Below are 57,671 nucleotides of genomic sequence, written 5' to 3' on the forward strand. Positions count from 1 at the left end.
AACTGCCCTTGCACCATCAACAGCTGCGCGCCTACCAATACCTTGCGCTGACGCTCGGCCAGGTCGCGCCAGACAATCACGTTGATCATGCCGAACTCGTCCTCCAGGGTGACAAAAGTTACTCCGGTTGCCGTACCTGGCCGTTGCCGCCCCACCACCAGGCCCGCTACGCTGATCGGGCGGTCCGGCGACAACTGCAGCAGATCCTGTGAGCTGCGGCAGCCCCGACGATTCAACTCGGCACGCAGCAGACAAAGCGGGTGCGGCCCCAAGGTTGTACCTACACTGGCATAATCGGCCTGCATGTCCTCGGCAACACTGGGTGTGGGAATCATGGCTGGCGCCTCAGGTGCCGCTGCTGCACCGGCAAACAGCGCCAGCTGCGGCTCAATGCCCGCGACCGCCCAGCGCGCTCGAAAGCGCCCACCTGCGAGCCCGCGCAGGGCACCGGCATCAGCCAACTGCGCGCGGGCGCGGCTGGCCAGGCCGCTTCGTTGCACCAGATCTGCCACATCGCCGAAGGGCTGCTGCGCGCGCGCCGCCACAAGCCGCTGCGCATCTGCCTCGCTGAAACCTTTCACCTGCCGCATCCCCAGGCGAATCGCATGCTGCTTGCCAGCAACCGGCTCCAGAGTGCAATCCCAGTCACTGCAGCACACGTCCACCGGCCGCGTTTCAATACCGTGTCGGCGGGCGTCCTGCAGCAGCTGGTCCGGGCTGTAAAAACCCATTGGCCAACTGTTGATCAGCGCGCAGGTGAATGCCGCCGGCTCATGACATTTCAGCCAGCAGCTGGCGTAGGTCAACAGGGCAAAGCTGGCGGCGTGGGATTCAGGAAAACCGTAACTGCCGAAGCCTTTGATCTGCTCAAAGATGCGCTCGGCAAACTCCGGCGTATACCCCCGCTCGAGCATGCCTTCGGTCAACCGTTGGCGATGCGGCTCCAAGCCACCGCTGCGCTTCCAGGCCGCCATGGAGCGGCGCAGTTGATCAGCTTCGCCCGGTGTGTACCCGGCCGCAACCACCGCCAGCTCCATCACCTGCTCCTGAAACAGTGGTACGCCCAGGGTGCGCTCGAAGACCTTCTCCAGCTCGGGCGATGGATAAACCACGGCTTCTTCCTTGTTACGCCTGCGCAAATAAGGGTGCACCATGTCACCCTGAATAGGACCTGGACGCACGATGGATACCTCGATCACCAGATCGTAAAAAGTGCGCGGTTTTAACCGCGGCAGCATAGCCATTTGCGCGCGTGATTCAATCTGGAATACGCCTACGGTGTCGGCGCGACTGATCATCTCGTAAGTCTGCTTATCCTCTGCCGGAATGCTGGCCAGTGTCAGATCCAGGTTGCGGTAGTGACGCAGCAGATCAAAACAACGGCGCAGCGCGCTGAGCATGCCCAGAGCCAGAATATCTACCTTGAGCAGGCCTACTGCATCCAGATCGTCCTTATCCCACTGCACCACGGTGCGCTCGGCCATACTGGCGTTCTCTACCGGCACCAGGGTATGCAGCGGTGCCTGCGAGATCACAAAGCCGCCCGGGTGCTGCGACAGGTGGCGGGGGAAGCCGATCAGCTCACCGGCGAGCGTTAGTATCCGGTGCAGCGCCTGATTGTCAGCAGCAAAGCCGGCCTCAGCCAGACGCTGGGCGTCGGGTATTCGGTTACTCCAGCGCCCGCAACAACGCGCCAGTTGGTCAATCTGATCTGCCGGCAACCCCAGCGCCCGAGCGACATCGCGCACGGCGCCAGCAGCATGGTAGGTGTTGGCAACAGCGGTGAGGGCCGCACGCTCACGACCATAGCGGCGAAACACATACTGGATCACCTCCTCGCGGCGCTCATGCTCAAAGTCCACATCAATATCCGGCGGCTCATCGCGCTCACGGGAAATGAACCGCTCAAACAGCAGGTTGCTCTGCGCCGGATTGATCTCAGTAATACCCAAGGCGTAACACACCGCCGAGTTGGCGGCCGAGCCACGCCCCTGGCAGAGAATCCGTTGGCGCCGAGCGTAATCAACGATGTCGTGCACGGTCAGGAAGTAACTGTCGTAGCCCTTCTCCGCGATCAGCTGCAGCTCACGCTCAATCTGCTCTGTGATTTTGTCCGAAACGCCTTGCGGCCAGCGCCAGCGCATACCGCGCCGCGTCAGCTCGCGCAACCAGCTGGACGGCGAGTGTCCAGCCGGGACCACTTCATGGGGATACTGATAGCGCAGCTGGCCAAGATCAAACTGGCAGCGGTCAGCGATACGCCGGGTTTCTGCCAGCAACGCTGGCGGATAAATGGCCTGCAGTACCGGCAGGCTGCGCAGGTGCCGCTCGCCGTTGGCAAACAGCCGGTGACCAGCCGCCATTACCGTGCAGTGATGGCGAATCGCGGTGATGGTGTCCTGCAGGGCACGCCGGCTGCGGGCATGCATGTGCACATCGCCGCTGGCGACGCAGGGTAGCCCCAAACGCGCAGCCAGTCCCTGTAACTGATCCAGCCGCTGCGCGTCATCAGGCCCACGGTGTAGCTCTACCGCCAGCCAGAGCACACCGGCAAAGCGTTCGGCGAGCCAGCGGCCCTGCACCTCGGTGGCAGAGGCATCCGGCAGCCAGAGCGCCAGCAGACCGCCCAGCTCCGCGTCCAGATCCTCAGCCAACAACCGGTAGCGGCCCTTTTCTGCACGCCGCCGCGCCAGCGTCAGCAGCCGACACAGGTTCTGATAGCCATTCAGGTTCTCTACCAGCAGCACCACTCTGGGGTTGCCGATTGCCGAGTCGGTCAGGGCACTGTTATCAATCTGCACCTCGCTGCCGACAATCAACTTGAGCCCGGTGGCCTGTGCAGCCTGCCAGGCCCTGACGATACCGGCCAAGGAGCACTCGTCGGTGATCGCCAGCGCGTGGTAACCATGCCGTTGAGCACGCTCGAACAGCTCCTGCGCACTGGAAGCACCGCGCTGGAAACTGAAGTTGGACAGGCAGTGCAATTCGGCATAACGGATGCTCATGCAAACCAGCCATGAATCCATAACGGACCTGCCCCACCGGCAGCCTGAAAAGCCCAGGCGCGGCGGCCATCGCGCGTTTCGACCAGGTAGTAATCGCGGCGTACATCACCGCCATCCCACCAGCCCGACTCGATCCGCTCGGGACCACAAAGAATGCGCGGAAACAGGTCGTCCAGCGGCTGCGGTTGCGCCAGCAACCAGCCGGGGCGCGGCAACTCGCGCACTCGTTGATTGCCGGGCTGCGGCTGCGCACTCCAGGCCTGTTCCGGCCGGTGATCGGCGCACAGTGCCAGGCCTTGCACCGCATCATCCCCCAGCCTTGCGCGAAGCCGTTCGCGCAGCTGTTCCCAGGCCAGTGACTGTTGCGGACGCTCAACAAACAACTCGCTCGCGGCCGGCACAAAACGCGGCAACTCCTGCGCCCGCAGGGCGAAGGCCTGAACTGGCGCGCGCAGCTGCACCACTTCCAGCCGGCCGCGGGCCAACTCGAACAGCATGCCTGGGTCGCGCTCGGCACTCAGCAACCCCACCGATACCTGGGTCGGCTCGCCCTCGCGGTGCTCGAGGTGCAACACAAAACGCTGCACGCCGCAGTCCCGTCCGGCCAGAAACACCGCGAGATCCCCCGTCAGCCGGCGCAGCGGAAACAGGAGGGAGGCAATGGATTCGACATCAAAATTGAATTCTACCCGCCCGACGAAATCATCTGGCGGCTGGTAAGCCCCCAGCGCCAGGGGGTGCAAGCCCTGCAGGGTATCCAGGTGATCCAGCAGGCTACGCGGAAAGCGTCGCGCCAGGCTAGCGCGTGGCAATGCCAATACCTGATGCAGCTTGCGCAACCCCATGCGCGTCAACGCGTCGGCGGCTTCGGGCGCAAAACCGCAGCGGCTCACCGGCAACTCACGCAGGCAAGTCGGCAACTGCAGTTCATCCACCGCCAAGCCGTCAGCTACATTCACCAGCACCCGTGCGGCCAGGGCATTGGGCGCCACGGCAATACGATGAGAAAACCCCAGCTGCGTTAGCTCTCGGCGCAGACGCTGCTCAAAGCGCGGCCAAGGGCCGAACAACCCCAGACTGGTCTGTACCTCCACCAACAAGGCACGAGGATAATCAAGGCTCACATGGGAGCTGAACCGGTAAGCCCAGGCGGCCAGAAAAGTCTGCCAGTACTGAATGTGCTCGGGGTCGTGCTCAACGCAGACAAAGTCGTCACTCAGCGCACGCGCGGCGGTCAGCGTTTGTCCGCGACGTATACCCATTTCACGGGCCGCCGGGTTGACCGCCTGCACCAGCCTGCGCTGCACCGGCCCCTGCACTAATACCAAGGGTTGCAACGGGTCTTCGCGCGTGCGCAATACCGCATCCAGTGCTAACTGCGGTAACAGAATACAGGCCCAACGCATGAGCGCTCAGTGCCCCAGCGTGAGCGCGTGACTGGGCGCCAGCCCGCCACGGCATTTCAGTACCCGCAATTGATGGGGGCGCAGTTCCAGCATCAGCCGCAACGCGGCGGGCGAGGCGTTTATCGCTTCACGTTGCGGGCGCAGGACAAAGGCCAACGTATCCCCCGTTTCAGCCGCCACCTGTAGCCGCCGCAGAGCGCGATCATCGGCGCGCTCCGGCCAGCAGAGCACGGCGCCACAGCTACCGGAACGCAGGCATTGTTCAGCGGCCCAAAGTGCATCGCTGCCGCTGGCCTGGATGACCGACAGCCGTGGCAAGGCGACCCCAGCCTGCACCCAGGCAGGCGCGAAGGGAATCGCCGGCGGCGCGACCAGTACCACTCGCTCCCCTTCGGCAGACAGGCGGGACAGGGTGGGCCACAGCAGTTGCAGCTCACCGCTGCCCAGCGCGGGCAACAGGATCTCGTTTAGGGCACCGGCCTGCCAGCCACCGCTGGGCAGCGCAGCGTCCAGTACCGCATGGCCCGTAGGCTGCAGCTTGGCTGGCGGCACTTCCTGCCGGCCACGCCAAACGCGCCGCTGCTGCAGCAGACTATCGAGCGCAACCACCGAACCCATCGCTCACCCTCCTGATAAAAAACCAAATAAACTGTATATGTATACAGCATATTTACTCTCTTATGTCGGGTCAATCGTTAAACCGCAGGCACGACGAATGGGCCAGCAACAGTGTGCTGAAGGCTATATAAAGAAACAGGAAGTTCGGTGAGTACCGGTTAGAGGGGGCGCTGCGCCAGCCACTCAAGATCCTCGGGACGAGTGACCTTGATATTGTCAGCACGCCCTTCCACCAGCAGCGGTGCCAGGCCGGCCCACTCCATGGCGGAGGCTTCATCGGTGATGGTGACGCCGGCCGCCAAGGCACCGGATAGCGCTTGCTGCAATGCTCCAAGACGAAACATCTGCGGTGTGTAGGCCTGCCAAAACACGCTGCGATCCGGCGTACTGGCAACCCGGCCATCGCTGCCGATCTGTTTAAGCGTATCGCGCACAGGTACAGCCAACAGCCCGCCGACCGGATCCTCTGCAAGCGTGTGCAGCAGCCGCTGCAGATCAGCTTCAGCCAGGTTAGGGCGCGCGGCATCGTGCACCAGCACCCAGTCGCTGTCTGCTGCGCCCAGTTCGCGCAGCGCCGACAGACCATTGAGTACCGAATCCGCACGCTCATGACCCCCGGCCGCGCAGGTGATACGCGGGTCATGGGCGCAGGGCAACGCCGGCCACCAGGCGTCAGTAGACGACAACGAGACCACCAGACCACGCAAGCCAGGCTGACCGAGAAAGCAGTCAAGGGTATGTTCGATCAGGGTGCGCTCACCCCAGAGAAGGTATTGCTTGGGACGGTCTGCCTGCATGCGCGAGCCCACGCCGGCCGCCGGCACCACTACCCAGAAAGGAAGCGTCACAGCACTTATTCGCCGCTCAGCTGAAACAGGGTTTCACCCTGCTTAACCATGCCCAATTCATGCCGGGCACGCTCTTCTACGGTTTCTACGCCTTGCTTGAGTTCGATCACTTCAGCGGCCAGCACCCGGTTGCGTTCCAGCAACTGCTCGTTCTCGCGCTCTTGGCTGGCAATCTGTTGTTTGAGCTGCGCCACATGCGCCAGACTGCCTTCGCCCACCCACAGACGATATTGCAGGCCAGCCAGCAACAGGATCACACTCAGCCACAGCCATTTCACAATATCGATACTCCTGCAGGGCAAGCCGGAAGGCTATCAGGTTGTTGAAAAACCACCTAGCTTCTCAACAACCTGATGCCGCCCCCGGCCGGACATCAACCGCGGAATTCAGCGCGGCCCTTGTAAGGCGCTTGACCAGCCAGTTGCTCTTCAATACGCAGCAACTGGTTGTACTTGGACACGCGGTCGGAACGGCACAGTGAACCGGTCTTGATCTGACCCGCAGCAGTACCTACTGCCAAGTCGGCAATGGTGCTGTCTTCGGTTTCACCAGAACGGTGCGAGATAACCGCAGTGAAGCCGGCAGCCTTGGCCATCTGAATGGCTTCCAGGGTCTCGGTCAGCGAACCGATCTGGTTGAACTTGATCAGAATCGAGTTGCCGATTTTTTCATCGATACCGCGCTTGAGAATCTTGGTGTTGGTCACGAACAGATCATCACCCACCAGCTGTACCTTCTCGCCAATCTTGTCGGTCAGCACTTTCCAGCCAGCCCAGTCGGACTCGTCCATACCGTCTTCAATGGAGATGATCGGGTAACGCTGGGCCAAGCCGGCAAGGTAGTCGGCAAACCCGGCTGCATCAAATACCTGACCTTCGCCAGCCAAGTCGTACTTGCCGTCCTTGTAGAACTCGCTGGAAGCGCAGTCCAGTGCCAGGGTAACGTCGTCACCCAGGGTATAGCCGGCGTTGGCAACGGCTTCGGCGATAGCCGCCAGCGCGTCTTCATTGGATGCCAGGTTCGGCGCAAAACCGCCTTCGTCACCCACAGCAGTGTTCAGGCCACGGGCCTTCAGAACCGCTTTAAGGTGGTGGAAAATTTCCGCACCCATGCGCAGCGCATCGGCAAAGTTCTTGGCACCAACCGGCTGAACCATGAACTCCTGAATGTCGACGTTATTGTCGGCATGCTCACCGCCGTTGATGATGTTCATCATCGGAACGGGCATGGAGTAAACGCCGGGGGTGCCGTTCAGATCAGCGATGTGCGCGTACAACGGCACACCCTTGGCCTGCGCAGCAGCCTTGGCGGCAGCCAGCGAAACAGCCAGGATGGCATTGGCGCCCAGTGTTGCCTTGTTCTCGGTGCCGTCCAATTCGATCATCGCCCGGTCAAGCTCAACCTGCGCGGTGGCCTCACGGCCAACCAGCAATTCGCGGATGGGGCCATTGATATTGGCAACCGCCTTGAGCACGCCCTTGCCCAGGTAACGGCTCTTGTCGCCATCCCGCAGCTCCAGCGCTTCACGCGAACCGGTCGAGGCACCAGAAGGAGCGCAGGCACTGCCCACAATGCCGCCTTCCAGAATCACATCCGCTTCAACAGTGGGGTTACCGCGCGAGTCGAGGACTTCGCGGCCTTTGATATCAATGATTTTTGCCATCTTTACTTGCTAGCTCCATGTAATGGGGTAATCGGATAAAGGCGCAGATCAAGCGGTTTCCAGTTCCGGGAAGCCCTTGATCAGGTCATCAAGCTGTTTCAGCTGGGTCAGGAAAGGCTCCAGCTTGGCCAGACGCAGGGCACAGGGGCCGTCACATTTGGCATTGTCAGGATCGGGGTGCGCTTCAAGAAACAGCCCCGCCAAGCCCTGGCTGATACCGGCCTTGGCCAGGTCAGTGACCTGAGCACGGCGGCCACCGGCGGAATCACTGCGTCCACCGGGCTGCTGCAAGGCATGGGTCACATCAAAGAATACCGGGTATTCAAATTGCTTCATGATGCCGAAGCCCAGCATGTCGACAATCAAGTTGTTGTAGCCGAAACTGGAGCCGCGTTCGCAGAGCACCAAGTTGCTGTTACCCGCTTCTTCGCACTTGGTAAGGATGTGCTTCATTTCCTGCGGTGCCAGAAACTGGGCTTTCTTGATGTTGATCACCGCATTGGTCTTGGCCATGGCCACCACAAGATCGGTCTGGCGGGAGAGGAAAGCGGGCAACTGGATAATGTCGCAAACCTCGGCCACCGGCGCCGCTTGGTGCGGCTCGTGCACATCGGTAATCACCGGCACGTTGAAGGTACGCTTGATCTCCTCGAAGATCTTCAGCCCCTCTTCCATGCCGGGACCACGGTAGGAGTTGATTGAGGAACGATTGGCCTTGTCGAAGCTCGCCTTGAATACGTAAGGAATGCCGAGCTTCTCGGTCACCCTCACATATTCTTCGCAAATCTGCATGGCCAGGTCACGGGACTCCAGCACGTTCATGCCGCCAAACAGGACGAACGGCTTGTCGTTCGCCATCTCGATGTTGCCAACCCGCACGATTTTCTGTGCCATAGCTTTGTCGCTTCCTCAGGATTTGCTTGCGTGCTGCTTCAGTGCCGCTCCAACGAAACCGCTGAACAGCGGGTGACCATAACGCGGTGTAGAGGTGAACTCGGGGTGGAATTGGCAAGCCACAAACCACGGATGATCAGCCACCTCAACAACCTCCACCAGCGCGCCGTCAACCGAGCGGCCAGAGATATTCAAGCCGCCAGCCTGCAACTCGGGCAGCAGGTTGTTGTTGACTTCATAACGGTGGCGATGGCGCTCGACAATCACATCCTTGCCGTAGCAGTCATAAGCCTTGGAGCCTGCCTCCAGAGCACATTCCTGGCCACCCAGACGCATGGTGCCGCCCAGGTCGGAGGCTTCGGTGCGGGTCTGCATTTCACCAGTAGCGGTTTGCCACTCGGTAATCAGACCGACAACAGGATGCTTGGAGGTCTTGTCGAACTCGGTGGAGTTGGCATCATCCCAACCCAGTACGTTGCGCGCGTATTCGATCACCGCTACCTGCATACCCAGGCAGATACCCAGATAGGGAATCTTGTTTTCACGGGCATAACGTACCGCAGCGATCTTGCCTTCTACGCCCCGTGAGCCGAAGCCGCCCGGCACCAGAATGGCATCGACGTCTTCCAGCAACGCGGTGCCCTGCTGCTCGATGTTCTCGGAGTCGATATAGCGCAGATTGACCTTAGTGCGGCTCTGGATACCAGCATGGCTCAGTGCTTCAATCAGCGACTTGTAGGCATCCAGCAGCTCCATGTATTTGCCGACCATAGCGATGGTGACTTCATGCTCGGGGTTGAGCTTGGCATCGACCACGCGCTCCCACTCGGACAGATCTGCTCCGCCGCACTCCAGACCAAAACGCTCGACGACAAAATCATCCAACCCCTGCGCATGCAGAACGGAAGGAATCTTGAAGATAGTGTCGACATCTTCCAGGCCAATGACTGCACGCTCTTCGACGTTGGTGAACAGGGCAATCTTGCGGCGCGACGACAGGTCGATTGGGTGATCGGAGCGGCAGATCAGCACATCAGGCTGCAAGCCGATGGAGCGCAGCTCCTTTACCGAGTGCTGGGTTGGCTTGGTCTTGGTTTCGCCGGCAGTGGCGATGTACGGCACCAACGTCAGGTGCATCAGCATGGCGCGCTTGGCACCCACTTCTACGCGCAACTGACGAATGGCTTCCAGAAATGGCTGCGATTCGATATCGCCAACGGTGCCGCCGATCTCAACCAGGGCTACATCAGCGTCGCCGGCACCCTTGATGATGCGGCTCTTGATCTCGTCGGTGATGTGCGGGATGACCTGAATGGTCGCGCCCAGATAATCACCGCGGCGCTCCTTGCGCAGTACGTCCTCATAAACCCGGCCGGTAGTGAAGTTGTTGGCGCGGCTCATGGTGGCGTTGACGAAACGCTCGTAATGGCCAAGATCCAGATCAGTTTCGGCACCATCGTGGGTGACGAAAACTTCACCGTGCTGGAACGGACTCATGGTACCGGGATCCACGTTGATGTACGGATCCAGTTTGAGCATGGTGACCTTGAGGCCGCGTGCCTCAAGGATCGCCGCCAGGGAGGCCGAGGCGATACCCTTACCCAAAGAAGATACAACACCACCCGTGACGAAGATGTAGCGCGTCATGAAAAACCCATAGATTGAACTGTTAAGCGGCCAATGCCGCGGGGAATCGAAGGGAGTCCGCAGAAGCAGGAGGCGCTTCCAAAGTCTCGTCAAGATGGGAAGTCAGGATACCAGACAGCCCCGACTTGCTCAATCCGAAACAGGCTCCCAACTGACCGTAAAACCGCTTTGCACAGCATCCATCAAAGCCACCTCGGCGTTCCAGCGACCGGCCACCGATACCAGCTCATTGCCGCAGTATAGCAAGGGCACGCAGGGGCGCAGCCAGGCAGGCACATGCGCCTCTTGCAGCAACTGCTTTACCGAGTGTGTGCCGCGCCCAGGCAGACGAATCTGCTCGCCGCCAGAGCGGTAGGCTATATGCCAAGGGGCACTGGTCGCGGGCAAAGCACTCAGACGCAGGCAGCCATTGCCTGCCGCCAACCTGTACGAGCCACCATTGGTAACGGGTTCAGGGGTGCCGGTACGTGGCCAGGAGCCCGGCACATACCAGATACGACCCGACGAACGGTAAAGGCGCCATTCACCCAGGTCGAGCTGCGGCTGGGTATCACTGGCCGCAGCCATCTGGCCCAGCCAAGCATCCAATCGGCGCGCACTGGGCAGCAGTGCGTCCTGCGCGGCCAGCCAATAGCGCAGCAGGTTGCGCTGACGCGGCAGCGACAGGCTACACAAAGTGCCCAGGTCCAGGCTGCGCCAGCGCACCAGCCACTCATCTGCCAGCGGCGCTGCTACTACCGCCAAATCCTGCTCTGCACGCTCATCCAACAGTTCATTCGCTTCGCTGGCGTGGGCCGCCAGGCGCAGCAGGTTCTGATCGGCTTTTGGCCACTCTGCACGCAGTAAAGGCAGCAACTGATGACGCAAGGCGGTACGCGCAAAGCGTTCATCATGATTGGCCGGATCTTCGATCCAGCGCAATCCGTGAATCTGCGCCCATGCGTGCAGCTGCGCGCGCGACCAGGACAACAACGGGCGACACAGGGAGCCGGCCGCCAACTGGCGTTGCTGCGGCATGCCCGCCAAGCCGCGCAACCCCGTACCCCGCAGCATGCGAAATAACAGGGTTTCCAATTGATCATCCGCGTGGTGGGCCAGTAGCAGCACTGCCTTTGGCGACAGCGCCTTGGCGAACGCTTCATAACGCGCCTGTCGAGCTGCTTCTTCGATACTCGCACCGGCAGGCAGCTGTACACGAACGACTGTCAGAGGCACACCGCGAGCCGCGCATTCATCTGCACAGAACTGCGCCCATGCATCAGCCTCGACGCTCAGGCCGTGATGTACATGGATGGCTGAAAGAGAGGGAATAGCGTGATGCTGGCGCAACCGTGTCAGGGCTTCCAGCAGCACCATGGAATCAAGGCCACCGGACAGGCCTACAACCCAGGCGGGAGCACCCATGCAGGGACCGAGCTGCTGCTGCAGCCCCTGCAGGGTCAACATCTTACTTGATACCGAAAGCCATCAAACGCTCGTAGCGGCTTTCCAGCAGCTCTTCTTCGGACAGCGCCTGCAGCTTATCGAGCTGAGCCAGCAGCTGCGTCTTGATGCGCTCTGCGGTTTCCTGCGGGGCACGCTGGGCACCACCAAGCGGCTCAGGGATCAGACTATCAACCAGGCCCAGTTCCTTCAGACGCGCGGCGGTAATACCCATGGCTTCAGCGGCATCGGAAGCACGTTCGGCGCTCTTCCACAGAATAGAAGCACAACCTTCCGGCGAAATAACAGCATAGGTTGAGTACTGCAGCATCATCAGATGATCACACACGCCAATGGCCAGTGCCCCACCAGAGCCGCCTTCGCCAATAACGGTGGCGATAATCGGCGTTTTTAGCCGTGCCATGACCTGCAGATTCCAGGCGATGGCTTCGCTCTGGCCGCGCTCTTCAGCGTCAATACCTGGATAGGCACCGGGGGTGTCGATGAAGGTAACGATTGGCATTTTGAAGCGCTCGGCCATCTCCATCAATCGGCAAGCCTTGCGGTAGCCCTCAGGCTTGGGCATGCCGAAGTTGCGGCGGACCTTTTCTTTTACGTCACGGCCTTTCTGGTGACCGATAACCATCACCGGGCGGCCATCAAGCCGGGCAATACCGCCCACGATGGCAGCATCATCCGCAAAGTGACGGTCGCCGTGCAGCTCTTCAAAGTCGGTGAAGATCGCCTTGACGTAGTCCAGCGTATAGGGGCGCTGCGGATGGCGGGCCATCTGCGCAATCTGCCAGCTGTTCAGGTTGCCGAAAATACTTTCGGTAAGCGATTTGCTCTTGTCCTGAAGTTTGGCGATTTCTTCAGTGATATTCAGCGAATTGTCACTACCGACCAGGCGCAATTCTTCGATCTTGGCCTGCAGATCCGCGATTGGCTGTTCAAACTCCAGGTATTTCTGGCTGTTGCTCATAGGCATCCATCATCCGCTTTCGCCCGGCTCGGGCATCCAAATTTTGTTTTTTACCTTACGGGATTGGCAAGCGCTCGTCGAGCACCGCCCTACTCCCATCATCTATAGTGCAGAGAGACGCTGTCTTTGCCCAATTGGTCACGCAGGCCCTGCACCAGGTCATCCGCCGGCTCCACCCGCCACTGCTCCCCCAAGCGTAACAAGGCCGATGCATCCGGACGCTGCAGCTCGACGGTAACCGCACAACCGCCACGATACTGCTGCAACAGACCAGCCATCTTGCCTAGCGCCGCTTCACCATGACGCTCGGTATCCAGTCGCACACGGACGCTGTCGAGCAGACTGGTACGCGCCTCCTCCAGGCTCATTACCCGCTTGGCGCGCATGCGCAAACCGCCGGAAAAGTCATCCTGGGCGACCTCTCCTTCTACTACCAGCAAAGCATCTTTTTGCAGTAACGTCTGGGCACTCTGATAGGCCTCGGCAAACAGCGATACTTCAATGCGTGCCGAGCGGTCATCCAGAGTGACAAAGCCGACCTTGTCGCCGCGCTTGCTCTTCATCACCCGCAGATCAAATACCAGGCCGGCAATGGTCTGGCTTTCCCGCGAAGGCTTGAGATCCAGGATACGCTGACGAGCAAAGCGACGAATCTCGCGCTCATATTCATCAATCGGGTGGCCGGTCAGATACAGCCCCAGGGTGTCCTTTTCGCCACGCAGACGCTCCTTGAAGGTCCACTCCCGCGCCCTGCGGTAGGGCTCGTAAACGTCACGCGCGGTAGATGGCCCCAGAAGATCGCCAAACAGGTCATCATGGCCGCTATCAGCGCTCTTGGCCGTCTGCTCTGCCGAAGCCATGGCCTCTTCCATCGCAGCCATCAGGGCGGCACGATTACGGTCAACCTGCTTGAGATAAACTGCCTCATCGGTGTCGTAGAAAGGCCCCAGCGTGTCGACAGCGCCGGAACGAATCAGTGCTTCCATGACCCGCTTGTTGATCCGCTTGTGATCGACCTTGGCACAAAAGTCGAACAGGTCCACAAAAGGCTCACCCTGCGCACGGGTCTGCACTATGGTTTCTACCGGGCCCTCACCTACACCTTTGATGGCGCCCAACCCGTAGACCACATCACCGGCCTCATCGACGGTGAACTTGTACTCCGACACATTCACATTCGGCGGCTGAATGCGCAGCTTCATGCTGCGGCACTCTTCGATCAGCGTCACCACCTTGTCGGTGTTGTGCATATCTGCGGACAGTACCGCGGCCATAAACGGCGCCGGATAATGCGCCTTCAGCCAGGCCGTCTGGTAAGACACCAGACCATAGGCGGCCGAGTGCGACTTGTTGAAACCGTAGCCGGCAAACTTTTCCACCAGATCGAAGATATTGCCAGCCAGATCGCCATCAATGCCGTTGTTGGCACAGCCCTCGATGAAGCCGCCGCGCTGCTTGGCCATTTCCTCTGGCTTTTTCTTACCCATGGCGCGGCGCAGCATGTCGGCACCGCCCAGGGTGTAGCCAGCCATGACCTGGGCAATCTGCATCACCTGTTCCTGATACAGAATAATGCCGTAGGTCGGCTTCAGCACCGACTCAAGCCCCGGATACTGGTAATTGGGGTGCGGGTAGGAAATCTCTTCGCGGCCGTGCTTGCGGTTGATGAAGTCGTCCACCATGCCCGATTGCAGGGGGCCAGGTCGGAACAGGGCCACCAGTGCAATCATGTCTTCCAGGCAGTCCGGCTTGAGCTTTTTGATCAGCTCCTTCATACCGCGTGATTCGAGCTGGAAAACCGCCGTGGTCTCGGCCTTTTGCAGCATATGATAGGTTTGCGCATCATCCAGCGGGATGAAGTCGATGTTGACCGGCTCCAGCCCCTGCTTCGCCTGCTCGCGATTGATGGTTTCCATCGCCCACTTGATGATGGTCAGGGTTCGCAGTCCGAGGAAGTCGAACTTCACCAGGCCGGCTGCCTCGACATCATCCTTATCGAATTGGGTAACCAGGCCGCCACCGGCCTCATCGCAGTACAGCGGCGAAAAATCGGTCAGCTTGGTGGGCGCAATCACCACGCCCCCGGCGTGCTTACCGACGTTACGGGTAATGCCCTCGAGCTTGAGCGCCATATCCCAGATTTCCTGGGCTTCCTCATCGCCGGCAAGAAAGTCACGCAGGATCTCTTCCTGCTCAAACGCCTTAGTCAGCGTCATGCCCACTTCAAAGGGAATCATCTTCGACAGCTTGTCGGCCAGGCCGTAAGACTTGCCCTGCACCCGCGCCACATCGCGCACTACGGCCTTGGCGGCCATGGTGCCGAAGGTGATGATCTGCGATACCGCGTTACGGCCGTACATGTCGGCCACGTACTCGATGACCCGGTCGCGACCCTCCATACAGAAGTCGACGTCAAAGTCGGGCATGGATACCCGTTCCGGGTTGAGGAAGCGTTCGAACAGCAGATCGTACGCCAGGGGGTCCAGATCGGTAATCAGCAAGCAGTAGGCGACCAGCGAGCCCGCCCCGGAACCACGCCCCGGCCCTACCGGCACACCATTACCCTTGGCCCACTTGATAAAGTCCATCACGATCAGGAAGTAACCGGGAAAGCCCATCTGATTGATGATATCCAGCTCGAAGTTCAGGCGGTCAACATAGACCTGTCGCTTGGCGTCGTAATCCTCGGTACCTGACGGCAAGATCACCTTGAGACGCTCTTCCAGCCCCTCGAAGGAGACCTTCTTGAAGAACTCTTCAATGGTCAGCCCATCCGGAATGGGAAAGTCCGGCAGAAAGTGCGTACCCAGCTGCACATCGATATTGCAGCGCTTGGCGATCTCGACGCTATTTTCCAGCGCTTCGGGGATATCGGCAAACAGCTCGGCCATCTCTGCCGGGGTCTTCAGATACTGCTCTTCGCTATACTGACGCGCGCGGCGCGGGTCGCCCAGAACCCGGCCTTCACCAATACAGACGCGCGTCTCGTGCGCTTCAAAGTCTTCGCGGCGAATGAATCGCACATCATTGGTCGCCACCACGGGGCAACCCTTGCGGATACCCAACGCCACCGCCGCATGCAGGTGCTCTTCATCATTTACCCGGCTGGTACGCTGCAGTTCCAGGTAAAAGCGACCAGGAAAGACCCCCATCCAGTAATCCAGCAGCTCATCTGCCATCTGCGGTGAGTTGGACAGCAGGGCCAGGCCAATCTCCCCTTCCTTAGCCCCGGACAGCGCAATCACCCCTTCGCTGGCCTCTGCGACCCATTCGCGTCGAATGGTGACCAGCCCGTTGCGTTGACCTTCGGTATAACCGCGCGAAATCAGTTCAGTGAGATTGCGATAGCCCTGCTTGTTCATCGACAACAGCGTCAGCCTAGTCAGTTGGCTGTCATCTTCACCACCCAGGACCCAAAGATCGACGCCGGAAATTGGCTTGATGCCAGCGCCCATCGCAGCCCGGTAAAACTTGACCAGACTGCACATGTTGTTCTGATCCGTTACCGCCACCGCCGGCATACCCGCTTCCGCTACTGACTTGATCAGCGGCTTGACCTTGACCAGGCCATCAACCAGTGAGTATTCGCTATGGACGCGCAGATGGACGAAGGAAAAGCTCATATGAATCCTGTTTCAGAGGGCAGACGGCAAGACCGCTGATTGTAACGAGGGGGCAAGCCCGCGACCAGTCGCAGGCGACCCAACTGCGAGGCAGGCCAGCATTTAGCTGCGCGAGGGCTTAGCTGGAGGCTATGCGGGCCGCCAGCGCTGCGCGCACTGGCGCGAAGGAGCGCCGATGAACAGGCGTAGCCCCCAGCTCACGCAGCGCTTGCAGATGCGACGGCGTGGGATAACCCTTGTGTCCCGCGATTCCGTAACCAGGATACTGGCTGTCCAGCACCTGCATTTCTCGATCACGGGATACCTTGGCCAGGATCGACGCCGCAGCGATTGCCGGAACGCGACTATCGCCCTTGATCACTGGTTCGCTGCGCATGGGCAACGCCGGGCAACGATTACCATCGACCAGGACCAGGTCAGGCCGCACCGACAAACCTGCAACCGCGCGCTGCATTGCCAGCATAGTGGCGTGCAGAATATTCAACTCGTCAATTTCTTCGACTTCCGCGCGGCCGATACACCAGGCCAGCGCACGCTCCTGGATTAGCGGAAAGAGTGCCTCGCGGCGAGCTTCGGTCAGTTTCTTGGAATCGTTGAGCCCGACAATCGGGCGCGCTGGATCAAGAATCACCGCGGCGGTGACCACTGCACCACACAACGGCCCACGACCCACTTCGTCGACGCCGGCGATCAGCTCACCCGACTGCACCGCAGCCCAATCCATGGTCAACTGATTCACTCGAGCCGCCCCTTGGCTTGCATCAGTTCAGCGACTGCGTCGGCCGACGCCTGATCAGCATCGCGCCGCAACAGCTGATGCAACTCAATAAACACCTGCTGCGTCTCTTCCCGCTCAGGGGTCGGCAGCAAACGTTCCAGCAGCGCATCGCCCATTGCCGGTGGCGTTGCGGCATCCTGCAGAAACTCGGGAGCCACCTCCCGGCCAGCCAACAGATTGGGCAGCGACACATGGCCTACCTTGACCAGCCGCTTGAGAATGCGGAACGTCAGCCCGGCCATACGATAGGCCACTACCATGGGGCGCTTGAACAGCATCGCCTCAAGCGTCGCAGTGCCAGAGGCAATCAGCACCGCATCACTGGCGGCCAGTACCTGGTGCGCCTGGCCATCAAATAGCGTCAGTGGCAACTGCAAACCGCTTTCGCGCAGAATCTCGTCCATCTGCTGCCGCCGGTCTGAGTTGGCACAGGGCATGATGAACTGCAGCTCGGGCTGACGCTCCAGACACCAGGCCGCTGTCTCTAGAAACAGCTTGCCCAGCTTGCGCAGCTCACCATTACGGCTACCCGGCAACAAGGCCACTATACGTTTATCTTGGGGCAGAGAGAGCGCAGTGCGCGCCGCTTGGCGGTCAGGCACCAACGGAATCTGGTCCGCCAGGGTATGCCCGACGCAGCGCACACCTACGCCGTGCCGCCGATAAACCTCTTCTTCAAAGGGGAAAAGCGTCAACACCAGGTCGGTCGACTCACGAATGCCTAGCACCCGCTTCTCGCGCCACGCCCACACCGATGGACTCACATAATGTACGGTGGGAATGCCGGCCTTCCGCAACTGCAGCTCGACATTGAGGGTGAAATCAGGCGCATCAATACCGATAAACACATCGGGCTGCTGAGACTTTAGAAAGGCCACCAGCTCACGACGAACACGCAGCAGCTCGCGCAGGCGTCCCAACACCTCAACCAGCCCCATGACCGACAGACGCTCCATGGGCACCTGGCTCTGCATGCCTTCAGCCAGCATGCGCGGACCACCGATGCCGATAAAGCGTGCATTGGGAAAACGTTGTTTGAGCGCCTTGATCAGGCCAGCCCCCAGCGTATCGCCCGAAGCCTCACCGGCCACCAGGGCAATACACAGGGGTTTATCAGAGTGCAGCATCGAGGAACCCGTTCAGGTTATCGGGTGATGCCCCGCGTGGAGGCGATGATGGAGTCGCGATAAAGCGCTACTTCAGGGAACTGCGTGGCACTTTCTTCCAACTCCACAAGCGCTTCCTTGAGAGTCAGGCCCTGGCGGTAGACGGTCTTGTAGGCCCGGCGCAGTGCCGTCACCAGCTCGGCGGCGTAACCGCGACGTCGCATGCCCTCGAAGTTCATGCCATGGGCACTGGCCGGGTTCCCCCCGACCATAACGAAGGCCGGAATATCCTTGAACACCGCCGTATTGGCCGCACTCATCGACCAAGGGCCAAGTCGGCAGAATTGGTGCACCGTGGTATAGCCACCCAAAATGGCGCCATCACCTACCTGCACATGGCCAGCGATGGTGGCGTTGTTGGCCATGATGATGTTGTCGCCCACCACGCAGTCATGCGCCACGTGCACGTAGGCCATCAGCAGGTTGTTGCTGCCAATACGCGTAATACCCTGATCCTGCACCGTGCCGCGGTGGAGCGTACAGCCTTCGCGAATGACATTGTTGTCACCGATAACCAGACGCGTAGGTTCTCCAGCGTACTTCTTGTCCTGGCACTCTTCACCGACCGAGGCAAACTGAAAAATTCGATTGCCCTTGCCGATACTGGTAGGCCCCTTGATGACGACGTGTGAGGCGATGACGCAGCCAGCAGCAATCTCGACGTCCGGACCGATATAACTCCAGGGCCCAACCTCAACGTCATCAGCCAGGCGCGCAGCCGGGTCAACAATCGCCTGAGGATGAATACGTGTCATATATGACGTTCCGCACAGATAATTTCACCCGAGCAAGCCTCTTTACCATCGACCACCGCGCGGCAGGCGAATTTCCAGATACCTCGCTTGTGGCTCAGGTAGCGCGCCTCCAGTTGCAGTTGGTCTCCTGGCACCACGGGCTGACGAAAACGCAACTTATCGGAACCGACAAAGTAGTACAGGGTTCCGTCCGACGGCTTTACACCCATCATCTTGAAACCAAGCAAGCCTGCAGCCTGGGCCATGGCCTCAATGATCAGAACGCCAGGCATAATGGGGTGCTGCGGGAAGTGACCATTGAAGAAAGGCTCGTTGACCGAGACGTTCTTGTAGGCGCGAATATGTTTGCCCTCGAGATCCAACTCCACTACCCGATCAACCAGAAGAAAGGGGTAGCGGTGAGGCAAGTATTCTTTTATTTCGTTGATATCCATGTATTCGCAGGCCTTGCTTGAAAAAGTAGAAGCACCTCAAAGGTGCAGATCAGGATTTGGATGAGTCCTGCGGTCCTTGAGTCACGACCTCGAGCTGCTTCTCCAGCTGCTGAACCCGTTTGGCCAGCGCATCGAGTTGTCGAATGCGCGCGGCACTCTTCTTCCATTCAGCGGCTGGCTGCATAGCCGTACCAGAGGAGTAGGCACCAGGCTCAGTGATAGAGCGAGTCACCATGGTCATGCCGCTAACGAAGACATTATCACAGACCTCGATATGCCCGACCATACCGACGCCACCCGCGATCATGCAGTGTTTGCCGATCCGCGTGCTGCCGGAAATCCCCACACAGGCCGCCATTGCCGTGTGGTCACCAATTTGCACGTTGTGAGCGATCTGAATCTGGTTGTCGAGCTTCACGCCGTTACCGATCAGGGTGTTAGCTAAAGCTCCACGGTCGATCGTGGTATTGGCACCGATTTCCACGTCATCGCCAATGTGCACACCACCGATCTGGGCGATTTTCTGCCAGCTTCCGGCGTCATTGGCAAAGCCGAAGCCTTCGGAGCCGATCACCGCGCCGGACTGGACTACCACGCGCTCGCCAATGATCACATCATGATAAAGCGTAACTCGGGGCGCCAGCCAGCCGCCCGCCCCAATCCGTGAGCGCGCACCAACAAAGCAGTGAGCCCCCAGGGACACGCCAGCACCGATGCACGCACCGGCAGCGATCACAGCGCCAGGACCGATGCTGGCGCTGGGATCAACCTGCGCATCCTCGGCCACAACAGCGGTAGGGTGGATACCGGCCTCAGCCTGGGGCTTGGGATCAAACTGGTGTGACAGACTGGCATAGCTCAGGTAGGGGTCACGCACAATCAGAGCGTTGCCGGAGAAGCCATCAGCGTCAGCTTCAGTGAGAAGCACTGCGCCAGCGCTACTGCCAGCCAGAAACTTTCGGTACTGGCTGTTGGCAAGGAACGCCAGCTGACCTGGCTCCGCGTCCTGCAGCGTAGCCAACCCCGTAATGACAAGGTCGGGATCACCAAGCAAACGCGCGCCAAGCTGTTCCGCCAGGCGCGCGAGTGTGAAGCGGTTATTGCCGGTCATGGCAACAGATCAGCGAGAGCTGTTCAGGCGTTCGATCACCTGACGGGTGATGTCGAACTCCGGCTTGACTTCAACCACGCCGCCACGGTCCAGCACCAGATCATAGTTGCCGCTCTTGAGGATGGTCTCAACTGCCGAGTCCAGCTTAGGCTTCAGCGCCTCCAGCATTTCGCGATCAGACAGGGCCTTGGCCTCGTTCAGCTCCTTGGACTGCACCTGAAACTCACGGGCCTTCTGGCGGAATTCCAGCTCCAGCTTTTCACGTTCACTCTGATTCAATTGCGCGCCGTCACGCTGCAGACGTTCCTGTAGGCGCTTGGCCTCGGCTTCCAGATTCTTCAGACGCTGCAGTTGTGCGCCGAATTTCTTTTCTGCATCAACGGAGTATTTCTTGGCCGCATCCGACTCCAACAGAGCCATCTGGTAGTCCAATACGGCAATCTTCATTTCGGCGGCGGCCTCAAAACTGACCAGCGCCAGCAGCGACAATACTGTCACGCGAATAAACTTACCCACTCTAATACTCCCGATTGCACTTCGTTGATTGTCTGGAATCAGAACGTCTGACCCAGAGTGAACTGGAACACCTGTGTATCATCCTCAGACTGACTGTTCAGCGGCATACCCAGACTGAAACCCAGCGGGCCCAGCGCTGTCAGCCAGGACAACCCAACACCCACGCTGTAGCGCAAATCCGCCAGCTCGACATCGCCACAACCCGGGTTGTCTTCCCCGTTAAGCAATACCGAGTTGGAACAATAGGTATCGTAAACGTTACCCACATCGAGGAACAGTACCGTGCGTAGAGAACGCTGATCCTTTACGAAGGGCGCCGGAAAGATAACCTCAGCGCCACCGGTGATTTTGATATTACCGCCAAAGGGCAGCTGATCCTGGTCCGGGTCAGCCGCGGCTGGCGTGCTCTTGGGCCCCAGAGTGCTGTCTTCATAGCCGCGCACCGAGCCGATACCACCGGCGTAGTAGTGCTCGTAGAAAGGCATTTGCTCAGTCGAGCCAAAGCCCTTGCCGAAGCCCAGATCCGTATGCAGGCGCAGGGTAAGGTCGTCGGTCATGGCAAAGAAACGTTGCGCGCGGTAATCCAGGGTGTAGAAGCTCAGATCACTGCCCGGTATCGAGATGTCAAAACCGACATTCTGCGAATAACCACGATCCGGGAACACACCACGGTTCAAGGTGTTCTGCGACCAGGAACTGTTGAAGAAGAAGTTGGTGAAGCTGTCACCTTCCTTGTCGAGGAAGTTGACGATCTCCTGCACAGTATAGGTACCGGTTTTCAGCTCATCCCGTTGTGCGCTCAGACCAAAGGACACACGCGAGTTGTCGCTGATCGGGTAACCCAGGTTGAAGCCACCACCGAAGGAGTCAACCGCGTAGCTGGAAATGTCGACATTCAGCTCATCGTAATCGGTAGTGCGATAGAACGCGTTGTAGCCCAGGCTGATACCATCGACCGTGAAATAGGGGTCCATGTAGCCGTAGGAAAGCGACGTCTGGTAATCGGAACGATTGGCGCCGATGGAAACGCGGTTACCGGTGCCGAAAAAGTTGTTCTGACTGATAGAGCCACCCAGGATGATACCCGAGCTCTGCGAGAAACCTAGACTGGCGGTGACCGAACCAGAAGGTTGCTCCTCTACCGTGTAGTTCACGTCCACCATATCTTCGGCGCCAGGCACCGGCACGGTCTCGACGTTCACTTCCTTGAAGTAACCCAGGCGCTCCAGACGAGTCTTGGACTCATCGATCAGGTAGGTTGAGGCCCAGCCGGCTTCCATCTGACGCATTTCCCGGCGCAGCACCTGATCATCGGTCTTGGTGTTGCCACGGAAGTTGATGCGGTTGACGTAGGCGCGCTTACCCGGATCAACGTAGAAAGTGACAGACACAGTCTTGTCATCTTCATGAATCTCGGGGATGCCGTTGACGTTAGCGAAGGTATAACCCTCGTTACCCAAGCGACGGCTGATCAGATCGGAAGTGGAGGTCACTACCTGACGTGAAAACACCTGCTGCGGCTCGATCAGCATCAGCCGCTTGATCTCGGCCTCGCCTACCACCAGATCACCGGACAGACGGACATCACGAATGGTGTAACGATCACCCTCGTTGATGTTGACGGTGATGTAGACGTGCTTCTTGTCCGGAGTGATGGACACTTGAGTAGAGGCCACATCCATGTTGATGTAACCGCGGTCAAGGTAGTAAGAGCGCAGACGTTCGAGGTCGCCCGCCAGTTTTTCACGCGAATACTTGTCGTCGCTGCGCAGGAAGGACAGCCAGCCACTGGATTTCAGCTCGAACAGGTCAACCAGATCTTCGGTTTCATAAACGGTGTTGCCCACCACGTTGATGTGCGCAATGGAGGCAATCGAGCCTTCATCCACAATAATCTTTAGCGCCACGCGGTTACGCGGTTCGGGAATGACCTGGGTTTCGATATCGGCCGAATAACGGCCCTGGGAGACGTACTGGCGGAGCAGTTCGTTACGCACACCTTCCAGTGTGGCGCGTTGGAAAATCTCACCTTCAGACAAGCCCGCTGCGCTCAAGCCCTTGAGCAGATCTTCGCTCTTGATCGCCTTGTTGCCTTCCAGCTCGATCGAGGAAATGGAGGGTCGCTCCACAACGTTGATCACCAGCACATCGCCGTCACGACCCAACTGGATATCCTGGAAGAAGCCCGTGCGAAACAGTGCTCGGGTGGCCTCGACCAGCTCCTGGTCGTCTACCTGATCGCCAATATTCAATGGCAGCGCACCAAACACGCTGCCGGCGGAGACCCGTTGCAACCCATTGACGCGGATATCAGAGATCTGGAAGGCGTCGGCAAAAGCTCCCGGCGCCAGAAGTATCAGTAGAAGCGCAGGCAATAGGTAACGTTTCATGAAATCCGTTCTGAATAGCTGGTTAAAATCGTGTCACCCACGCGGGTGACTCATGTTCAGGCAATCTTGCGATCAATCAACCGCCAAGGCGACTTATATCGTTATAAATGGCAAACAGCATCACCCCAACAATCAGGCTGAGCCCAATCTGCAGACCCCAGGTCTGAATCCGCTCCGAAAGCGGCTTGCCGCGAATCCACTCCGCGACGTAATACACCAGATGGCCACCATCGAGCACGGGCACCGGCAGCAGATTCAATACACCCAGACTGATACTCAGATAGGCAATGAAGCTGAGGAAGCTTTCCAGTCCTGACTTGGCTGAAGCGCCCGCCACTTTAGCAATGGTTATCGGGCCACTCAAGTTTTTTGCCGAGACCAGCCCGGTGAGCATTTTCTTCAGCGAATCAAGCGTCAACGCCGTCATATCCCAGGTTTTACCCAGTGCCACAGGTATTGCCATAAGTGGGTTATGGTGAATCTCGCGGCGCATATCGGCAGGCCATTCAAAGGCATCTACGCCTGCACCGATATAACCTACGACGACGTCGTTCTGCGCTTTGGCTGCCGGGGTAAGATTAAGTTCCAACTGCCGACCATCACGCTCAACGCTGATTTGCAGCTCGCGCTGCGCGCTCGCCTGGATGGCGGGCACCACCTCCGCCACCCAGTCACTGACCACCTTGCCGTCCACAGCAATGATCAGATCACCGGGCTGCAGACCGGCGCTAGCGGCCGCACCGCCCTCTTCAACCTGACCAATACGCGGCGGAACTTTCGGCTGCCAGCTGCTCAAACCCAGCGCCGACAGGGGCTCCGGCTCTTGCGCCCCTTTCAGCCAGTCGTCCAGCTTGACCTGATAATGCTGCACTGCGCCGCCCGCGTGCTCCCGCGCCTGCACATCGAGCACACCAGTCTCACCCAGGCGCCGGATCAACTGCAGGTTGACTTCGTGCCAGCTGGGCGTAGAGGCGCCGTCAATGGCAACCAGTTCCAGGTTCTCGTGCAGCCCGGCTCGCGCCGCCGGGGTATCCGGGGTTACCGGGCCAAGCACCGGCACCACAGTAGTCACGCCCAGCACCGCAATCAGCCAAAAAGCAGCAATCGCCAGCAGAAAGTTGGCAATGGGGCCCGCCGCAACTATGGCTATACGCTGCCCGACCGGTTTGCGATTGAAGGCTTGCTCCAGCTCCGCAGCCGGCACGGGCGCTTCGCGCTCATCCAGCATCTTGACGTAGCCGCCCAGGGGAATTGCAGCTATGGCGTACTCGGTACCCTGCCGATCACGCCAGCTATACAAGGCGGGACCAAAACCGATTGAGAAGCGCAAGACCTTGACGCCGCAACGGCGGGCGACCCAGAAATGGCCGTACTCATGAATGGTGACCAGCAGCCCCAATGCAACAATGGTAGCCAACAGGGTAAACAGCAGTTCCATTCAGCGTGACCTCATGTGAATTCAGAGCGGAAACAGCGGTACCGACTCAGTCGCGCGCCGCCAGCCAGCGCTCGGCGTGTTCGCGCGCGCTTCGGTCGGCCAGCAGGATATGATCCAAATCCTGCACCGCTTCGCCCGGCATGGCGTTCAGTGCGTGTTCGATCATAACAGGGATATCGGTAAAGCCCATACGACCGGAAAGGAAAGCGGCAACCGCTACCTCATTTGCCGCGTTGAGAGTGGCGCAGGTGGTCCCCCCACTAGCCGCCGCCTGACGTGCCAGACGCAAACAGGGGAAGCGCAGATCGTCAGGCGCCTGAAAGTCCAGTTGTGCGATCGTCAATAGATCCAGCGCACTGACGCCCGAATCAATACGCCGCGGCCACGCCAGGGCATGTGCTATGGGCGTACGCATGTCCGGATTGCCCAGCTGAGCGAGCACCGAACCATCGACGTAATCCACCAGCGAATGCACCACGCTTTGCGGATGCACCACTACCTCTATCTGGTCAGGACGAGCATCGAACAACCAGCAGGCCTCGATCAGCTCCAACCCTTTGTTCATCATGCTGGCGGAATCAACCGAAATCTTCTGCCCCATCGACCAGTTGGGATGAGCGCAGGCCTGTGCAGGGGTAACACCGGCCAATTGTTCAATGCTGAACTCGCGAAACGGACCGCCGGATGCCGTCAGCAATATCCGGCGCACACCGACCCGCGCCAGACCCTGTGCGTAGTTGGCCGGCATGCACTGAAAGATGGCGTTGTGCTCGCTGTCGATCGGCAACAACTGGGCGCCCGAATCACGTACCGCCTGCATGAAGAGCGCGCCGGACATCACCAGCGCTTCTTTGTTGGCCAACAACACACGCTTGCCTGCCTGCACCGCCGCCAGCGTAGGGCGCAAACCGGCTGCTCCGACGATCGCAGCCATGACCACGTCAACATCGGGCGCGGCCGCCACATCGTTCAGCGCCTGCTCACCATAAACAACCTCAGTTGCCAGGCCGTGCTCACGTAATTTTTGCTGCAATGCCGCCGCCTGGGCGGCGTCCGCGACAACGGCATACGCTGGCCGGTGCGCCAGGCACTGCTCAGCCAGCACAGTCATACGGCTATGACCACTCAGCGCATACACTGAGTATTGCTCCGGATAACGAGCGATGACATCCAGGGTACTGACACCGATAGACCCCGTCGCACCCAGCACACTAACCCGCGAGACGGTCACGCCAGGTAGCTCCCGAGCAACAGCCAGCAAGCAACAAACATGGGAATGGCAGCGGTCAGACTATCGATGCGATCAAGCACACCGCCATGGCCCGGCAACAGGTTGCTACTATCCTTGATGCCCTCCTCGCGCTTGAACAGACTTTCGGTCAGATCGCCGACAACGGACACCAGCACCACCAGAGCGGCGCCCAACAGACCAAGCGCGATGGCACCAGCACCCCATCCCAGATAAAGCATGGCCACCAGCGCCAGCAGCTCGCTAAACAGCAATCCCCCAAGCAGCCCTTCGCGGGTTTTGCCAGGGCTAACATTCGGCATCAATTTGGTGCGGCCAAAGGTTTTGCCGGCAAAGTAGGCGCCAATGTCTGCGGCCCACACCAGAATCAGCAGACTGAAAATAAGCCATAGGCCAAACTCCTGGGCGCGCAACCAGACCAGGCCAGCCCAGGCCGGTAGCAATATCAGCAACCCGAACAACTGCCGCACAAAGCTGCCCTTCCAGATGCCACTGCCAGACGGGTAACGCAGGATCATCACGCTCGCGAGCAACCACCATAGCAGCGCCGGAATCACGTAATACACCACAGGCCACTGGTCGCGATACAAGCCCACCATGAGCAGACCCAGGGTTAGCGCATAGACAACACGGCCACTCTGACGGGTTTCACCGCACAGACGCGCCCATTCCCAGCCACCAAGCGCCACCACCGCACCAATAAACAAGGCAAACCAGCCACCCTGTAACAACACAAAACCGGCGCCAGCCAGAGGCGCCAGAATCACAGCGGTTATTACGCGTTGTTTAAGCATCAGGACTCCGCAGCAATCTGTTCGCTGGTTTTACCGAAACGGCGCTGCCGACAAGAGAAGTCAGCCAGGGCTTCACGCAAGGCGTCCTGCTTGAAGTCCGGCCAGAACAAATCGGAAAAATAAAATTCGGCGTAAGCAAATTGCCACAGCAGAAAATTGCTGATGCGCTTCTCGCCACCGGTACGGATGCACAGGTCAGGTAATGGCAGGTTCGCGGTAGACAACCTCGCTTCGATATCCTGCTCGGTAATGCTGCTGGCGTCCCGTGCACCACTGGCCGCCTCCGCCGCTAGCTGACGAACAGCCTGCGTCACGTCCCACTGCCCGCCATAGTTGGCGGCGACCACCAGCGTCAAGCGTCGGCCAGCTGCTGTACTCTCCTCGGCCTTGGTCATCGCCTGCTGCAACTCAGGCGCAAAACGGCTGCGATCACCAATGATCTGCAAGCGCACGCCGTTCTCACGCAGCTTGCGCACTTCACGCCGCAAAGCACCGAGAAACAGCTCCATCAACGCGCCCACTTCATCTTCCGGACGTCGCCAGTTTTCACTGGAAAAGGCAAACAGCGTCAGCACCTCAACGCCATCCTCGATGCACACTTCAATCATCGCCTTGACTGCATCGACGCCGGCCTTGTGGCCAGCGACACCAGGCAGAAAGCGCTTGCGCGCCCAGCGGTTGTTGCCATCCATGATGATGGCAACGTGTCGAGGGACGGCGGCCGCTTGTGCGCCGCTACTGCTATTGTTATTCATGCCTGGTCCGCGCAACAAATGACCATCAGATGGCCATCAGATCCTTTTCCTTGGCTTCCAGCGCCTTGTCGACTTCCGCAATGTACTTGTCGGTCAGCTTCTGTACGTCGTCAGCGGCGCGACGCTCTTCGTCTTCGCTGATTTCCTTCTCTTTCTGCAAATCCTTCAACTGACTGAGCGCATCGCGGCGAATGTTACGCACTGCGACACGTGCATTCTCAGCCTCGGCGCGCGCCTGCTTGGTGTAGCCCTTGCGAGTTTCTTCAGTCAAGGCGGGCATAGGTACGCGAATGGTAGTGCCCGCAGTGGCCGGGTTAAGACCCAGGTCTGAGGTCATGATGGCCTTCTCAACCGCCTGAATCAGACTGCGATCGAATACACTCAGGGCCAGGGTGCGAGAGTCTTCCACGTTAACGTTGGCTACCTGACGCAGCGGTGTGTCCGCGCCGTAGCAATTAACCATAACGCTATCCAGAATGCTGGGATGTGCGCGTCCGGTGCGAATCTTGGCAAAGGCCGTGCCCAAAGACTCAACCGACTTACCCATGCGCTCCTGCGCATCCTTCTTGATTTCGTTGATCATTTCTCAACCCTCGATCAATGTTCCTTCGGCGCTGCCCACTACCGCATTCAGCAACGCCCCTGGCTTGTTCATGTTAAACACCCGCAAAGGCATCTTGTGGTCGCGAATCAGACAGATCGCGGTCAGGTCCATCACTTCCAGCTTCAGATCCAGCACTTGATCGTAGCTCAGGCTGTCGAAGCGTTCGGCGTTGGGGTCCTTCATCGGGTCGGCGTTGTAGACGCCATCTACCTTGGTGGCCTTGAGCACCAGATCCGCGTCCACTTCGATGCCGCGCAAACAGGCGGCAGTGTCGGTGGTGAAGAACGGATTACCGGTACCGGCGGAGAATATTACCACGTCACCCCCAGCGAGGTAGCGCATTGCCTTGCGGCGGTCGTAATGCTCGGTCACGCCTTCCATGGTAATGGCCGACATGACGCGGGTCTGGATATTGGAACGTTCCAGCGAATCGCGCATGGCCAGGCCGTTCATAACGGTCGCCAGCATCCCCATGTGATCACCAGTAACACGGTCCATACCAGCACTGTGCAACGCAGCGCCACGGAACAGGTTGCCACCCCCGATCACTAGACCGACCTGCACACCGATACCGATCAACTGACCGATTTCCAGCGACATGCGATCCAGCACCTTGGGATCAATACCGAAACCTTCAGTTCCCATCAGGGCTTCGCCGCTGAGTTTGAGAAGAATGCGTTTGTACTTGGGTTGGCGGCTGCTGGGTACCTGGGCCATGCTTTACTCTCCTGCGCTGGAATGGAGAAACACTCAACAAGTTCCACCAGACAATGAGGGGCGGGCACTTGTTCAGTATTTCTTGAAAAAGAGGCTTCACGCCTGCGCGGGAAGCCTCTTCGGTCAACCTGTTCGCAGCAACCCGGAGGCTGCTGCGGTGCACGGGTCAGAGTGCACTATATCCTACTTACTGCTTGGAAGCGGCCAGCTGTGCAGCCACCTCGGCAGCGAAGTCGACTTCAGCACGCTCGATGCCCTCGCCCACTTCAAAACGTACAAAGGAAACCACTTCAGCACCGGCTTTCTTGGCCAGCTCGCCCACTTTGACGTCCGGATCCTTGATGAAAGCTTGCTCAACCAGGCTGCCCTCGGCCAGGAACTTGTTGATACGGCCCTTGACCATATTCTCAACAATATTGTCCGGCTTGCCGGCGATCTTGTCGGCGTTCAGCGCCAGGAAAATTTCCTTTTCCTTGGCGATAGCGTCTTCAGACACCTGCGAAGGATCAAGGAACTGCGGGTTGCTGGCGGCAACGTGCATGGCGATGTCACGTGCCAACTCTTCGTCGCCACCCTTGAGGGTGACCACAACACCAATACGGTGACCGTGCAGATAGGCGCCGACCACATCACCTTCAACGCGGGTCAGACGACGGATATTGACGTTCTCACCGGTCTTGGCAACCAGCGCTTCGCGGGCTGGCTCCTGATCTGCGATCAGCGGCGCAGCGTCGGTATAGCCGGCTTCAACCGCCTTCTCCAGACTGGCAGCAACGAATGCCTTGAAATCGTCCTGCAGCGCCAGAAAGTCGGTCTGTGAGTTGACTTCGATAATGACGGCAGACTTGTTGTCGGCAGCAACCTTGGCAGCAATGGCGCCTTCGGCAGCGATATTGCCGGCCTTCTTGGCCGCTTTGATGGCGCCGGAAGCGCGCATGTCATCAATCGCCTTTTCGATATCGCCTTCAGCGGCAACCAGTGCCTTCTTGCACTCCATCATGCCCTGGCCGGTGCGCTCGCGCAGTTCTTTAACCATGGCTGCAGAAATCTGTGACATGAAATAATCCTCTAGATTACTTTGACTGTGGGCAGGCCCGAAGCAGTAAACAGGGCCGCCGTATCATGTTGCGTTCAGGATATTGCAAAAAGGGGGCAAAGCCCCCTTTTTTACGGCATGTACCTAGCCGCGTGCACCTCAGCCTTCAGAGGCTTCCGGCGCAGCTTCTTCGACGAACTCGTCGGCGCCGCCAGCGTTGTTCTTGCCGCGCAGTACTGCGTCAGCAACGGCCGCTGCGTACAGCTTGATGGCGCGGATGGCGTCATCGTTACCGGGGATGACGTAATCGATGCCGTCCGGGCTGCTGTTGGTATCGACGATACCGATGACCGGAATGCCCAGCTTGTTGGCTTCGGTGATGGCAATGCGCTCGTGCTCAACATCGATCACGAACAGAGCATCAGGCAGGCCGCCCATGTCCTTGATACCACCCAGACCGCGATCCAGCTTTTCCAGGTCGCGTGAGCGCATCAGTGCTTCTTTTTTGGTCAGCTTGGCGAAAGTACCGTCCTGAGACTGGACTTCCAGATCGCGCAGGCGCTTGATGGACTGACGAATGGTCTTGTAGTTGGTGAGCATGCCGCCCAACCAGCGGTGATCAACGTAAGGCTGACCGGCACGGGTCGCTTCATCAGCAATGATCTTGCTGGCAGCGCGCTTGGTGCCTACGAACAGAACCTTGTTCTTACCGGATGCCAGTTTCTCAACGAAGCTCAGGGCGTCGTGGAACATCGGCATGGTTTTTTCAAGGTTGATGATGTGAATCTTGTTACGAGCGCCGAAAATGAACTTGCCCATTTTCGGGTTCCAGTAACGGGTCTGGTGGCCGAAGTGCGCACCGGCCTTCAGCATGTCACGCATAGAGACTTGGGTCATGATAACTCCATCATAAGTCGGGTTTGGCCTCCACGTATCCCAATGTCCAACCCCGAGGGGCACCCAGGACACCGTGTCGATACGTGTGCGGATTAAGGTTCACCCAAGCAAAAAACCGGTTGGAAAATCGGGTGTTTGCTCAGGCGCGGCGCTTTATACCATATATAGCCCGGCGAATAAAGTTCCGCCGCCAGGAGGCATCATTGCAGGCCGCCTCAACAGCCGCGCCGAGGTCTGTTAGAATCCGGGGTTTGTCACTGCGCCTGCTGGCGTCTAATCAAGAGAATCCTGTCATGACCGTATCCATCAAGACCCCGGAAGACATCGCCGGCATGCGCATCGCCGGGCGCCTGGCGGCTGAGGTGTTGGAGATGATCGGCGAATACGTCAAGCCTGGCGTTACCACCGAAGAGCTCGACCGCATTTGCCACGACTACATCGTCAACGTCCAGCAGGCCATTCCGGCGCCGCTGAACTATGGCGGCGCGCCGGGTCGCATGCCCTTCCCCAAATCCATCTGCACTTCGATCAACCACGTCGTTTGTCATGGCATCCCGAACGAGAAGCCGCTGAAAAACGGCGATGCGCTGAATATCGACGTGACGGTGATCAAGGATGGCTACCACGGCGATACCAGCAAGATGTTCATCGTGGGCGAGGCGCCTGAATGGGTCGGACGGCTGGCGCGGGTTACCCAGGAGTGTCTCTATAAGGGAATTTCCGTGGTGCGCCCCGGCGCACGCCTTGGCGATATCGGCCAGGTGATTCAGGATCATGCCCATGCCAACCACTACAGCGTCGTCCGCGAATACTGCGGCCACGGTATTGGCAAGGTATTCCATGAAGACCCGCAGGTGCTGCATTATGGCCGCGCAGGTACCGGCATGGAGCTGAAGGAAGGCATGACCTTCACCATCGAGCCGATGATCAACCAAGGCCGTGCAGAGACTCGCCTGCTGGGCGACAACTGGACCGCGATCACCAAGGATCGCAAGTTGTCAGCGCAGTGGGAGCACACGATCCTGGTCACCGCTGACGGTTACGAAGTACTCACCCGCCGCAGCGAAGAATCCTTTCAATAGCAGTAGCAGCCAGTCACTGCCGGGGCCGCTCAACGCCAAGGATAAATACGATGGATAACGCGCTTTTCGATCCGGGCCAGTTTCAGGCGGAACTGGCATTAAAGAGCAGCCCGATCGGCGCCTTCAAAAAGGCGATCAGGCATGCCGACGGCGTGTTACAGAGCCGCTTTGAGGGCGGTCGCGACATCCGTCAACTGATCCATGAGCGCGCCTGGTTTACCGACCAGATTTTGCAGCAGGCCTGGGCCCAGCTCGATTGCGCCAAGGACCCGGGCATAGCCTTGCTGGCTGTCGGTGGCTACGGCCGGGGCGAGTTGCATCCACACTCGGATATCGACCTGCTGATTCTGGTGCGCGACGACGCAGAAGCGTTCCGCGCTTCGATCGAGACTTTCCTGATGCTGCTTTGGGACATTGGCCTGGAAGTCGGCCAGAGTGTGCGCACCATCGACGACTGCCAACAGGAAGCCAAAGCCGACCTGACCATCATTACTAACCTGATGGAATCCCGCACCCTGGCCGGAGACGAGGCCCTGCGTCAGGGCATGCTGAGCGCGATCAGCACCGAGCATATGTGGAGCGACGCCGAATTCTTCCGCGCCAAACGGGCCGAGCAACAGGCACGTCACGCCAAGTTCAACGACACCGAGTACAACCTCGAGCCAAACGTAAAGAGCTCGCCGGGCGGTCTGCGCGACATTCAGACCATTGCCTGGGTGGCGCTACGCCACTTTGGCACCAATGATTTGCGTGAACTGGTTGACCAGGGCTTCCTCAACGAGCCCGAGTACAGCATTCTCGCCTCAGGCCGTGATTTTCTCTGGCAGGTGCGCTTTGCCCTGCACAACCTGGCCGGGCGTGCCGAAGACCGCCTGCTGTTTGACCATCAGCGCGCGCTGGCCAAGATGCTGGGCTATGAAGGCAACGACAGCAAGCTGGCGGTCGAGCGCTTCATGCAGAAGTACTACCGGGTGGTGATGTCGCTATCGCAACTCAACGACCTGCTGATGCAGCATTTTGAAGAGATTCTGCTGCGCGACGCCGAAGCGGCGGATATTCGGCCCCTCAACAGCCGCTTTCAGATTCGCAACCATTACATCGAAGTCACCAACCCCAACGTCTTCAAGCGCACGCCTTTCGCCATTCTGGAAATATTTGTACTCATGGCGCAGCACCCGGAAATTCGCGGCGTGCGCGCCGACAGCATTCGTCTGCTGCGCGATCATCGTCACCTGATCGATGATGATTTCCGTAGCGATATCCGCAATACCAGCCTGTTTATCGAGCTGTTCCGTTGCAAGGAAGGCATCCACCGCAACCTGCGCAGAATGAACCGCTACGGCATTCTTGGCCGCTACCTGCCGGAATTCGGCAAGATCGTGGGCCAGATGCAGCATGATCTATTCCACATCTACACGGTGGACGCGCACACGCTTAACCTGATCAAGCACCTGCGCAAGCTCAGTTGGCCCGAATACCAGGACCGCTACCCGCTGGCCTGGCGCATTTTCTGTCGCCTGCCAAAGCCCGATTTGCTGTACATCGCCGGGCTGTATCACGACATTGCCAAGGGCCGCGGCGGTGACCACTCCGAGCTGGGCGCCGTGGATGCAGAGCTGTTCTGCAGCCGTCACCACCTGCCCGCCTGGGACACCCATCTGATCGCCTGGCTGGTGGAGAACCACCTGGTGATGTCGACCACCGCACAGCGCAAGGATATTTCCGACCCGCTGGTGATTCACGACTTCGCTGTACAGATGGGCAACCAGGTGCGTCTCGACTACCTCTACGTGCTGACCATCGCTGACATCAACGCCACCAACCCCACACTATGGAATTCCTGGCGTGCCTCACTGCTACGCCAGCTGTATACCGAAACCAAGCGCGCGCTGCGCCGCGGCCTGGACAACCCGCCGGACCGCGACGAGCACATCCGCCAGACTCAGCAAGCGGCCCTGGATATTCTGGTACGCAACGGCATCGAGGAAGAGGACGCCGAAGCGCTCTGGTCCGAACTGGGTGACGACTACTTCCTGCGCCATACCGCCAGCGACGTGGCCTGGCACACCGAGGCGATTGTGCAGCACAGCAGCCGTCAGGGGCCGCTGGTACTGATCAAGGAAACCGCGCAGCGCGAGTTCGAGGGTGCTACACAGATCTTTATCTATACCCCCGAGCAGAACGACCTTTTTGCTGCGACCGTGTCAGCCATGGATCAGCTCAACCTGAGCATTCAGGATGCGCGCATCATCACCTCGACCAGCCAGTTCAGTCTCGACACCTACATCGTTCTCGACTCCGACGGCGGCTCGATTGGCGATAATCCCGAACGTATCCGCCAGATCAAGCACGAGCTGATCGACGCTCTGTCCGATCCGGATGCATTCCCGACCATCATCCAGCGCCGCGTACCGCGCCAACTCAAGCATTTTGCCTTTGCCCCCGAGGTCACCATATTCAACGACCCCGGCGGCCAGCACACCATTCTTGAGCTCAGCGCCCCTGACCGTCCGGGTCTGCTGGCCCGCATGGGACGCATTCTGCTGGACTTCGACATCAGCGTGCAGAACGCCAAGATCGTCACTCTGGGCGAGCGCGTAGACGACGTCTTCGTCCTGACCGACGCCGACAACCAGGCGCTCTCCGACCCCGCCCTGTGTGAACGTCTGCAGCAGACCATCATCGATACCCTAAGCAGTACCCAGCCAACCGAGCAGGCGTACAGCAGCCCGATTGCCATTGGCCCCTGAGGATTGTGCATGAATAGTGACCTGCAACGCTTGCAGCCCTACCCCTTTGAAAAGCTGCGCGCGCTGATAGCAGACGTAACCCCCAACCCTGCTCTACGGCCGATTTCCCTGTCGATTGGCGAGCCCAAGCACCCCTCGCCGCCCTTTGTGCTGGAGGCCCTGGCCAACAACCTGGATCAGGCGGCGGTCTACCCCACGACTCAGGGTAAACCCGAGTTGCGCCAGGGTATTGCCGACTGGCTGACCCGCCGCTTCGACCTCAAGCCTGGTAGCCTGGACATTAGTGGCAACATCATCCCGGTGAACGGCACCCGGGAGGCACTGTTTTCCTTTACGCAGGCGCTGGTACAACGCGACCCGCAGGGCCTGGTGGTCAGCCCCAACCCTTTTTATCAGATCTATGAAGGGGCGGCCTTTCTGGCCGGTGTCGAGCCACATTATCTGGCCTGTGATGGCAGCAACGGTTTCATTCCCGACTTTGCCGCGGTACCCGCCGATATCTGGCAACGCTGCCAACTGCTGTTCATCTGCACGCCCGGCAACCCGACCGGCTCGGTCATTCCGCTGGAGACCCTGCAGCAACTGATCAAACTGGCCGACCAATATGACTTTGTCATCGCCTCCGACGAGTGCTACAGCGAGATTTACGCACCCGCCGGCCCGGCGCCGGTAGGCCTGCTGCAAGCCTGCGCCGCCATGGGCCGCGACGACTACGCGCGCTGCGTGGTATTTCACAGCCTGTCCAAGCGCTCCAATCTGCCGGGGCTGCGGTCGGGCTTTGTCGCAGGTGATGCCACCCTGCTCGGACCTTATCTGCAATACCGCACCTACCACGGTTGCGCCATGCCCGTGCAGAGCCAGCTGGCCAGTCTGGCAGCCTGGCAGGACGAGTCGCACGTGGCCGACAACCGTGAGCAATATCAAGCCAAGTTCGACGCCGTGCTGGCCATTCTTGAGCCGGTGATGGAGGTCCAGCGCCCCGATGCCGGCTTCTACCTGTGGCCGGTCACCCCGATTGCCGATGACGTGTTTACCCAACGCCTGCTTGCCGAGCAGAACGTCGCCGTGGTCCCCGGGCGTTACCTTTCACGGGAGATTGATGGTTATAATCCCGGCGCCGGCCGGATTCGCATGGCGCTGGTCGCCCCGTTGAGCGACTGCATCGAAGCCGCCGAGCGCATCCGCGACTTCATCAAGGGCCTGTAAAACGTGATTACCCTTTACGGCATCAAAGCCTGCGACACCATGAAGAAGGCCCGCACCTGGCTGGATGAGCATGGCGTGGATTACGTCTTTCATGACTACAAGAAAGAGGGTATCGACGCCGAGCACCTGAGTGCCTGGTGTGCCGAACACGGCTGGGAAACCCTGCTCAACCGTAAAGGCACGACCTTTCGCAAGCTGGACGAAGCAGACAAAAATGACATCGACACCGACAAGGCCATTGCCCTGATGCAGGCCAACCCTTCGATGATCAAAAGACCGGTACTGGATACCGGCTCACAGCGCCTGGTCGGCTTCAAGCCGGAGTGGTACGCCAGCGCGTTCGACACCAATGCATAGCATCAAAGGAACAACCCCATGAGCGAATGTTTCAGCCTGGCCTTTGGCATCGGCACCCAGAACAGCGCCGGCAACTGGCTTGAGGTTTTTTACCCGCAGCCGCTGCTGAACCCCGATAACGCCCTGATCCAGGTTGTCAGCGAGCAACTCGGCTACAGCGAAGGCAATCAAGCCATCAACTTTGCCGCCAGCCAGTGCGCAGCCCTTGCCGATGCACTCAGTACCGCCGGCTTTGCCGAAGCAGGTGCCCTGGTCGCGCAAATGGCCAACAGTACTCGCCCTCTGGTCGCCACCGTACTGGCCACCGACGAAGCACCCGCCTCGACGCCTGAGGCCTACCTCAAGCTGCACCTGCTTTCACACCGCCTGGTCAAGCCACACGGGGTAGTGCTGGCCGGCATCTTCCCGCTGCTACCGAACGTCGCCTGGACCACCCAGGGCGCCATCGACATCAACGAGCTGCCGCAGCGCCAGATGGCCGCGCGCATGCAGGGCGAATCACTGGTCGTGCACAGCATCGACAAGTTCCCCTCGATGACCGATTACGTCGTGCCTGCCGGCATCCGCATCGCCGACACCGCCCGCGTGCGCCTGGGCGCCTACGTTGGCGAAGGCACCACGGTCATGCACGAGGGCTTCATCAACTTCAACGCCGGTACCGCAGGCACCAGCATGGTGGAAGGCCGCATTTCTGCGGGCGTCTTCGTCGGCAAGGGCTCCGACCTGGGTGGTGGCTGCTCGACCATGGGCACCCTGTCCGGCGGCGGCAACATCGTGATTTCCGTCGGCGAAGGCTGCCTGATCGGCGCCAATGCCGGTATCGGTATCCCGCTGGGCGACCGCTGCACCGTAGAGGCCGGTCTGTACATCACCGCCGGCATCAAGGTCACCTTGCTGGATGACGCCGACAATCTAGTTGAAATCGTCAAAGCACGGGATCTGGCCAATCAGTCCGACCTGCTGTTCCGCCGCAACTCGCAGACTGGCGCCATCGAGTGCAAGACCAACAAGAGCGCGATTCAGCTCAACGACATGCTGCATGCACACAACTGAGTATTTTCTCTAGTCCCTGCTGCCAGTATTAAAAAAGGCCCGCTCCGGCTTCCGGTGCGGGCCCTTTTTTATTGCTTTGGCGAGCTGCTTTCAACGCAAAATACGCTGCACCGCCTGGGCCGCGGCAACCATGCCAAAGGTGGCGGTGACCATGGTGACCGCACCGAAACCGCCAGCACAGTCCAGGCGCACGCCTTCCCCCACAAAAGACTTTTGCTGACACACCGAACCGTCGGGCATCGGGTAACGCAGCTGCTCCTTGGAATACACGCAGGGTACGCCGAAGCTGCGCTTGCTGTCGGCCTTGGGAAAGTTGTGGTCGCGGCGCAATTGCGAGCGCGCCTTGGCGGCCAAGGGGTCGTTGACGGTCTTCGACAGGTCGGAAACGGTGACCTGAGTCGGATCAATCTGCCCACCGGCGCCGCCGGTGGTGATGACGGCCAGCTTGCGCCGGCGGCACCAGGCAATCAGCGCCACCTTGGCCTTGATGCTGTCGATGCAGTCGACCACGCAATCCACGTCGTCGCCCAGATAATCTGCGACATTCGCTGCCGAGACAAAATCCAGCACCGGGTTGACCACACACGCCGGATTGATTGCCCGCAGCCGCTCGGCCATCACTTCGACCTTGGGCCGACCGATATTGCCGTCCATGGCCGGCAACTGGCGATTGGTATTGGTCACACAGACCTCATCCAGATCAATCAGCGTAATCCGGCCAATGCCCGTGCGCCCCAGCGCCTCGGCAACCCAGGTGCCTACACCGCCAATGCCAACAACCACCACATGGCTGGCCTGCAGCCGCGCAAGTGCGTCCACGCCGTACAAGCGTGCTATGCCACCGAAACGTGGATCATCTATTGCCATCTGTACCCCCTGCCATCAGCCGGCAAGTATATCAGCGTGCATGCCCGGCGCGATTGCTCAATAAACAGCCAGATGCTGACAGGCCCCGTCAGACATAGGGCCGGAACAGCTATCCTTGGGTTATCCACAGATTCATCCACGGTATTTGTGCACAAGCCCGCAGCGGCGTTGCATGGCTTATGGCTCATCAAGTGTGGGAGAATCACGCCCCATCATCAGGGAACCTCCCATGCCGCGTAAAACCCGCCCCAAAGCGAAGAGCAAAGCTGCTCTACACCCGCGTAATCGCCATCAGGGCCACTACGACTTTACCGCCCTGAGCAACGTACACCCCGCGCTGCGCGGGCATTTGCTTGACTCCCCAGCGGGTGGCAAGAGTATCGACTTTTCCAGCCCGGAGGCCGTCAAGGCGCTAAACGCAGCCTTGCTCCGTCTGCAGTATCAGGTCCGCGACTGGGACATTCCGCCCGGCTATTTATGCCCGCCGGTGCCGGGCCGCGCAGACTATCTGCACACCCTGGCTGACCTGCTGGCCGACAGTCATGACGGCAAGATACCCACAGGCAAGAAGATACGGGGCCTGGACCTGGGTACTGGCGCCAATCTGATTTATCCACTGATCGGCAGCCATGATTACGGCTGGAGCTTTGTCGGCAGCGACATAGACCAGGTAGCGCTGGACAACTCCGAGCGGCTGCTCGATGCCAACCCACAAGCCGCGCAGCGCATCAGCCTGCGTCTGCAGCCACGCAGCGACCAGCTGTTCCGCCAACTGATCAGGCCAGACGAACAGATTGACTTTACCCTGTGTAACCCGCCGTTCCACACCAGCGCCGAAGCAGCCCGCGCGGCCAATCAACGCAAGTGGCAGCAACTGGGCAAGCAAGCCGACAGCAAGGTCGGCAGGCTCAATTTTGGCGGCCAGGCCAACGAGCTGCATTGTGTAGGTGGCGAGGCCGGCTTCCTGTCGCGCATGGCCACGGAAAGCGCCGAATTTGCGCAGCAGGTGTTCTGGTTCAGCAGCCTGGTATCCAATACCGATACGCTCAAACAGCTGCCAGTACAGCTGCGCGAGTTGGGCGCAACCGATGTGCGCGTGCTGGATATGGCCCAAGGCCAGAAGCGCAGCCGCCTGCTGGCCTGGACCTTTCTCGACAAGAAACAGCGGCGCGCCTGGCGCAAGGCACGCTGGCCGGCCCCGGCAAAACCCGCAGGCTAAGGATCGATTGCCGGGCCCTCTGGCCCGGCAGCCCACTCTGTTATCATGTGCGCCAGACACACCACCAGCGAAGCGAATCATGACCGAGCTATCCCCCACCCTCACCCTGGCCTGCGAGCTGATCTCGCGCAACTCCACCACCCCGGAAGACGCTGACTGCCAGCAACTGATGGGCGAGCGTCTGGCCGCAGTCGGCTTCCAGCTGGAGCAACTGAACTTTGGTGAGGTGGATAACCTTTGGGCAAGGCGCGGAGAGCAGGGCCCGGTGCTGTGCTTTGCAGGCCATACCGACGTGGTACCCACCGGCCCGCTGGAGAACTGGGATCAGCCACCCTTTGAGCCCATCGTGCGCGACGGCATGCTGTTGGGTCGCGGCGCGGCGGATATGAAAGGCAGCCTGGCTGCCATGGTGGTCGCGGCGGAGCGCTTTGTCCGCCAGCATCCTGACCATCGTGGATCGATCGCCTTTCTGATCACCAGCGATGAGGAAGGGCCCGCAACCGAAGGCACCGTCAAGGTGGTCGAGACGCTGGTTGAACGCGGCGAGAAGGTCGACTGGTGCATTGTCGGTGAGCCTTCGAGCACCGAGGTGGTGGGCGATGTAGTAAAGAACGGCCGCCGTGGCTCGCTGAATGCCCGGCTGGTCGTCAAGGGCAAGCAGGGCCACGTGGCCTACCCGCACCTGGCGCGCAATCCGATCCACCTCGCCGCGCCGGCGCTGGCAGCGCTGGCCGCAGAGAGCTGGGACGAGGGCAACGCCTTCTTCCCGCCCACGAGTTTCCAGATTTCCAATATTCATTCCGGCACCGGCGCCACCAACGTGGTGCCAGGCGAGCTGGAAGCGCTGATCAACTTTCGCTTCTCCACCGAATCGACTGTTGAGGGTTTGCAGGCGCGCGTACGCGACTTGCTGGATCAGCATGGCCTGGAGTACGAACTGCACTGGACGGTCTCCGGTCTGCCGTTTCTGACCGAGCCCGGCGCGTTACTCGACGGCGTGGCAGAGGCAATTCGGGAGGTCACTGGGCGCGAGACTCAGCCCTCCACCTCCGGCGGCACGTCCGACGGCCGCTTTATCGCTACCATGGGTACCCAGGTGGTCGAGCTGGGCCCAGTCAATGCGACCATCCACCAGGTCAACGAATGCATCAAGGCCGCTGACCTGGATATTCTCACGGATATCTACGAAGCCACGCTGGTGCGGTTGCTGGCCTGATGATCGAGCTCATCTGTCCCCATTGCCACGAACCACTGAACGCCGACGACCGCCACTGGAGCTGCGCCAACGGCCACAGTTACGATCAGGCACGCCAGGGCTACCTGAATCTGCTGCTGGTGCAGCACAAGAACAGCAAGCAACCGGGTGATACGCCGCAGATGTTGGCGCACCGTCAAGCGTTTCTCGATGCCGGGCATTATCAGCCGGTCAGCGATGCAATCAATGCGCTACTGGCAGAGTCAGCACCCACGCGCGTGCTCGACATGGGCTGCGGCGAGGGCTATTACAGCGCGCGCCTCGGCGCTGCGCTGCCCCAGGCCAGACTTGCCGGGCTGGACATCAGCAAGGATGCCATTCTCAAGGCCTGTCGTCGCAGCAAAGCCATTCAGTGGCTGGTCGCCTCCAGTGCGCGCTTGCCGGTAGCCGATCAAAGCCTGGACGCAGCGCTCTGCGTGTTCAGCCCCTGGTCGCCGGAAGAATGCGTGCGCACCCTGCGCCCCGGTGGCCGCGCACTCATCGTTGGGCCGCATGCCGACCATTTGCTGGCTCTGCGTGAAAAACTCTACGACACCGTGCACCCCACGCCGGAACTGATCAAATCGCTGCCTGATCAATTGCACATCGTCTCGCAAAGCACCCTGCGCTATGCTCTGCAGGTACCTGCCGACCAGTTAAGCCACCTGATCGGCATGACGCCGCACGGGTTTCGCAGCCAGCCTGAACGCCAGCAGGCTATCTGCGCCAGCGGCGTCGAAGGGCTCGAAGTAGCCATGCAAATGGTATTGCTGGAAAGGCTGTAAACACCCGATCAACTGCTCCACGAGGACGCATCGTGCGCCAACCCGATATCGAGATCTACCTGCGCGAAGACCATGTAAAGGATCTGCTCGCCTGGCTGCCTGAGGCGATAGGCCCGGTCGTGCTCGACGAGCCCAAGGGCAATAGTCGGCAGGGGCTGATCGAAAGCCAGCCCCCGGTTCCGCTGATGATAGTACGCAAGGCAGCGGGCAAATGGACCAGCATCTGGTTCGACAGCGAGGCTACGCCCTGGGCGACTGACGCTGACTGCGCGCGGGCCGTTCATCAGGCGCTGGGACACGAGGTCCGCTGTTCGGTAGGCAGCTGGAACGAAACCGATGGCGAAGCCGATGCCGACCGCTGGCTGAAGGTCAACGCCGAGGGTGAAAGCGAATTTGTCTGGGCTCTCTAGACCATGATCGACCAGTATCACTGGATCACCGTTTGCGCCAGTGTGCTGATGGTGATTCTGGCGGTCGTCCTTCACTACGAGGTATTGGCTCGCCTGCAGCGCTTTCTCGACACCACCCGCCTGTCTAAGAGACCCCGGATTCTCACGCTGATCTTCGTGTTGCTGTTGGCCCATATCGCCGAGATCTGGCTGTTCGGTGCCGGCGCCCTGCTGCTGCTGAAAATGCCTGAACTCGGTGGCATCGCCGGAATGCCCGAGCCCACCCTGTTTGAAACGGTTTATCTGTCCGCTACCACCTACAGCACACTGGGCTACGGCGACATCACCCCGGTAGGTAATATTCGCTTTCTCTATGGCACTGAAGCCTTGACCGGGCTGGTGTTGATCACCTGGTCAGCCTCGCTGACTTTCCTGGAGTTACAACGCCACTGGCGCGGAGAAGACGATAGCCACAGCTAGTAGGGTTGAAAACGCGAAGTCGGTCCCCATCACAGCTGTAAAGCCACGCGGAGAACCAGCCAATGCTGATCAGTTGCCCCCACTGCCACCGCAAGAATCGACTCGAATCCGCGCGCCTGGATGCCGGTCCGACCTGCGGTGCCTGCAAAAAAACGCTGTTTACCGGACAGCCGCTGGCACTGAGCAGCGCCACCTTCGCCAAGCATGCCAGTGCCGATCTACCTCTGGTGATCGACTTCTGGGCCTCTTGGTGCGGCCCCTGTCAGCAGTTTGCGCCGGTGTTTAGCAAGGCGGCGACGGCAATCGAACCGCGCGCCCGTCTGGTCAAGATTGATACCGAGGCCGCTCCCGATCTGGCCGCCCGCTTTGCCATTCGTAGCATTCCTACTCTGTTGATTTTGCACCGAGGACAGGAAGTCGCACGACTCAACGGCGCGGTGCCTGCGCAAGAGTTTGCCCGTTGGCTGGACACCCACCTGCCTGCCGTCAGCTGACGACAGCTCGGTTTTCCAGATGACAATACAGCCATGACAGGCAGGCTGCCTAGGTGGCGATTGAGCAATTCCAGCCCCAACATGCCGGATCTACGGCAGGGCCGCGAGGCATAATGTGCTGCAACGCAGGCCAGGTGAGAAGTACAGATGGCACACGCAATGCCACCCCGCTGGCTGCGGCGCAATAACAGCGCCAGAGGGGCTCAAGTAGTAGTGCGCGTGGGCAGGGACAGCGCCGCCAACTCGGCAATCACAGGCGCAGCGAGCAGGCCATCTCCCAGGGCAATGCAGAACCACTTTTCATTCATCCGCGCCTTCACCCGCAAGCGTCGCTCGCGTCAGAGCCTGGCGCCTTCCCTCTTTGCAGCAGGTGCAGACAGGTCGCCTCGGGCCTACTAGAGTTTGGCGACGTCTTCCGCTTGCAGGCCTTTTTGACCTTGGGTCACGGTGAACTCCACCGCCTGCCCTTCTACCAGAGTGCGATGACCATCGCCCCGAATGGCTCTGAAGTGTACAAAGACATCCGGACCGGACTCACGCTGAATAAAACCGAAACCCTTGGCATCGTTGAACCACTTGACGGTCCCGTGCTCGCGCTCTGCCATTACCTCTTCCTCACTACAACAGACTTGATGACGTTGCTGCATTATCGGCAACACTATTGGCCTGCCAACGCCGCCGACGCCAGAACAGCACGCACGGACCAGCAGCTCTACGCTGCTGTGGAGGCCTTGTTTCGAGTCTAGACAATGCTGAAAGGGGTGCAAGTTGAAGGCGATCAAGCCGCCAGGGAGTTCAGCCGACGGTAGGCACCGTCGGCTGAGGCAGGAGGTTACTGCTCCGCGGCAGCAGCCTCGGGTTGCAGGTCGGCGGCGCGCAGCGCCAGTTGGTCATGCTGGGCGACGCTGAGCTGGTAAGCCCAGCGCGGGTCGAACCGCACTTCCAGCGGCTGCTCGTCGTTCTGCTGCACGTTGTCGATTGTCAGCCAATACTGGTTATCGATCTGATACAGCGACGCATTGAGCTGCGACCCCGACCAGGTGCTCAACTGCATCCGCAGGCTGGGCTCAGGTAAGCTCAGCTCGCTGCGCAGGCTGACATCCTGCGCGCGCAGGTTGGCCAGGGCCAGTACCATGCTGTTGAGTTTGCGCTCCTGACCTTCGGCACCGCCCTCACCCACCAGGCGAAAGTTATAGTCGCCCTGTTCTGCCTTCTCCAACGCCAGCGTTTCACCGTCGGCGTGTTGCCAATTAGCCTTGGCAATCTGCTCCAGCCCAATCGAACTGACTTGCAGATCCAACCAATCATGGCTGTTCACCGAGATATTCAGCGGCCGGTTGATGAGCAACACCTGGTCGGTATTTGCCAGACGCAGCAGTTGCCCTTGGCCCACGGTGTTGCCGTAAAGCAAGCCCAACTCACTATCACCGGCGTCCAGGGTAACCTGCAGTACCGGCGGCTCACTGTCAGCGCTCAGGCCAAGCCGCTGATGATACTCGGGGTTGCTGGTCTTCTCTTCCTGCACTTCAGCGCCACGCAGCGTCAGCAGCAGCGCCGCCAGGCGTGGCTGCATGACCGGAAAACCATCACTGTTAGCGACTAGCCAGTTGCCCTCCTCGCGAACCAGATCAACCCGCTGCGCGCCGCGCTGCAGGGTAATCGCCTGGGTATCGGCCAAGGTCTGCAACTGCGCCTCGGAGAGCAGCTTGTAGCTCTGCAAGTCAGCCACCCGGTCGGCCTTGCGCACCTGCAGCGCCACTGCCACCAGCACTAAGGCCAGCAGCGCGACTACGATCAATACAATCTTGCGCATGCCAGGCTCCTCAGTGTTTGCGACGCAGGCGGCCAACCAGCCACCAGATGAGTACGCCAAAGGTCAGCAACAACGGCACCAGAGCGATATTGATGAACTTCAATTGGGTACCCAGGTTGTCGATGTCTTCATTCAGCTTGTAGCGCACGTCACGCAATTGCTTGCGAATCGCCAGCTTCTCATCGATGAACTGCTGAATGGCATCGCGCTGCTCGGTGGTCAGCTCGGTCAACTGGTTCGGGTCCTGGTTCTGCTGCAGCTGCGCAAGGCGCTGGTCGGTTTCGGCCAACTGCTGCTGCAGGCGCTGTTCGCTGGCGCGGAAGCGGCTTTCAGCATCACGCTGCAGCTTCTCGACCACTGTGAAGGGTCGGCTGAAGTCACCCCGCGAGCGCACGCTGATAAGCGCGTCCGAGCCGGACAGGTTATCCAGCGCATTGATCAGGAAGCCACCATTGTCAGCCCACGGCTGCGGAATGCGCTGGCCGAACAGATCCTGCACCTGCACCCACATGCGGTCAGTCAGCATGTCAGTATCGGCGACCACGACCACGTTGATGTTGTCGGCACTCTGCAGGCCCGGCTCGTGCCCCTCCACGCCCTGCGGATAGGCGGTAGCGGCCGGACCTTCGAGTCGCGCAGCGAAGGTATAGGTATGCTCATCGGCCTGGAAGCCCTTTAGCAGGTCCTCCGGATCACGCAGGCTGGCAAAGGCTTCGCTCGGCATCAATGCGCTATCTGCGGTGCTGGTCAACAGCGGGGTGAATTGCGTCTTCGCGCCCTCCACCGGCACCAGCGCGCCACCGGTACCTATGGTCAGCAATTGCAGCGGCGCGGTGATGGTGTCCTCGCTGTCGATCTGCGCGGGCTCAACCTCGAGCCAGCCAATATGACGGGCCGGCAGTTGCCCCTGACCGCGGCTGACCGACATGCCCTGACGCTCGTCCACGACCACTCGCTCAGGGTTGTATTGCACACCCCAGGCCTTGAGCAGCGGGCCCAGGTCGGAAGCCTTACCATCCGCCATGCCTTCAATCATCGCTTCCATGCCCTGATCCGACTCGGCATAGGGGTCGATAAAGGCCAGCAACTTGCCGCCGCGCAGGACGAACTGATCAACCGCGTAGAGCGCCGCTTCAGTCATGGATTTCGGATGTACCAGCAGCAAAACGCCGATATCGTCCGGAATTTGATCGACATCATGCTGCAACTCTTGTACATCGAACATCTGCTGCATTTGCTCCAGCGCGACCCAGGCTGGGGCCGGCTGCTGCGAGTAGGGATTCATGCCACCGCTCATCGGCAGTCCGGAGATCAGGCCGACCTTGGGCTTCTCGGTTTGCGCCAGGGTACTGACCAGGCGGCTCAGCTCGTATTCCAGCATCCCCTCCTGCTCCAGCGCGAAGAACGGAATGACCTCGCGCTGGGCCAACTCGTTGGTGCCGGCCAAGCCGAAGTAGAGGTTATCGCCGCTCTGGGTCAGCGGAATACCCTGCAAACCAAACTCGGCGGCGCGGTCTTCAGCTTCCGAGAAAGGCTGTGGGTCGATGATGTGCAGGCGAATCTTGCCGTCGGCTTCACGCTCATATTCCTTGAGCATTTCCTCCACCCGCTTGGCGTAATTACGCAGCGCCACGTTCTTCTTGCTGGCCTGGTCGGAGAAAAAGAAGTACAGGTCTATTGGTTCTTCCAGATCAGCCAGAATCCGCTGCGTTCCTTCTGAGAAGGTGTACAGCTTCTGTTCAGTCAAATCGATACGCGCTCCGGGCAGGAGCACGTTGCTTGCCATATTGAAGGCAACAAAGGCCAGCAGCAGCACCAGCAGCCCGGCACCAGAAAAAATCAGACGTTTCATGAATGCTCCTTTGCCTCAATCGGCCTTTTTCAGGTCGATGACAATCGCTGTGGCGAACAACCAACCGGCCATCAACGAGAAGAAATACAGCAGGTCACGCAGTTCCAGTACGCCATGGCTCAAGGCACTGAAGCGAACCTGAAAACTGAATGAGGCAATGGCATCCACCAGCCACTGGGGCGCCCAGGCACTGAAGAAATCGAGCACCATGGGGATACCGGCGGCAATGAAGATGAAACACACCACGACACTGAGGATGAAAGCGATGACCTGATTCTTGGTCGCCGCCGACATGCACGAGCCGATGGCCAGATAGCCGCCAGCCAGCAACCAGCTACCCAGGTAACCGGTAAAGATCGCGCCGTTATCGGGGTTGCCGAGATAGTTGACGGTCAGCACGATGGGGAAGGTCAGCAGCAGGGCAATGCCGACAAACACCCAAGCGGCGAGGAACTTGCCCAGCACCATGTCGGTACGCGACACCGGCAGGGTCATCAACAGCTCAATGGTGCCGGACTTGCGCTCCTCCGCCCACAGACGCATGGCGATGGCGGGCACCAGGAACAGATAGAGCCAGGAGTGGAACGAGAAAAAGGCGTTCAGATCGGCCTGACCGGCGGTATAGAAGCCACCCAGATCAAAGGTGAACAGTGCTGACAGCACCAGAAAGATAACGATGAAGATATAGGCCAGCGGGGTCGCAAAGTAGCTGCCCAACTCGCGCTTGAAGATTACGCCCAGGTTGCTCATGCCGCCTCCCCTGATGTAAGACCACGGAAGACATCGTCAAGACGACCACGCTCCACCGAGAGTTCGGCCACCGGCCAATGCTGCTCGCGAGCCAGTTGGCCGACCGCCGGGAAGATGACCTCACCGGGCTTGGCCAACACGGTGAGCTGTTGCCCTTCGCGCTGGCTTTCTACTGCCAGCACGCCAGGCAGCTGCACCAGCGCCTGGGTATCGACCGGCTGTGACAGCGACAACGTCACTGCCTGATGATAGCGCGAGCGCGCCTCCAGCTCCTCGGGCGTACCATCGGCCAGCAGACGGCCACGACCGATGATCACTGCGCGCGAGCACACAGCGCTGACCTCTTCGAGAATATGCGTGGAGATCACCACTATCTTGTTGCTGCCTTCGGCCAACTGCTGAATAAGGTGGCGCACATGGTGCTTCTGGTTGGGGTCCAGACCATCGGTGGGTTCATCGAGGATCAGTACCTGGGGGTCATGCAGAATCGCTTGGGCCAGACCCACGCGGCGCTTGAAGCCCTTGGACAGGGTTTCAATCCGCTGCCCCAGCACCGACTGCAACTCCACCTGCTCTACCGCGCGGGCCACACGCTGATGCTTCTCGGCACCGCTGAAACCACGTACCGCCGCGATAAACTCGAGAAATCCCTTGACGCGCATGTCACCGTAACAGGGCGCACCTTCGGGCAGATAGCCCATTCGCTGCTGCGCCTGCAGTATCTGGCTTTGCACATCAAAGCCACACACCGAAGCAGACCCGCCATCGGGCGTGAGAAAACCGGTGAGCATTTTCATTGTGGTGGATTTGCCGGCGCCGTTCGGGCCGAGGAAACCGAGCACTTCACCCGGTTTGACGTCAAAGGACAGGTTGTCTACGGCGACGTGCTCGCCGAAGCGTTTAGTCAGGCTATTTATACTGATCATGCCTTTTATTATTCCCCCAAATGATAGGTCGCAGCGTGCCCGTGGGCAGTCACCGCCAGGCACTCGCTTCTCTCCAGGATTGAACGCGAAGACATAGACATTGGCCTTGTGCGCTGGTTCACACTTCCCCCGTGCGAAACCTGTGGCCGGTTGCCGCAGTCACAATCCGCTGCATTCACCCTGGAGCGCGCTGCGCTCAAGGCAGAGACTATATGAATCCACCGTACGCATTTCAAGCAAGGATATGCCCGGCTTGCCGACGGTCGCTCCTGCGCCGGGCTGTTACTGCCGAACAAACGCGCTAGAATTCGTGCCAACACCCCTGACAGCCTGACTGTCAGCGATTCACCTGCCTTGAGAAGATTATGTCCGCTGCCTACTCCTCCTTTTTTGGTCGCCTGCGTTTTGGCCTGTCCAGACGTATGCTGTATCTCTGGGCAAAATCAAAAAGCATTGGTAACCCCGCGGGAGATCTCGACCTCGATCCGCTCAAGCCAGTCATCTATGTGCTGCCCTACCGTTCGCTGTCTGACCTGATCGTGGCTGACCGCGAATGCGTCCGAGCAGGACTGCCAAGGCCGGTCCGCCCGCCGAGAGAACCATTGCAGCAAGAGGAATCCTACGTTTTTCTGAGTAGCGAAAGCTCCTGGGTCGGCCGGCCTGATCCGCGCCGTCAGTCCCCGCGCATGGGGCAGATTCTGGACGCGGTGGAGCGCGGATGTGACGAGGTACAGCTTGTCCCGATTACCGTGTTTTGGGGGCTCTCGCCAGATGCCGAGTCCTCACCCATCAAGCTGCTGTTTGCCTACAACTGGGTTGGCGGGCGACTGCGCAAACTGCTGGCCATACTGCTGCACGGCCGCAACATTCGCGTGCACTTTGGCAAGAGCATGTCGCTGCAGGCGCTGACCAGCCCCGAACCTGATCACGAACGCCACCTGCGTCGTGTCAACCGCCTGCTACGCGTCCACTTCCGCCACCAGCGCACTGCCGTCGTGGGTCCGGAGCTGGCCCACCGCCGCACGCTGTTGAAGGGTCTGCTGCACGGGCCCATGGTCAAGGAAGCCATTCGCCGCGAGGCCGCCGACAACAATATCAGTCACGACAAAGCCCAGGCCTTGGCAGCCCGCTACGCCAACGAAATTGCCTCGGACTTCACCTACAGCATCATTCGCTTTCTCGAGGTAGTGCTGTCGTGGTTCTGGAACAAGCTGTATGACGGCGTGAAGGTCAACCATATCAAGCGCGTGCACGATATCGCGCGTGGCAACGAAATCATCTACGTACCCTGCCATCGCAGCCACATCGACTACCTGCTGCTATCCTACCTGCTGGTGCGCAACAGCCTGACGCCCCCGCACATCGCCGCCGGGATCAATCTCAATATGCCGGTCATCGGCGGCATCCTGCGGCGCGGCGGCGCTTTTTTCATGCGCCGCAGCTTCAAGGGCAATCAGCTATACACCGCCGTATTCAACGAGTACCTGCATACCCTGTTCAGCCGCGGCTTTCCGGTGGAATACTTTATCGAAGGCGGCCGCTCACGCACCGGCCGCATGCTCAGCCCGAAAACCGGCATGCTGGCGATTACCCTGCGCAGTTTCCTGCGCTCACCGCGGCGGCCGATTGTGTTCGTTCCCGTCTACATAGGTTATGAACGGGTACTGGAGGGGCGCACCTACCTGGGTGAACTGCGCGGCAAGACCAAGAAGAAAGAGTCTATTTTCGATCTGTTTCGGGTCATCTCGGCGCTTAAGCTGCGCTTTGGTGAGGTCGCCGTCAACTTCGGACAACCGCTGCCGCTGGCCGACTTTCTCGACCAGCAGCAGCCGGATTGGCGCACGCAAGCGCTCGGGCCGGACTACCGCCCGGCCTGGTTGAACGACACCACCAACCAACTGGCGCGCACCCTGACCAGCGCCATCAGCGCTGCCGCTGACGTCAACCCGGTCAACCTGGTGGCGCTCGCAATGCTCTCGACCGCGCGCCTGGCGCTGGACGAAACCTCGCTGGCGAAGGTACTCGACCGTTACGCTGCGTTGTTGCGTCAGGTGCCCTACAGCGACAGCGTGACCCTGCCGGATATGGACGGGCAGGCGATGATCAAGCACGTGGAGAGCATGCAGATGATCCAGCGCCAGTCCGACGCACTGGGCGAGATCATGGTGCTGGACGAGCCGCAAGCGGTACTGATGACCTACTACCGCAACAATATTTTGCACCTTGTAGTGCTGCCGGCATTGATTGCCTGCCTGTTCCAGAACAACCCGCGGATGAACCGCTCGCAGATCGAACGCTTGATTCTGGGCATTTACCCCTACCTGCAGGGCGAACTCTTTCTTCAATGGGACGAGGAACAGCTGCCGCAGGTCATCCAGACCTGGGTCGACAGCCTGGTGGCACAAGGGCTGCTGCGTGAAGAGGATGGCCAAATTCACCGACCGGACCTGAGCTCAGCCGACTTTGTCATGCTCAGCCTGCTGTCGCGCAGCATCATCCAGATTCTCGAACGCTTCTACATGGCCTCGGCGCTGCTGCTGAACTTCCCCAACGGCAGCCAGACCGCAGAACAGCTGGAAGCCCTGTGTACGGTGATGGCGCAAAGGCTGTCGATTCTGCACGGCCTGAACGCGCCGGAATTCTTCGACAAAACGCTGTTCCGCCAGTTTATCCAGCGGCTGGTTGACTTGCGTGTGGTGAGGCCAGACGAGGAAGGCCGACTTCACTATGTTGCCGGCCTGGAAGACATTGCCGAGAACATTGCCAAGCGGGTCCTGAGCGCTGAAATTCGCCTGTCGATTCGACAGGTAGCGCGCACCTCTAAGGCGGAATGACGGCTACTCCAGGCGTTTCTTGCCGTAGATATCGTAGCGGCTGGACTGCCCTTTCATTTCTGCGCTGGGCGCCTGGCCGGCAATGGCCGGCGCCTTGCGCGGACGTTTGACCACCACCCGGTGGCTGGCCAGCTGCAGCGCGGCGGCGAGCAGCTCGGGAGCGTCATCGTCATCTCCTGCCAGCGGCCGAAACAGGCGCATCTCCTTTTTAACCAGCGCCGACTTATCGCGGTGCGGGAACATCGGATCCAAGTGGATCACCTGCGGAATATCGTTATGCCAGTCCGTCATGGCGGTAATGGCATCGCAGCACCGCAGTTGCATACGCTCGGCGATCTCGGCAACCTCGCCGCCGGCAGCACGAGCCCGTTGCAGCCCGTCTTCCAGCAGTGCAGCCACCACCGGCTGGCGCTCCAGCAGCGTCACCCGGCAGCCCAACGAGGCCATAACGAAGGCATCACGTCCCAAACCCGCAGTGGCATCCAGGATGCTCGGGCGTAGCGCGCCGCGAATACCCACAGCACGCGCCACCATCTGCCCCGCGCCACCGCCAAACTGGCGCCGATGCGCCTGCGCGCCCCCGACAAAATCAACCCGCACCGCACCCGTGGCGGCAGCACCCGGCACATCCGCCTCGGTGCTGCGTAAGCTGAGCCCCTGCCCATCAACGCACAACAACAATGCCGCCAGCGGCGCCTGCGCTTGCTGCAGCGGCAACTGCAGGCGTTCTGCCAACGCCGCAGCGGCGCTTTCATGACCCTGCGCCGCAAAGATCGCCAGTCCGTCAGCGCCGTTATCTAGGCTCATTGCTCCCGCTCCTTAAACGATAAACAGCTCGGTAAATAGTTGGAGGGCATTCAGAACAGACCTGCCTGCTGCGGTTGCTGCGCCGCCTCGACCTCACCGGGCCAAACGGGCATCGGCGGCAAATCGGCAAGCCGCCGCTGCAACTGCTGATGAAAACAACGCGCCAACTCTGGTGCCAGACGGTTGTCCGGCGTGTGCATGAAAACCAGCGGCCGCAACCCCGCTTCGAGCCACTGCGCGCACTTGGTGATCCAGGGCTGCAAGGCGGCGAGGTTGGCAGCGTTATCCATGCCACCAACAAAGCGCACCGCGGGCTGAGCGGTCAATGCCAGCGCGTGAACCGGCAGGCGCGGTTTACGCGCCTTGGCTTCCAGAGTCGCGGGCGAAGTATCGGTACTGGCAAAAAGCGCACGGGTATCGAAGATAATGCGCTCCACACCACGCTGATGCAGCTGACGGTTCAGTTGTTGCTCGTGGCTGTCTTTGCGGAAGAAGTCGAGATGACGGACCTCCACGGCGTAATCAAACTCGCCAGGCAGCGCATCCAGAAACGTTGTCAATTCAGACAGACTCGCAGGGGCAAAGCGCTGCGGCAGTTGCAGCCAGACAGGTCCAAGACGTTGCTCCAGTGGCGCCATACGGCTGAAGAACTCCTTGAGCATCGGGCTGGCAGGATCCAGCCGACCGCCGTGGCTGACCTCCCGCGGCAGTTTCGCGCAAAAGCGAAATGTCGGCGGCATCAGCTCCGCCCAACGCGTCACGCGCTCGGCATTCGGCAGGGAATAAAAAGTCGTGTTGCCCTCTACCGCAGCAAACACTGAACAATACTGCGCCAGACGCTGGTCGGCATCACTATCACTGGTATACAGGGCGCCTTGCCACAGGGGATCGGACCATTGAGTGCAGCCCAGACGCAGGGGGGATTCGGTCAGCGGCACCGATCAGGCAAACAGGTCTATGCCGACCACGTTCTCAGCATCACCCTCGACCGGCAGGTTGGCCGTGGCTTCATAACTGGCCAGCGCCTGGTTGGTGCGGCCGTAGACCGGTTGCTGAGTCTCGCGGCGGGCCGGGATGTATTCGGCATTGGCAGAGGTGGCGTTAACCGTGCGGGCGGTCAGCGAGCGGCTGGACGAAACAGTTGTAGCCTGTTCCGCCGCACTCGCACGCGCAGCATCGACCGGCGCCGCCGAGGTGGCGATCCGGTTGTTGCGCTCGGGGAGCGTGGTGTAAGGGTTCAGGCCGTCAAGACGCACTGCGAATTCTCCGCTTTCAAGGCGCTCAGATTAGCGCTGCGCTTTGGGCGTGGCAACCTTGTCACGCAAATAGATGGGTTGGGCATCAGCGGCGTCCAGTACCTCGCCAGCCAACCAAAGCGGCAACGCCAGCGCCAGCAGATCGCGCGCATCCGGCAGCATCTGCGGCCAACACACCGCAGGCTTGACCGCTAGCCGTTCCGCGTACTGCCAGCCAGTACCCGCCCCGGTCAACTCAGCCTGAGCATCAGTGACGGGTACTGTCACCTGCTCCGGAGCACATACCCGCTCGTCGGAAACTGCGTGCATTACGCCATCACGCTGCGCAAACACCCCCCAGTACACTTCATCCATGCGCGCATCGATCGCCGCCGCCACAAACTCAGCCTGATGCTCACGCCAGGCACGTTGCGCCAGCGCAGCAAGATTGGAGATGGCGATCACCGGCTTGCCAGTGGCAAAGGCAAGGCCCTGCACCATACCGGTGGCGATGCGCACGCCGGTAAAGGCACCCGGCCCGCGCCCGAACACCAACGCGTCCACCTGCGCCAGCGTGATGCTTCGCTCGTGCAGCAGCTCTTCGAGCATCGGCAGCAACCGCTGCGCGTGCTGGCGTGGAATGACTTCACTGCGATAGACCACCTCGCCCTCATGCAGCAGCGCTGCCGAGCAGGCTTCGGTCGCAGTATCCAGTGCAAGCAGTGTGGTCATGGGTTTCCAGCAGTGGTCTCAAAAGGGTCGGGAATTGTACCCAAATGCAAAGGCCCGTGCGACAGGACGTCAACACGGGCCTTGGGTCAAGCAGGTAAAGGTCAGCTCAGCGCTGCCAGCACCTTGGCGGTGATCTGCTCTACCGAGCCGACACCTTCGACCTTGGAGCACTTGGGCGCGCCCTTGTCGGCGGCCAGCTGCTTGTAAAACTCGACCAGCGGCTTGGTCTGCGTGTGGTAGACCTGCAAGCGCTTGCGCACGGTCTCTTCCTTGTCATCATCACGCTGGATCAGCTCTTCACCGGTCACATCATCCTTGCCGGCTACCTTCGGCGGATTGTGCTCGACGTGATAGATGCGGCCAGAACCGGGATGAACGCGACGACCGGACAGGCGCGCGACAATCTCTTCGTCGGCAACGGCGATTTCCAACACGTGATCCAGCTCGATGTTGGCGTCAACCAGCGCTTCGGCCTGCGGAATGGTGCGGGGGAAACCGTCAAACAGGAAGCCGTTGGCACAATCTTCCTGAGTGATACGCTCCTTGATCAAGCCAATGATCAGGTCGTCCGACACCAACCCGCCGCTGTCCATGACTTCCTTGACCTGCTTACCCAGATCAGTGCCGGCCTTGATCGCTGCGCGCAGCATGTCGCCGGTGGAAATCTGCGGAATACCAAAGCGCTCACAAATGAACTGAGCCTGGGTACCCTTGCCCGCACCGGGGGCGCCTAACAGGATGACTCGCATGATTTACTCCTCGTCTAACTGAAACCGCGCCAACGGCAGCAACCGGCCGCCTGCTGGCAGAGGACAGGCGCGCAGGCCGTCACAAGAATTCGTTTAGCCCATACAGCCGGGGGCAAAAGGGCGTTCAACATACACGCCCGCGCCAGCATGCACAAGCTGGACCATTGTCGCACCCAGGCAAGCCCTTGAAACACATGACAATGGTGCCGCCAAACCGAGGGATGGCGGCACTCGCAGCCGACTTAACCGGTGTTGCGCATACCCGCCGCGATGCCAGCCACGGTAACCAACAAGGCGCGCTCGAGATCCGGATCGATACTCTCACCCTGCGCACGCGTACGCGCCATCAATTCCGCCTGCAGCAAATGCAGGGGATCGGTGTAGGGGTTGCGCACTGCGACCGACTCACTCAGTGCCGGGTTGTGCGCCAGCAGGGTTTCTGTACCGCGCAGCTCCAGCACCACCTCGGTCGCCTGTTGCAGCGCAGCGCGCAGACGCTCGCCCAGTGGCCAGAGCTCGGCACTGGCCAGACGCTGTTCATAAAAGCGCGAAATACCCGCATCGGCCTTGGACAACACCATTTCCAGCATTTCTATCCGTGCCAGAAAGAACGGCCAGCCCGCCATCATATCTCGCAGTACCTGGCCTTCGCCGGCGTCCAGCGCCTCCTGCAGGGCCTGGCCGGCGCCCAGCCAAGCGGGCAGCATGAGACGCGTCTGTGTCCAGGCAAAAATCCACGGGATCGCCCGCAGGGTTTCAATCCCCCCCTGGCTGCGCCGCTTGGCCGGGCGGCTCCCCAGGGGCAGCCGTGCCAACTCCTGTTCCGGCGTCGCCTGCCGGAAGTACTCGACAAACTGTGGCTCCTCACGCACTACCCCGCGATAGACCTCGACCGAGCGGTCAGCCAGGCGCTGAATCAGTTCGCGCCAGGCGGGTTCGGGGGCAGGCGGAGGCAGCAGACTAGCCTCCAGCACGGCGCTGGCATACAACTGCAGACTCTGCACAGCGATACCCGGCAAACCGAACTTGAAGCGAATCATCTCGCCCTGCTCGGTTACCCGCAGCTGTCCCTGCACCGAACCGGGCGGCTGCGAGAGAATAGCCATGTGAGCTGGCGCGCCACCACGCCCGACGGTACCACCACGCCCATGGAACAGGCGCAGGTGCACTCCGTGCTGCTGGCACACCTTTACCAGCGCTTCCTGCGCGCGATATTGCGCCCAGCCGGCCGCCAGGGTTCCGGCATCCTTGGCGGAGTCCGAGTAACCGATCATGACTTCCTGCTCATCACCGACCAGCGCTCGATAATCCTGCAGCGACAGCAGCCTATCAATCGCGTCGGCCGCGTGCTCCAAGTCGGCTAGCGTCTCGAACAATGGCGCCACGCGCATCGGCCATTGCACGCCGGTTTCCTTCAACAGCAACTTGACCGCCAGCACGTCGGAGGGGTGCGAGGCCATCGAAATGACATAGGAGCCCAGCATCAGCTGCGGTTGACTGGCTACCACCCGACACGTGGCCAACACCTCGGCAACCTCGGCGCTCGGCTGCCAATCCGCCGGCAACAGTGGCCGCCGACTGTGCAGCTCCTGTAGCAGGAAGCGACAGCGCTGCGCCTCATCCCACTCGGCGTAATTGCCGAGCTGCAGGTACTCGGTCAGCTCGGCAAATACGTCGGCATGACGCCCGGCATCCTGCCGTATATCCAGTTTGACCAACCCCAGACCAAAGGCATTGACCCGGCGCAGCGTATCGAGCAGCGGGCCGTGTGCAATGCGCCGCATGCCCAGTTGCACCAGCGAGTGATAGCAGGCTTCCAGCGGGGCACGCAGTGCTTCGAGCGTCTGCAACACGGCCTCATCGGGAGCGATATCCTCACTCAGTGCGGCCTTGGCCCAGTCGCGCGTTGCCAACAGACGTAATTTGAGCTGCTTGAGAACCGCACGATAGGGCTCGGCCGCCCCGCCAGACAAGGCCTGCAGCTCGTCGGTGGCGGCATGCATGGACAGTTGATTGGCTAACGCGTCAATGTCGCGCAGATACAGATCCGCCGCCATCCAGCGCCCCAGCAGCAGCACTTCACGGGTGATGGGCGCGGTGACATTGGGGTTGCCGTCACGATCCCCACCCATCCAGGACGCGATACGGATCGGCGCCGCATGCAGGTCCAGGTGCTCCCCGGTTGCGGCAAAGATATCGGCATCAAAACGGCGTAGAAACTGCGGCAGCGCCTGCCAGAGCGAGTGCTCGATGACCGCAAAGCCCCACTTGGCTTCGTCTACCGGCGTGGGGCGCTGGCGCCGAATCTCATCGGTATGCCAGGCCTCACTGATCAGACGCGCCAGGTCCTGACGCACCGACTCACGCTCTGCGTCGGTCAGATCGTCGTGGTCGCCACGCGCCAGCGCTTCGACGATAGCGTCGTATTTCTGAATCAAGGTACGCCGCGTCACCTCGGTGGGGTGAGCCGTCAGCACCAGCTCGATATCCAGCGTATTGATCTGCTGCATGATCTGCCCGGCGCTGAAGCCTTCGCCTTGCAAACGGCTGAGCAGCTCGCTGACACAGCGCATCTCGAACGCCAGCGGCTCATCGGCGCGACGTCGGCGGATACGGTGGTGTTGTTCAGCGATATTTGCCAGATTGAGAAACTGATTGAACGCCCGACACACCGGCAGCAGTTGTTGGTCAGGCAGGTCTTGCAGCGCGGCGAGCAGCTCATCGTGCGCGGCGGCGTCCTGCTTGCGGCCCTGCTTGGCGCCCAGGCGTATGCGTTCAATGCGTTGCAGAAAGTCGGCGCCCAGGTGGGCCTGGATGGTTTGCCCGAGCAAAGTGCCTAGATGGTGTACATCCTCACGCAGGCGAGCATCGATTTCAGTCATACAGGAACCTCCAGCCGTGTGGACACACAGCATGCGATGCAACAAAGACGCTGACAAGGGGTCAAGAGTACTGGGTGCGGTGAATAATGCAGCCAACCGCTGCTGCCGCAGACAGCTGTCGCATATGGTCTATGCTGACAGTGTCGCCACAAGCGAACTAAAGAGACGAGGGGGAAACATGAAGATCCGTGAACTCACCCAGACGTGGGAAAAGACCGCCAAAGGGCGCGTAACCCGCAACAGCTACGAGGTCAAATTATGCCTGGAAGACGCAGCGCGGCTCGCGGCGCTGCATGAAATGTACCCCAAACGCAGGGTCGAGGATCTGATTACCGATCTGCTCAGCGCAGCCCTGGAAGAGCTGGAGGCCAGTCTGCCTTATCAGGCCGGTACCGAGGTCATCTCGCGCGATGAATTGGGCGATCCA

51 protein-coding genes (2 of these 51 running past the window's edge) are annotated in these 57,671 nt (G+C 60.1%); 13 read left to right on the top strand and 38 right to left on the bottom strand.

Features of this window, described 5'->3' with window-relative positions:
• The 26 genes from V7747_RS01630 to rpsB form a co-directional block, all read right to left on the bottom strand.
• On the bottom strand, positions 1-3,005 hold the 5' portion of the coding sequence (locus V7747_RS01630; RefSeq protein WP_335614316.1) for an error-prone DNA polymerase. It extends 100 nt beyond the left edge of the window; the window shows 3,005 of its 3,105 coding nt (coding positions 1-3,005); its start codon is at positions 3,003-3,005; its stop codon lies off the left edge, out of view.
• Positions 3,002-4,411 (bottom strand): Y-family DNA polymerase, encoded by a 1,410-nt coding sequence (locus V7747_RS01635; RefSeq protein WP_335614317.1) that lies wholly within the window; start codon positions 4,409-4,411, stop codon positions 3,002-3,004. Before V7747_RS01635 ends, V7747_RS01630 begins: the two co-directional genes overlap by 4 nt.
• A gap of 6 nt (positions 4,412-4,417) precedes the next feature.
• Positions 4,418-5,029, bottom strand: a complete 612-nt coding sequence (gene imuA / locus V7747_RS01640) for a translesion DNA synthesis-associated protein ImuA (RefSeq protein ID WP_335614318.1) — start codon at positions 5,027-5,029, stop codon at positions 4,418-4,420.
• A 158-nt stretch (positions 5,030-5,187) separates the two neighbouring features.
• Entirely contained in the window at positions 5,188-5,886 is a 699-nt protein-coding gene (gene ispD / locus V7747_RS01645; protein ID WP_442909168.1) for a 2-C-methyl-D-erythritol 4-phosphate cytidylyltransferase, read from the bottom strand.
• On the bottom strand, positions 5,883-6,155 hold the full coding sequence (gene ftsB, locus V7747_RS01650; RefSeq protein WP_407920331.1) for a cell division protein FtsB: 273 nt from the start codon (positions 6,153-6,155) through the stop codon (positions 5,883-5,885). Before ftsB ends, ispD begins: the two co-directional genes overlap by 4 nt.
• A gap of 95 nt (positions 6,156-6,250) precedes the next feature.
• Positions 6,251-7,540 carry a phosphopyruvate hydratase gene (gene eno, locus V7747_RS01655; protein WP_335614320.1) on the bottom strand — a complete coding sequence of 430 codons (1,290 nt, stop codon included), beginning with the start codon at positions 7,538-7,540 and terminating at the stop codon, positions 6,251-6,253.
• Between the two features lie 48 nt (positions 7,541-7,588).
• A complete protein-coding gene (gene kdsA, locus V7747_RS01660; protein WP_335614321.1) occupies positions 7,589-8,434 on the bottom strand; it encodes a 3-deoxy-8-phosphooctulonate synthase in 846 nt (281 codons plus the stop codon).
• 15 nt (positions 8,435-8,449) lie between these two features.
• A complete protein-coding gene (locus V7747_RS01665; RefSeq protein ID WP_335614322.1) occupies positions 8,450-10,081 on the bottom strand; it encodes a CTP synthase in 1,632 nt (543 codons plus the stop codon).
• A 129-nt stretch (positions 10,082-10,210) separates the two neighbouring features.
• On the bottom strand, positions 10,211-11,527 hold the full coding sequence (tilS, locus tag V7747_RS01670; protein WP_335614323.1) for a tRNA lysidine(34) synthetase TilS: 1,317 nt from the start codon (positions 11,525-11,527) through the stop codon (positions 10,211-10,213).
• Between the two features lies 1 nt (position 11,528).
• Entirely contained in the window at positions 11,529-12,485 is a 957-nt protein-coding gene (gene accA / locus V7747_RS01675) for an acetyl-CoA carboxylase carboxyl transferase subunit alpha (protein WP_335614324.1), read from the bottom strand.
• A 98-nt stretch (positions 12,486-12,583) separates the two neighbouring features.
• Entirely contained in the window at positions 12,584-16,108 is a 3,525-nt protein-coding gene (dnaE, locus tag V7747_RS01680; protein WP_335614325.1) for a DNA polymerase III subunit alpha, read from the bottom strand.
• Positions 16,109-16,226: 118 nt separating this feature from the next.
• Positions 16,227-16,832, bottom strand: a complete 606-nt coding sequence (rnhB, locus tag V7747_RS01685) for a ribonuclease HII (protein ID WP_335614474.1) — start codon at positions 16,830-16,832, stop codon at positions 16,227-16,229.
• An 11-nt stretch (positions 16,833-16,843) separates the two neighbouring features.
• Positions 16,844-18,013 (bottom strand): lipid-A-disaccharide synthase, encoded by a 1,170-nt coding sequence (gene lpxB / locus V7747_RS01690; protein WP_335614326.1) that lies wholly within the window; start codon positions 18,011-18,013, stop codon positions 16,844-16,846.
• A gap of 17 nt (positions 18,014-18,030) precedes the next feature.
• Entirely contained in the window at positions 18,031-18,807 is a 777-nt protein-coding gene (lpxA, locus tag V7747_RS01695) for an acyl-ACP--UDP-N-acetylglucosamine O-acyltransferase (RefSeq protein WP_335614327.1), read from the bottom strand.
• Positions 18,804-19,241: a 3-hydroxyacyl-ACP dehydratase FabZ gene (gene fabZ, locus V7747_RS01700; protein WP_335614328.1), complete on the bottom strand. Its 438-nt coding sequence runs from the start codon at positions 19,239-19,241 to the stop codon at positions 18,804-18,806. The genes lpxA and fabZ overlap by 4 nt, the downstream gene beginning before the upstream one ends.
• Positions 19,242-19,290: 49 nt before the next feature.
• Positions 19,291-20,352 carry a UDP-3-O-(3-hydroxymyristoyl)glucosamine N-acyltransferase gene (lpxD, locus tag V7747_RS01705; protein ID WP_335614329.1) on the bottom strand — a complete coding sequence of 354 codons (1,062 nt, stop codon included), beginning with the start codon at positions 20,350-20,352 and terminating at the stop codon, positions 19,291-19,293.
• Between the two features lie 9 nt (positions 20,353-20,361).
• Entirely contained in the window at positions 20,362-20,799 is a 438-nt protein-coding gene (locus V7747_RS01710) for an OmpH family outer membrane protein (protein WP_442909169.1), read from the bottom strand.
• A gap of 107 nt (positions 20,800-20,906) precedes the next feature.
• Positions 20,907-23,258 (bottom strand): outer membrane protein assembly factor BamA, encoded by a 2,352-nt coding sequence (gene bamA, locus V7747_RS01715; RefSeq protein WP_335614331.1) that lies wholly within the window; start codon positions 23,256-23,258, stop codon positions 20,907-20,909.
• Between the two features lie 76 nt (positions 23,259-23,334).
• The gene (gene rseP / locus V7747_RS01720) at positions 23,335-24,696 is read right to left on the bottom strand and encodes an RIP metalloprotease RseP (RefSeq protein WP_335614332.1); all 1,362 of its coding nucleotides are present in this window, start codon (positions 24,694-24,696) and stop codon (positions 23,335-23,337) included.
• 46 nt (positions 24,697-24,742) lie between these two features.
• The gene (gene ispC / locus V7747_RS01725) at positions 24,743-25,927 is read right to left on the bottom strand and encodes a 1-deoxy-D-xylulose-5-phosphate reductoisomerase (RefSeq protein WP_335614333.1); all 1,185 of its coding nucleotides are present in this window, start codon (positions 25,925-25,927) and stop codon (positions 24,743-24,745) included.
• Positions 25,924-26,739, bottom strand: coding sequence for a phosphatidate cytidylyltransferase (locus tag V7747_RS01730; protein WP_335614334.1), 816 nt, complete (start codon positions 26,737-26,739; stop codon positions 25,924-25,926). The genes ispC and V7747_RS01730 overlap by 4 nt, the downstream gene beginning before the upstream one ends.
• Positions 26,739-27,494 (bottom strand): polyprenyl diphosphate synthase, encoded by a 756-nt coding sequence (uppS, locus tag V7747_RS01735; RefSeq protein WP_335614335.1) that lies wholly within the window; start codon positions 27,492-27,494, stop codon positions 26,739-26,741. The genes V7747_RS01730 and uppS overlap by 1 nt, the downstream gene beginning before the upstream one ends.
• Positions 27,495-27,519: 25 nt before the next feature.
• Entirely contained in the window at positions 27,520-28,077 is a 558-nt protein-coding gene (gene frr, locus V7747_RS01740) for a ribosome recycling factor (RefSeq protein WP_335614336.1), read from the bottom strand.
• 3 nt (positions 28,078-28,080) lie between these two features.
• Positions 28,081-28,815, bottom strand: coding sequence for a UMP kinase (pyrH, locus tag V7747_RS01745; protein ID WP_092288040.1), 735 nt, complete (start codon positions 28,813-28,815; stop codon positions 28,081-28,083).
• Positions 28,816-29,002: 187 nt separating this feature from the next.
• Positions 29,003-29,872: a translation elongation factor Ts gene (tsf, locus tag V7747_RS01750; RefSeq protein WP_335614337.1), complete on the bottom strand. Its 870-nt coding sequence runs from the start codon at positions 29,870-29,872 to the stop codon at positions 29,003-29,005.
• Between the two features lie 138 nt (positions 29,873-30,010).
• A complete protein-coding gene (rpsB, locus tag V7747_RS01755) occupies positions 30,011-30,748 on the bottom strand; it encodes a 30S ribosomal protein S2 (protein WP_092288038.1) in 738 nt (245 codons plus the stop codon).
• Positions 30,749-31,041: 293 nt separating this feature from the next.
• On the opposite strand from rpsB, the gene map reads away from it, so the two are divergent.
• Genes map through dapD form a run of 5 tightly spaced genes read left to right on the top strand, consistent with a single transcriptional unit; the run spans position 31,042 to position 37,196 of the window.
• Positions 31,042-31,830: a type I methionyl aminopeptidase gene (gene map / locus V7747_RS01760; protein WP_335614338.1), complete on the top strand. Its 789-nt coding sequence runs from the start codon at positions 31,042-31,044 to the stop codon at positions 31,828-31,830.
• Between the two features lie 41 nt (positions 31,831-31,871).
• Entirely contained in the window at positions 31,872-34,580 is a 2,709-nt protein-coding gene (locus V7747_RS01765) for a [protein-PII] uridylyltransferase (protein ID WP_335614475.1), read from the top strand.
• A 9-nt stretch (positions 34,581-34,589) separates the two neighbouring features.
• The gene (gene dapC / locus V7747_RS01770) at positions 34,590-35,786 is read left to right on the top strand and encodes a succinyldiaminopimelate transaminase (protein ID WP_335614339.1); all 1,197 of its coding nucleotides are present in this window, start codon (positions 34,590-34,592) and stop codon (positions 35,784-35,786) included.
• A gap of 3 nt (positions 35,787-35,789) precedes the next feature.
• On the top strand, positions 35,790-36,143 hold the full coding sequence (locus tag V7747_RS01775; protein ID WP_335614340.1) for an ArsC family reductase: 354 nt from the start codon (positions 35,790-35,792) through the stop codon (positions 36,141-36,143).
• Positions 36,144-36,161: 18 nt separating this feature from the next.
• Complete coding sequence (dapD, locus tag V7747_RS01780; protein ID WP_335614341.1) at positions 36,162-37,196, top strand: 2,3,4,5-tetrahydropyridine-2,6-dicarboxylate N-succinyltransferase; 1,035 nt, start codon at positions 36,162-36,164, stop codon at positions 37,194-37,196.
• Positions 37,197-37,286: 90 nt separating this feature from the next.
• On the opposite strand, the gene tcdA is transcribed toward dapD, so the two are convergent.
• A complete protein-coding gene (gene tcdA, locus V7747_RS01785) occupies positions 37,287-38,063 on the bottom strand; it encodes a tRNA cyclic N6-threonylcarbamoyladenosine(37) synthase TcdA (protein ID WP_335614342.1) in 777 nt (258 codons plus the stop codon).
• A gap of 229 nt (positions 38,064-38,292) precedes the next feature.
• On the opposite strand from tcdA, the gene rlmF reads away from it, so the two are divergent.
• From rlmF to trxC, 6 genes are all read left to right on the top strand, one after another.
• Positions 38,293-39,282 carry a 23S rRNA (adenine(1618)-N(6))-methyltransferase RlmF gene (gene rlmF / locus V7747_RS01790; RefSeq protein ID WP_335614343.1) on the top strand — a complete coding sequence of 330 codons (990 nt, stop codon included), beginning with the start codon at positions 38,293-38,295 and terminating at the stop codon, positions 39,280-39,282.
• Positions 39,283-39,361: 79 nt separating this feature from the next.
• The gene (gene dapE, locus V7747_RS01795) at positions 39,362-40,498 is read left to right on the top strand and encodes a succinyl-diaminopimelate desuccinylase (RefSeq protein ID WP_335614344.1); all 1,137 of its coding nucleotides are present in this window, start codon (positions 39,362-39,364) and stop codon (positions 40,496-40,498) included.
• Positions 40,498-41,301 (top strand): putative RNA methyltransferase, encoded by an 804-nt coding sequence (locus V7747_RS01800; RefSeq protein ID WP_335614345.1) that lies wholly within the window; start codon positions 40,498-40,500, stop codon positions 41,299-41,301. Before dapE ends, V7747_RS01800 begins: the two co-directional genes overlap by 1 nt.
• A 32-nt stretch (positions 41,302-41,333) precedes the next feature.
• Positions 41,334-41,711, top strand: coding sequence for a hypothetical protein (locus V7747_RS01805; RefSeq protein WP_335614346.1), 378 nt, complete (start codon positions 41,334-41,336; stop codon positions 41,709-41,711).
• Between the two features lie 3 nt (positions 41,712-41,714).
• Positions 41,715-42,170: a potassium channel family protein gene (locus tag V7747_RS01810; protein ID WP_335614347.1), complete on the top strand. Its 456-nt coding sequence runs from the start codon at positions 41,715-41,717 to the stop codon at positions 42,168-42,170.
• Positions 42,171-42,232: 62 nt separating this feature from the next.
• Positions 42,233-42,664, top strand: coding sequence for a thioredoxin TrxC (gene trxC / locus V7747_RS01815; RefSeq protein WP_335614348.1), 432 nt, complete (start codon positions 42,233-42,235; stop codon positions 42,662-42,664).
• Positions 42,665-43,059: 395 nt separating this feature from the next.
• Here trxC and V7747_RS01820 read toward each other — a convergent pair whose 3' ends face one another.
• The 5 genes from V7747_RS01820 to V7747_RS01840 all read right to left on the bottom strand — a co-directional run bounded on the left by V7747_RS01820 (position 43,060) and on the right by V7747_RS01840 (position 48,005).
• Complete coding sequence (locus V7747_RS01820; protein WP_092288026.1) at positions 43,060-43,269, bottom strand: cold-shock protein; 210 nt, start codon at positions 43,267-43,269, stop codon at positions 43,060-43,062.
• Positions 43,270-43,496: 227 nt separating this feature from the next.
• Entirely contained in the window at positions 43,497-44,477 is a 981-nt protein-coding gene (locus tag V7747_RS01825) for a DUF4340 domain-containing protein (protein WP_335614349.1), read from the bottom strand.
• Between the two features lie 10 nt (positions 44,478-44,487).
• A complete protein-coding gene (locus V7747_RS01830; protein ID WP_335614350.1) occupies positions 44,488-46,329 on the bottom strand; it encodes a Gldg family protein in 1,842 nt (613 codons plus the stop codon).
• A 15-nt stretch (positions 46,330-46,344) separates the two neighbouring features.
• The gene (locus tag V7747_RS01835; RefSeq protein WP_092288023.1) at positions 46,345-47,079 is read right to left on the bottom strand and encodes an ABC transporter permease; all 735 of its coding nucleotides are present in this window, start codon (positions 47,077-47,079) and stop codon (positions 46,345-46,347) included.
• Positions 47,076-48,005 carry an ABC transporter ATP-binding protein gene (locus tag V7747_RS01840; RefSeq protein ID WP_335614351.1) on the bottom strand — a complete coding sequence of 310 codons (930 nt, stop codon included), beginning with the start codon at positions 48,003-48,005 and terminating at the stop codon, positions 47,076-47,078. Before V7747_RS01840 ends, V7747_RS01835 begins: the two co-directional genes overlap by 4 nt.
• A gap of 365 nt (positions 48,006-48,370) precedes the next feature.
• Here V7747_RS01840 and plsB point away from each other — a divergent pair, with 365 nt between their 5' ends.
• Positions 48,371-50,839: a glycerol-3-phosphate 1-O-acyltransferase PlsB gene (plsB, locus tag V7747_RS01845; protein ID WP_335614352.1), complete on the top strand. Its 2,469-nt coding sequence runs from the start codon at positions 48,371-48,373 to the stop codon at positions 50,837-50,839.
• 3 nt (positions 50,840-50,842) lie between these two features.
• Here the strand turns inward: plsB and V7747_RS01850 are convergent, their stop codons facing one another.
• The 6 genes from V7747_RS01850 to ppc form a co-directional block, all read right to left on the bottom strand.
• Positions 50,843-51,646, bottom strand: a complete 804-nt coding sequence (locus V7747_RS01850) for a class I SAM-dependent methyltransferase (RefSeq protein ID WP_335614353.1) — start codon at positions 51,644-51,646, stop codon at positions 50,843-50,845.
• 50 nt (positions 51,647-51,696) lie between these two features.
• The gene (locus V7747_RS01855; RefSeq protein WP_335614354.1) at positions 51,697-52,584 is read right to left on the bottom strand and encodes a DUF72 domain-containing protein; all 888 of its coding nucleotides are present in this window, start codon (positions 52,582-52,584) and stop codon (positions 51,697-51,699) included.
• A gap of 3 nt (positions 52,585-52,587) precedes the next feature.
• Entirely contained in the window at positions 52,588-52,902 is a 315-nt protein-coding gene (locus V7747_RS01860; protein ID WP_335614355.1) for a hypothetical protein, read from the bottom strand.
• 30 nt (positions 52,903-52,932) lie between these two features.
• Complete coding sequence (gene tsaB, locus V7747_RS01865; protein ID WP_335614356.1) at positions 52,933-53,613, bottom strand: tRNA (adenosine(37)-N6)-threonylcarbamoyltransferase complex dimerization subunit type 1 TsaB; 681 nt, start codon at positions 53,611-53,613, stop codon at positions 52,933-52,935.
• 101 nt (positions 53,614-53,714) lie between these two features.
• Positions 53,715-54,362 carry an adenylate kinase gene (gene adk / locus V7747_RS01870; RefSeq protein WP_335614357.1) on the bottom strand — a complete coding sequence of 216 codons (648 nt, stop codon included), beginning with the start codon at positions 54,360-54,362 and terminating at the stop codon, positions 53,715-53,717.
• Positions 54,363-54,604: 242 nt separating this feature from the next.
• The gene (ppc, locus tag V7747_RS01875; RefSeq protein WP_335614358.1) at positions 54,605-57,244 is read right to left on the bottom strand and encodes a phosphoenolpyruvate carboxylase; all 2,640 of its coding nucleotides are present in this window, start codon (positions 57,242-57,244) and stop codon (positions 54,605-54,607) included.
• Between the two features lie 178 nt (positions 57,245-57,422).
• Here ppc and V7747_RS01880 point away from each other — a divergent pair, with 178 nt between their 5' ends.
• Positions 57,423-57,671 carry the 5' portion of a pilin assembly protein gene (locus tag V7747_RS01880; RefSeq protein ID WP_335614359.1) on the top strand. 96 nt of this gene lie beyond the right edge of the window, so only the first 249 of its 345 coding nucleotides appear in the window; it begins with the start codon at positions 57,423-57,425; its stop codon lies beyond the right edge, outside the window.

The organism is Halopseudomonas sp. (assembly GCF_036960865.1).
Taxonomy (GTDB): domain Bacteria; phylum Pseudomonadota; class Gammaproteobacteria; order Pseudomonadales; family Pseudomonadaceae; genus Halopseudomonas.

What these genes read in the sequence shown, in the direction of transcription:
- kdsA (WP_335614321.1), bottom strand. Translation starts at nt 8,434, where the DNA reads ATGGCACAGAAAATCGTGCGGGTTGGCAACATCGAGATGGCGAACGAC.
- V7747_RS01820 (WP_092288026.1), bottom strand. Translation starts at nt 43,269, where the DNA reads ATGGCAGAGCGCGAGCACGGGACCGTCAAGTGGTTCAACGATGCCAAG.
- tilS (WP_335614323.1), bottom strand. Translation starts at nt 11,527, where the DNA reads ATGTTGACCCTGCAGGGGCTGCAGCAGCAGCTCGGTCCCTGCATGGGT.
- pyrH (WP_092288040.1), bottom strand. Translation starts at nt 28,815, where the DNA reads ATGGCCCAGGTACCCAGCAGCCGCCAACCCAAGTACAAACGCATTCTT.
- dapC (WP_335614339.1), top strand. Translation starts at nt 34,590, where the DNA reads ATGAATAGTGACCTGCAACGCTTGCAGCCCTACCCCTTTGAAAAGCTG.
- dapD (WP_335614341.1), top strand. Translation starts at nt 36,162, where the DNA reads ATGAGCGAATGTTTCAGCCTGGCCTTTGGCATCGGCACCCAGAACAGC.
- V7747_RS01635 (WP_335614317.1), bottom strand. Translation starts at nt 4,411, where the DNA reads ATGCGTTGGGCCTGTATTCTGTTACCGCAGTTAGCACTGGATGCGGTA.
- trxC (WP_335614348.1), top strand. Translation starts at nt 42,233, where the DNA reads ATGCTGATCAGTTGCCCCCACTGCCACCGCAAGAATCGACTCGAATCC.
- dapE (WP_335614344.1), top strand. Translation starts at nt 39,362, where the DNA reads ATGACCGAGCTATCCCCCACCCTCACCCTGGCCTGCGAGCTGATCTCG.
- V7747_RS01800 (WP_335614345.1), top strand. Translation starts at nt 40,498, where the DNA reads ATGATCGAGCTCATCTGTCCCCATTGCCACGAACCACTGAACGCCGAC.
- rnhB (WP_335614474.1), bottom strand. Translation starts at nt 16,832, where the DNA reads ATGGATTGGGCTGCGGTGCAGTCGGGTGAGCTGATCGCCGGCGTCGAC.
- plsB (WP_335614352.1), top strand. Translation starts at nt 48,371, where the DNA reads ATGTCCGCTGCCTACTCCTCCTTTTTTGGTCGCCTGCGTTTTGGCCTG.
- rseP (WP_335614332.1), bottom strand. Translation starts at nt 24,696, where the DNA reads ATGGAACTGCTGTTTACCCTGTTGGCTACCATTGTTGCATTGGGGCTG.
- rpsB (WP_092288038.1), bottom strand. Translation starts at nt 30,748, where the DNA reads ATGACCCAAGTCTCTATGCGTGACATGCTGAAGGCCGGTGCGCACTTC.
- V7747_RS01840 (WP_335614351.1), bottom strand. Translation starts at nt 48,005, where the DNA reads ATGATCAGTATAAATAGCCTGACTAAACGCTTCGGCGAGCACGTCGCC.
- V7747_RS01730 (WP_335614334.1), bottom strand. Translation starts at nt 26,739, where the DNA reads ATGCTTAAACAACGCGTAATAACCGCTGTGATTCTGGCGCCTCTGGCT.
- lpxD (WP_335614329.1), bottom strand. Translation starts at nt 20,352, where the DNA reads ATGACCGGCAATAACCGCTTCACACTCGCGCGCCTGGCGGAACAGCTT.
- adk (WP_335614357.1), bottom strand. Translation starts at nt 54,362, where the DNA reads ATGCGAGTCATCCTGTTAGGCGCCCCCGGTGCGGGCAAGGGTACCCAG.
- bamA (WP_335614331.1), bottom strand. Translation starts at nt 23,258, where the DNA reads ATGAAACGTTACCTATTGCCTGCGCTTCTACTGATACTTCTGGCGCCG.
- lpxB (WP_335614326.1), bottom strand. Translation starts at nt 18,013, where the DNA reads ATGCTGCACTCTGATAAACCCCTGTGTATTGCCCTGGTGGCCGGTGAG.
- V7747_RS01850 (WP_335614353.1), bottom strand. Translation starts at nt 51,646, where the DNA reads ATGAGCCTAGATAACGGCGCTGACGGACTGGCGATCTTTGCGGCGCAG.
- eno (WP_335614320.1), bottom strand. Translation starts at nt 7,540, where the DNA reads ATGGCAAAAATCATTGATATCAAAGGCCGCGAAGTCCTCGACTCGCGC.
- uppS (WP_335614335.1), bottom strand. Translation starts at nt 27,494, where the DNA reads ATGAATAACAATAGCAGTAGCGGCGCACAAGCGGCCGCCGTCCCTCGA.
- tsf (WP_335614337.1), bottom strand. Translation starts at nt 29,872, where the DNA reads ATGTCACAGATTTCTGCAGCCATGGTTAAAGAACTGCGCGAGCGCACC.
- imuA (WP_335614318.1), bottom strand. Translation starts at nt 5,029, where the DNA reads ATGGGTTCGGTGGTTGCGCTCGATAGTCTGCTGCAGCAGCGGCGCGTT.
- accA (WP_335614324.1), bottom strand. Translation starts at nt 12,485, where the DNA reads ATGAGCAACAGCCAGAAATACCTGGAGTTTGAACAGCCAATCGCGGAT.
- ppc (WP_335614358.1), bottom strand. Translation starts at nt 57,244, where the DNA reads ATGACTGAAATCGATGCTCGCCTGCGTGAGGATGTACACCATCTAGGC.
- V7747_RS01835 (WP_092288023.1), bottom strand. Translation starts at nt 47,079, where the DNA reads ATGAGCAACCTGGGCGTAATCTTCAAGCGCGAGTTGGGCAGCTACTTT.
- V7747_RS01825 (WP_335614349.1), bottom strand. Translation starts at nt 44,477, where the DNA reads ATGCGCAAGATTGTATTGATCGTAGTCGCGCTGCTGGCCTTAGTGCTG.
- V7747_RS01810 (WP_335614347.1), top strand. Translation starts at nt 41,715, where the DNA reads ATGATCGACCAGTATCACTGGATCACCGTTTGCGCCAGTGTGCTGATG.
- map (WP_335614338.1), top strand. Translation starts at nt 31,042, where the DNA reads ATGACCGTATCCATCAAGACCCCGGAAGACATCGCCGGCATGCGCATC.
- tcdA (WP_335614342.1), bottom strand. Translation starts at nt 38,063, where the DNA reads ATGGCAATAGATGATCCACGTTTCGGTGGCATAGCACGCTTGTACGGC.
- V7747_RS01665 (WP_335614322.1), bottom strand. Translation starts at nt 10,081, where the DNA reads ATGACGCGCTACATCTTCGTCACGGGTGGTGTTGTATCTTCTTTGGGT.
- lpxA (WP_335614327.1), bottom strand. Translation starts at nt 18,807, where the DNA reads ATGACACGTATTCATCCTCAGGCGATTGTTGACCCGGCTGCGCGCCTG.
- V7747_RS01830 (WP_335614350.1), bottom strand. Translation starts at nt 46,329, where the DNA reads ATGAAACGTCTGATTTTTTCTGGTGCCGGGCTGCTGGTGCTGCTGCTG.
- V7747_RS01710 (WP_442909169.1), bottom strand. Translation starts at nt 20,799, where the DNA reads ATGAAGATTGCCGTATTGGACTACCAGATGGCTCTGTTGGAGTCGGAT.
- tsaB (WP_335614356.1), bottom strand. Translation starts at nt 53,613, where the DNA reads ATGACCACACTGCTTGCACTGGATACTGCGACCGAAGCCTGCTCGGCA.
- dnaE (WP_335614325.1), bottom strand. Translation starts at nt 16,108, where the DNA reads ATGAGCTTTTCCTTCGTCCATCTGCGCGTCCATAGCGAATACTCACTG.
- frr (WP_335614336.1), bottom strand. Translation starts at nt 28,077, where the DNA reads ATGATCAACGAAATCAAGAAGGATGCGCAGGAGCGCATGGGTAAGTCG.
- rlmF (WP_335614343.1), top strand. Translation starts at nt 38,293, where the DNA reads ATGCCGCGTAAAACCCGCCCCAAAGCGAAGAGCAAAGCTGCTCTACAC.
- fabZ (WP_335614328.1), bottom strand. Translation starts at nt 19,241, where the DNA reads ATGGATATCAACGAAATAAAAGAATACTTGCCTCACCGCTACCCCTTT.